The organism is Microbacterium sp. NPDC055599 (assembly GCF_053618975.1).
The window spans coordinates 175616-229501 of the sequence record NZ_JBSHIM010000002.1; the positions used below are offsets into that span (position 1 = coordinate 175616).

Sequence of the window (53886 nt, forward strand, 5' to 3'; positions counted from 1 at the left end):
TCTCCGGCGTGACGTCGGCGAGCACGGTCGGCGCGAAGAACGCCCCGTCGCGCGTGCCCCCGGTCAGCAGCGTGGCGCCCTGGGCGACCGCGGTGTCGATCTGCTTCTGCAGGTTCTCCGCCGCCGCCTCCGACGACACCGGTCCGAGCACGGTGTCGTCCTGCGTGGGGTCGGTCGCCTCGACGGCCGCCATCGCCGCCGTGAACTTCTCCACGAACGCGTCGTACAGCTCGTCGACGATGATGAAGCGCTTGGCGCCGTTGCACGCCTGACCGTTGTTGTCGAGCCGCGCGTCCACGCCGGCCTGGACCGTCGCGTCGAGGTCGTCGGTCGAGAGCACGAGGAACGGGTCGGAGCCGCCGAGCTCCAGCGCGACCTTCTTGAGGTGCCGTCCGGCGACCTCGGCCACCGCCGCCCCCGCACGCTCCGAGCCGGTGAGCGAGACGCCCTGCACGCGCGGGTCGGCGATCATGTCGGCGATCTGCTCGTTCGTGGCGAGCACGTTCTGGTACGCGCCCTTCGGGAACCCGGCGTCGTGGTAGATCGCCTCGATCGCGCTCGACGACTCCGGGCACTGCGGCGCGGGCTTCAGCAGGATCGTGTTGCCGACGATCAGGTTCGGCGCCGCGAAGCGCACGATCTGGTAGGCCGGGAAGTTCCACGGCATGATGCCCACGAGCGGCCCCAGCGACGACCGGCGGATGATCGCCGAGCCGTCGCCGAGGATCGTGATGGGCTGGTCGGCCATGATGTCCTCGGCCTGATCCGCGTAGTACTCGGCGATGTCGGCGGCGAAGTCAACCTCACCGAGCGCGGCCTCGCGCGGCTTGCCCATCTCGCGCACGAACACGTCGGCCAACTCCTCGCGGCGCTCGCGATGCAGCTCGGCGGCGCGGCGCAGCAGCTGTGCGCGCTCCGCGACCGTGGTCGAGCGCGACCACTCGCGGTGCGCCTCGTCGGCGGCCGCGACCGCCTCTTCGATCTGCGCATCGGTGAACGTGTCGTACGTGGCCAGGGTCTCGCCGGTGGCGGGATTGACGACGGCGTAGTCGGTCATGTCTCCTCCTCTTGCCGTCCGGTCAGGAGACCGGGATCAGCGTGTACTTGGTGGACAGGTACTCGTGGATACCCTCGAAGCCGCCCTCGCGGCCGACACCGGACTGCTTGACGCCGCCGAACGGAGCCGCCGCGTTGGAGACCACGCCCACATTGAGTCCCATCATGCCGGTCTCGAGCGCGTCGATCATGCGCTGACCGCGCTGCAGGTTCTCGGTGAACACGTACGACACCAGGCCGTACTCGGTGTCGTTCGCGAGGCGCACGGCCTCATCCTCGGTCTCGAACGTGGCGATCGCCAGCACCGGGCCGAAGATCTCCTCGCGCAGGATCGCGCTGCCGGCCACGACATCGGTGAGGACCGTGGGCTCGTAGAACGTGCCGGTGCCCTCGAGCGCCTTGCCGCCCGCGAGCAGCGTCGCGCCGCGCTCCACCGCGTCGTCGACGAGCTCGCCCGCCTTGGCCACCGCGTCCTCGTCGATGAGCGGGCCGATCGCCACGCCCTCCTCGGTGCCGCGGCCGATCTTCATCGCGTTCACGCGCTCGGTCACCCGCTTGGCGAACTCGCCGGCCACGTCACGGTGCACGATGAAGCGGTTGGCCGCCGTGCACGCCTGGCCGATGTTGCGGAACTTCGCGGCGAGCGCGCCCTCCACGGCCTTGTCGAGGTCGGCGTCGTCGAACACCACGAACGGTGCATTGCCGCCGAGCTCCATCGACACGCGCAGCACGCCCTCGGCCGCCTGCGCGATGAGCTTGCGGCCCACCTCGGTCGACCCCGTGAACGACAGCTTGCGCAGCCGGGGGTCCGCGATGATCGGCGCCGACAGGGCGCTGGACTTCGAGGTCTGCACCACGTTGACGACGCCGGCGGGGAGCCCCGCCTCCTCCAGCAGCTTCGTGAAGAAGATGGTCGTGAGCGGCGTGAGTGCCGGGGGCTTGATGACCACCGTGCACCCGGCGGCGAGCGCCGGCGCGATCTTGCGGGTGGCCATCGCGAACGGGAAGTTCCACGGGGTGACGAAGAACGACGGCCCGACGGGGCGCTGCGACACGATCATGTGCCCGGTGCCCTCCGGGTTCAGACCGTAGCGACCGCTGATGCGCACGGCCTCCTCGCTGAACCAGCGGAGGAACTCGCCGCCGTACGCGACCTCGCCGCGCGCCTCGGCGAGCGGCTTGCCCATCTCCAGGGTCATCAGCAGCGCCAGGTCTTCCTTGTGCGCCTGCACCAGGTCGAACGCGCGGCGCAGGATCTCGCTCCGCACACGCGGAGCGGTGGCGGCCCACTCGTCCTGAGCGGCCACCGCGGCGTCGAGCGCGCGGATGCCGTCGGCGGGCGTGGCGTCGGCGATCGTGCGGATCACCTGGTTCGTGGCCGGGTCCTTGACGTCGAACGTGGCGCCGGTCTCGCCGTCGATCCACTGTCCGCCGATGAAGAGTCCAGTGGGGATGCTGTCGAGCAGCGCCTGCTCGGTCTGAGTGCTCATGGGTTCTCTTTCTGTGAGTGGGGGCTAGGGGCGACGACGCCGGCTCGGCGGCGCGTCGATGCTCAGCGTCTGTCCGCGGAAGAACGCCGGGCGGCGGATCGCGTTCCAGATCATCACCGCGATGCCCACGACGATGATCAGCATCCCGAGGATGAACACGATCCCGACGCCGCCGATCTCCGACCCCGAGCCGTAGGCCGGGTCCATCGAGTCGATCAGCGTGGTGAAGAACAGGATCGCGAGGATGATGCCACCCACCAGCGGGAACAGGAACGTGAAGAAGACGTTGCGCGTGGAGTCGAACCACTGCTTGCGGAAGTACCAGACGCACGCGAACGCGGTGATGCCGTAGTAGAAGCAGATCATCATGCCGAGCGTGAGGATCGTGTCCCACAGGGTGTCCTCGCTGACCACGCGCATGACCGCGTAGAACGCCGAGGCGACGATGGCCGAGACGATCGTGGCGTAGCCGGGGGTGAAGAACCGCGGACTGACCTTCGCGAACGACTTCGGCAGGGCGCCGTAGTGGCCCATCGCGAGCAGGGTGCGCGCCGGACCGACGAACGTCGACTGCAGCGACGACGCCGAGCTGGTGAGCACCGCCAGCGACACGAGGAACGCGAGCGGCCCGAGGATCGGTCCGGAGAGGTGGAAGAACACGTTCTCCTGGATGTCGCCGTTGCCGAGGCCGAGCTCGCCCGTGCCCACGCCCGCGAACATGATCATCGCGACGGCGAGGAGCAGGTACAGCGAGACGATCGTGAGCACGGTGACCGTGGCCGCGCGGCCCGGCGTCTTCTCCGGGTCCTTCGTCTCCTCGTTCATGGTGAGCGTGACGTCCCAGCCCCAGAAGATGAAGATCGACAGGGAGAGACCGGCCGCCACGGCGCTGAACGACGAGATCGCGAACGGGTTGAACCAGTTGAGGTCGAACGGCTGGTAGTCGAAGCCGTTGCCGCTCACGGCCTGGACGATCGCAGCGACCGCGAAGAACACCAGCACCAGGATCTGGAAGCCCACCAGCCAGTACTGCAGCTTCTGGGTCGTCTGCATGTCGCGGTACGACACCCACGTCGCCCCCAGCATGAACAGCAGGCACACGCCGATGTTGATCCACGTCACCCCGGCCAGGTCGGCGATCCCGGCGTTGCCCGTGATCTGCGACAGCAGCAGGAACAGGAAGTCGACGGCGACACCGGCGAGGTTCGACAGCACCAGGATCGTCGCGACGACCAGACCCCAGCCGGCCATCCAGCCCACCCAGGGTCCGAACGCGCGGGCGGCCCAGGTGAAGGACGTGCCGGAGTCGGGCATGCGGTTGTTGAGCTCGCGGTAGCCGAAGGCCACCAGGAGCATCGGGATGAAGCCGACGAGGATGATCGCCGGGATCTGCGCGCCCACCTCGGACGCGGTGGGGCCGACGGCGGCCGTGAACGTGTAGGCGGGGGCGATGCACGAGATGCCGATCACGACGGCGCCGATGAGGCCGACGGTGCCGGCACTCAGGCCCTTCGTGGAGATGCCGGTCGTGACGCCGGATGCGGGCTCCGTCGCCCGGTTGGTGCTGCTCATCAGCGGTCTCCTGCTTCGTTGCGGGTGCGCGGGACGACGATCATGGGAACGGGCAGCTCGTGCAGCATCTTCGCCGCCGTGGAGCCCAGGAACAGACGGCGCGGCTGTGCCAGGCGGCTCGAGCCGACCAGCACCACCTCGCCGGGGAGCCAGGAGAGCCCGGCGACGGCGTCTTCGACCGTCTCGCCCGGTGCCTCCTCGACGACGGCGCCCAGGCCGTCCGGCAGCTGCTCGGCAGCGACGGCGAGCACCCGGTGGGCGTGCTCGCTGCCGGCCAGGCGGATCGCGCCGGTGTCGAGGCCGGGCGGCACGTCGAACGGCACGAGCGACACCAGCCGCAGGGAGACCTCGGCCGCCCCGGCGAGGGCGACGGCCTGGTCGAGCACGCCCTCCGCACCCGGACGCGTGCCGACCGCGACCGTGACGCGCGGGAGCACGTGGTCGTCCTGCTGCGCGAGCCCCGACGGCGCGAGGGCGACCGGGATCGGCGAGGAGTGCAGCAGCTCGGACGCGACGCTGCCGAGGCGGTGACGGCCGAAGAGGCCGCCGCCCGCGGTGCCGATCACGATCACGCTCGCGTCGAACTCCTCGCCCGCCGCGATGAGCCCCTCCGCGAACGACTCGGAGAAGCGCACGTGGCCGCTGCGCACCAGCTCCTGCGGGAGCCGCACGACCGCGTCCTGCAGCCACTTCCGTGCCTGCGTGCGGATCACGTCCTCATACGCGCGCTCCGGCGGGACGGCCGCGCTGCGGGTGCCCTCGGTGGGGAGCACGATCACCAGGTGCAGCGTCGCGCCGATGCTGCGGGCCAGCCGGGCGCCCAGCGCCGCGGCGTCCGCCCCCGCGTCCGTCGCCGTGTAGCCGACGACGACCGAGCCGGTCATCAGCCGATGCTCTCGGGAGCGCCGGCCTCGCGGCGGGCGTCGACGATGTTCGCCGCGACGAGGTGGCCCATGCGGATCGCCCCGTCGACGTGCTGGTAACCCGCTCCGGCCATGTCGCTGCAGGCGAAGTGGATCGGTCCGACCGGCGTGCGCAGGTCGGCGCCGTAGCGGTGCAGCCCGCCGAGGTCGAAGCTCGCGGCGTACGCGCCCCGCGTCCACTCCTCGCTGCCCCAGTCGCTCTCGTAGTACACGACCGGGTTCTTGGCCTCCGGGCCGTAATAGTGCGACAGCGACTCGAGGATGCGCTCCTTGCGCTCCTCGGCCGACAGCTCGAACACGCCGTCGGCGTTGGCGTCGGAGACGAAGCCGACCAGGGTGCCGCGCTCGTCGCCGTGGTTGGTGTTGTCGTACGCCTCGTGCGAGAGCTCGTACGGGCTGAACGCCGTGCCGCTCAGGCCCTGCTCGCGCCAGAACGGCCGGTCGTAGACGGCGTGCACCTTGATGACGAAGCCCATCGACAGGTGCTGGTGCAGCTGGTGCTGGCGACGCGGCAGCGGCGGGACGAAGGAGATGCGGTTGTAGAGGATGGGGGCGTGCGCGAGGATCGCGTACCGTGCGCGGACCGTGAGGTCGTCGGTGGTCGCCACGACCCCGTCATCCGACCACTCCAGGCTGCGGACGGGCTGGTTCAGCAGCACGTCCTCCCCCAGGCGCTCGGCGAGACGCAGCGGCACCTGCTGCAGGCCTCCGACCACGCGCTTGTCGAGGATGAAGTCGGCGTCAACGAGGTTCGAGTAGGAGCCGGCCGAGGCCGCCATGAGCAGCGACTGCAGCAGCGAGAAGGAGTGCGTCGGCTTGGTCAGCATCGCCGAGCCGGTGGCGAAGGCGAGGTTGCGTACGGCCTCGTCGTCGTCGGTCTGCGAGCGCAGCCAGGCGTCCCACGAGATGGAGTCCCACTCCGCCGCGTTCGGGTGCTCCCACGGCTTGTCCGGGTCGATCTCGGCCACGAGGGCGTCGAGGATGCCGGTGATGCGGGCGATCACGGCCTCGGTCTCCGGCGACACCGGGAACATCTCGCCCGTGAAGCGGTGCGCCTGACCGTCGGGGCCGACGTAGACGCTGTCGCCCTCGCGGTAGCGGCTGTAGGTCTCGAGCCCGAGCTCCTCGATCGCGTCCTTCAGGGCGTCCTGGTCGGGCGACACCCACTGGCCGCCGATCTCGAGCATGGCGCCGTCGATCACGTCGGTCCACAGCCGGCCGCCCACGCGGTCGCGGGCCTCCAGCACGGCGACCGACAGGCCGGCCTTGCGCAGATCGTTGGCGGCCGTGAGCCCTGCGGCTCCGGCGCCGACGATCAGCACGTCGCGAGTGATCTCAGCCATCTGCAACTCCTTCGTCGTCGGGGGATGTGGGGGATGAAGTACCGGCCGCGTCCCGAAATCCCCCGATCCGGGGACGCGGCCGGACAGCGGGGTCAGGCCGAGGCGAGCGCCTGCGCGACGACGTCGAGGCCCTCGTTCAGCAGCTCGTCGCCGATCGACAGCGGCGGCAGGAAGCGGATGACGTTGCCGTAGGTGCCGCACGTGAGCACGATCACGCCCTGCGCGATGCAGGCCTTCGCGACCGCGGCGGTGAGCGCGGCGTCGGGGGCCTTGGTCTCGGGGTCGACGAACTCTGCTGCGACCATCGCGCCGTGTCCGCGCACGTCGCCGATGCGGGCGTCGTCGGACTGCAGCGCGGTGAGGCGGCCGATGAGGATCTCGCCGATCTCGCGGGCGCGCTCGATCACGCCGTCGTTCTCGAACACGTCGATCGCGGCGAGGGCCGCGGCGCACGCGATCGGGTTGCCGCCGTAGGTGCCGCCGAGGCCGCCCGAGTGCGAGGCGTCCATGATCTCGGCGCGACCTGTGACCGCGGCCAGCGGCAGGCCGCCCGCGATGCCCTTGGCCGTGGTGATGAGGTCGGGCTCGATGCCGAAGATCTCGCTGGCGAACATGTGGCCCGTGCGGGCGAAGCCGGTCTGCACCTCGTCGGCGATGAAGACCACGCCGTTCGCGCGGCACCACTCGACGATCGCGGGGAGGAAGCCCTCGGCGGGGACGATGAAGCCGCCCTCGCCCTGGATCGGCTCGATGATGACGGCGGCGAGGTTGTCCGCGCCGATCTGCTTCTCGAGCTGCAGGATCACGCGGGCCGCGGCCTCTGCGCCCTCGAGGCCGTCGCGGAACGGGTACGACATCGGGGCGCGGTACACCTCGGGGGCGAACGGGCCGAAGCCGCTCTTGTACGGCATCGACTTGGCGGTCAGCGCCATCGTGAGGTTGGTGCGGCCGTGGTAACCGTGGTCGAACGCCACGACGGCCTGGCGTCCGGTGTGCTTGCGGGCGATCTTGATCGCGTTCTCGACCGCCTCGGCGCCCGAGTTGAACAGCGCGCTCTTCTTGGCGAAGTCGCCGGGGGTAACCCGGTTCAGCGCCTCGGCCACCCCGACGTACGACTCGTAGGGCGAGATCATGAAGCACGTGTGGGTGAACTGCGCGGCCTGAGCGGCGACGGCCGCGGCGACCTTGGGGTGCGCGTTGCCGACCGTGGTGACGGCGATGCCGGAGCCGAGGTCGATGAGCGAGTTGCCGTCGGCGTCGACGACCACTCCGCCGCCCGCGGCGACGGCGGCGACCGGCACGGTGTGGCCGACACCGGCGGCGACGGCGTCGGCCTTGCGGGCGAGGACCTCGGCCGAGCGCGGGCCGGGGAGTTCCGTGACGAGGCGACGCTCCTGCGGGAGGTCGGGGCCGCCGAGGGGGGTTGCGGGTGCTGCGGTGTCGAGGAGTGCCATGTCGCGAGCGTACGACCGCCGCCGGGAGGGTCGCATTCGCCGGTCTGTACAATCTGAGCAGCGGATCCGCCACCTCGTACAAACCGGAAGCCCATGGCCCCCACCGACGCCCCCACGCTGCGGTCCCTGCTCCAGCGCAGGGACCTCGGCCTGACGCTCGTGTCCGACGAGCACGCCCTGCCCGACGGCGCCCTCGACCGGCCGCTGCGGTGGGTGCACGGCTCCGACCTCGCAGACCCGACGCCCTTCCTGTCCGAGGATCTGGCGCTGCTCACCACGGGCACGCAGTTCGACGGCGCCGCGGACATCCCCTCCTACGTCGGGCGGCTGGCCGACCGCGGCGTGCTCGGGCTCGGCTTCGGCACCGAGGTGCACCGCTCCGGGATCCCGGACGAGCTCATCGCCGCCTGCGCCGCACACGGCATCCCCCTGTTCGAGGTGCCCTACCGCACGCCGTTCATCGGCGTCGCCCGCGCACACTCCGAGGCCATCGCGGCCCAGGCGTACGCCCGCCGTTCCTGGGCGCTGGACACGCAGCGCGCGCTCGCCCTGGCCGCCCTCCGCCCGCGCGGCCTCGACGCGATCGTCGCGGAGCTCGGCCGCCGGCTCGACGTCTGGGCGGGCATGTACGACGCGGCAGGGGCGCTGCTGTTCGCCCATCCGCGTGATGCGGTCGACACCGCCACGCTCGATCTGCTCGCCGACCGCGTGCTGGAGATCCTGGGCCGTGGACTGGAGGCGGGGCAGTCTCTCACGATCGACGCACACACCTTCATGCTCTTCACCGTCGGGCGCGGAGGGCACCTGCGCGGGGTGATCGCGGTCGCCGCCGAGACGCTGGACGCGGAGGCCCGGTCGGTCGTGACCTCGGTGATCGCGATGGCCGGACTGGCGCTGGAGCAGAGCGAGCAGCTCGCCAGGAGCCGTCGCCGCCTGCACACCCAGCTGCTGCAGTCGCTGCTGGCCGACGACCCCGCGCTCGCCCGCCGCGTGCTCGGTGCCCTCCCTCCGGCACCGATCGTGGTGGCGGTCGCCGCCGACGCCCCGGCCGGACCGCTGGTCGACTGGTGGGAGCGGCGCCGGGCGGACCACGGCACGGTGTCGTTCCTGGCGGAGTCGCCCGAGGGCCTGACGATGTGCGTGTCCTCGGGCGACGAGGGGCTGCTGGACGAGGTCGCCGAGCGCTTCGGCATCCGCATCGGAGTCTCCGGCCCCGAGGGCTACGCGGTCTTCTCGCGTGCGCACGCCCAGGCGCTGACGGCCCTGCGGCAACCCGCGTCTGCGGCCGTCGTGCGCTACGCGGACACCGTGGGTGCGAACATCCTCACGGCGCTGGCGACCGACGAGGCGCGGCTGGTGGCGGAGTCGCGCCTGGCGCCGCTGCGCGAGCAGGACGCGGCGGGCGGCACCGGGCTCGAGCACACGCTGCGGGTCTGGCTGGAGCACGACGCACGCGCGGAGCCGGCCGCCGCGGCGCTGGGCATCCACCGGCACACCCTGCGCTCGCGGGTCGCGCAGGCCGGGGCCATGCTGGGCGTGGATCTGGCGTCGTTCCCCGCCCGCGCCGAGCTCTGGGCGCTGCTGCAGACCGCGCGCGACTGATCCGCGCCCCGCCCCTGCACCGGCTCGGGCCCGCGCCACCTCATCCCGCGCGGCCCCATCCCCTCGCCGAGTGCGCGGCTTGCTGCCGACCACCCCGCCTGTTCACGCGGAGAAACCGTGCCCTCGGCGCGAGGCCGGGCGTCCGGTGCGCGCCCGCGGCACCGTCGCGAGGAGGGCCCCGGCACGCTCGATGTCGGCGGCGGTCTGGGCTACGAGGGCCGCGACGGTGTCGAAGCAGAGCGTCGGGCGCAGCAGCGAGAGCAGCTCGACCCGGAGGCGGTGCCCGTACAGGTCGAGGTCCGTGTCGTGCAGGTGCACCTCCACCCGGCGCTCCCGGCTGCCGTGGAAGGTCGGGTTGGCACCCACGCTCGCGGTCGCGGGCATCCCCTCCTGCTCGTCGTCGATCCAGGCCAGCGCGACGTAGATGCCGTCGGCGGGGAGACCGGGGCCGTCGAGGGCGAGGTTGGCGGTCGGGAACCCGAGGTCGCGTCCTCGACCGTCGCCGGGGACGACCACTCCGGCGATCTCGCGGACGGGTGCGCTCACACGTCTGCGGCGGGAGAGATCGCGCGGTAGCGGCTCTGGTGGAACACGAGCGGCTCGACGTCGTCGAAGAGCGTCACGTCCTGGATCTCGTACAGAGCGATCTCGTGATCGCCACCGTCGAACGTGCCGTGCAGACGGCAGGTGAGCCAGAGCGCGGCGTCGGCCACCAGCACGGCCCCGCCGTCGGTGCGGTGCCAGGCGTGACCCCCGAACCGGTCCCCCTCCCGCGCGGACAGGGAGCGGCTGAGCGGTTCGTGGTGTGCCGCGAGGACGCTCATCCCCAGTTCCGGGACGGCACGCAGCACCGGCCAGGTCTTCGAGGTGCGGGCGGCGCTGACCGCGACGAGGGCGGGCTCCAGGGAAATCGAGGTGAAGGAGTTGACCGCCATCCCGACGGCGCGGTCGTCCACGACGGCCGCGAGGGCGACCACCCCCGTGGGATAGACCGAGAAGGCACGACGGAGCGCACGGTCGCGCGGCAGGGCATCGGTCACGGCAGTGGTCATCACGAGTCCTTTCGGTAGTCAACTTTGACTAAGGCGACTATAGACAAATTTGACCACTCAAACAACCGGGAACGCGCATCCCAGCCGTTAGCATGAACGACATGTCGACCACCCGTCTCGTCGTCCTCGGCGCCGTGAAGCAGTTCCAGCCCGTACACGGCTACTTCCTCCGGCGAGAACTGATGACCTGGCACGTCGACGAGTGGGCGCACATCCAGCCCGGCTCGATCTACAACGCCCTCCGGGCCCTGGAGGTCGACGGGTACATCACGGAGAGCGGCACCGAGGCCGAGGGCAAGCGCCCCGCCCGCACCACGTACCGCATCACCCCCTCGGGCGAGGTCGAGCTGCAGCGGATGCTGCGCGAGAACCTCTGGAACGTGGCGGCCTTCGACACCCAGGCGATCATGACCGTCGCCTCGTTCATGTTCGTGCTGAGCCGCCAGGAGGTCATCGCGGGCCTGGAGCACCGCCTCATCAAGAGCGACGCGATCATCACGCAGAACGGCTTCGACGTGCAGGACACCCTGCGCTCCGAGACCACGCCGAAGTACGTGCGCGAGATCTTCGACCTCTCCACCGCCCGGCTCACCGCCGAGAAGCAGTGGCTGCTCGACCTGCTGGAACGGCTGCGGGCCGGCGAGTACGCCTTCGCGGGCGAGACGGCCGAGGACACGACGCCGGAGCGGGAGGCGGCGGCCGCCACGACGAAGAGCACCGCCAAGACGGCGAAGAAGAGCACCGCCAAGACGGCGAAGAAGAGCCCCGCGAAGACGGCGACGAAGAGCACCGCGAAGGACTGACCGCACCGCGCGCCGCCCCCTCCGGACCGGCCTCAGCGCGTCGCCGTCAGCTCCGCCAGCGCCTCGGGCGTGAGCGCCGGAGTGGTCGCTCCCCGGTGCAGCGCCACGATCGCCCCCGCGGCGCACGCGAGGGCGAGGGCGTCCTCCACCGGCACTCGACGGGCGAGCGCACCGGCGAGCGCGCCGCAGAACGCGTCGCCCGCGCCCGTCGTGTCGACCGGATCGATACGGAACGCCTCGACGTGCACAACCGGGCGACCGGTGCGGTGCAGGTCCACTCCCCCAGCGCCGCGCGTGAGCACCACGGTCGCTGCCCCGGCGCGGTGCAGGAGGTCGATGCCGCCGAGCTCCGCGCACTCCGTCTCGTTCACCACGAGCACGTCCACGCACTCCAGCAGCCCGAGAGTCGCCGCGTGGGCGGGGGCGGCGTTCAGCACGGTCGTGGCGCCGGCGTCGCGCGCCGCCCGCAGTGCCGCCGACACCGCGGGCACCGGCACCTCGAGCTGCGCCAGCACGACCGCGGCCCCGGAGACCGCGGCGACCGCATCCTCCGGCGACAGCTCGGCGTTCGCACCGGCCGCGACGATGATGCTGTTGTCGCCGCCCTCCAGCGCCAGCACGTGCGCGACCCCGGTCGGGGCGGTATCCGAGCGGCGCAGGGCCGAGGTCACCCCGGCGTCCACGAGCGTGCGCTCCAGCAGTGCGGCGCCCTCGTCCGTCCCGACCACACCGCAGAACCGCGTCGGCGCGCCGCTGCGGGCCGCGGCGACCGCCTGGTTCAGGCCCTTGCCGCCCGCGAAACGGCCGCCGGCGCGGCCCAGCAGTGTCTCGCCGATGCGCGGGGGGCGCGACACCTCGACCACCAGATCGAGGTTCGCGCTCCCCACGACAGCGACGCCGGACAGCTCGTCAGACACGCGCCATCGACCGGCGGTACGTCGAACCCACGTGCGACTCGGCCAGGGCGGGCGTCGGGGTTCCCATCAGCCGCTCGCGCAGCGACTGCGGCTCGTCGGACGGCTCGGCGATCGCGCCGCGCTCCTTCAGGATCGGCAGCACATGCTCGATGAAGTCCTTCGTGGACGCCGGCGGGATGACCGGGGCGAACAGGAAGCCGTCGAGGTCGGCACCGTCGGCGAGCGCGATCATCCGGTCGGCCACCTGCTCCGGGGTGCCGACGAGCGGGCGGGCGCCGACGCCGTGCGCGTGCCAGTCGCCCAGCACGTCGCCCACGGTCTTGTCGGCGAAGCGCGCGACCTGGGTCTGCGACAGCTCCGTGCTCAGCTCCGACATGGGCGTGCTCGGGTCGTACGACGACAGGTCGAGGCCGGTGAACCAGGCGTAGGAGGCGACCGTGACCTCGGGGTTCTGGGCGTCGGCGACCTCGGCGTACGTGCGACGAGCCTCCTCCTCGGTGCTGCCGACGACGGCGGCGAACGCGGACATGATCTTGACCTCGTGCGCGGCGCGGCCGTTCTTCACGGCCTCCTCGCGGATCGCGGTCGCGTGGCCGCGGAGCTGCTCGACCGAGCCGCTGCCGACGAAGATCGCCTCGCCGTGCTTGCCGCCGAACTCGCGGCCGGCCGGAGACGCGCCCGCCTGGAACAGCACCGGGGTGCCCTGCGGCGAGCGCTGCGTGTTGCCGTAGCCGTGCGAGCGGAAGTACGGGCCGTCGTGCGCGATGCGGTGCACCTTGGCCGGGTCGGCGAAGCGGCCGGACTTGTCGCGCTCGAGCGCCCCCTCCTCCCACGCCTGCTCCCACAGCTTGTACACGACCTGCATGAAGTCGTCGGCCATCAGGTAGCGCTCGTCGTGCCCGACCATCGGCACCCCGAAGCCCTGCACGGCGGTGTCGGCGGTGCCGGTCGTGACGACGTTCCAGCCGATGCGCCCGCCGGACAGGATGTCGAGGCTGGCCATGCGCCGCGCGAACGCGTAGGGCGGCTCCAGCAGCGTCGACCCGGTGGCGACGAGTCCGAGACGCGTGGTCTGCGGAATGAGAGCCGCGAGGAGCACGGCGGGGTCGAGTCGCGGCAGGTCGAGGCCTTCGATCGAGCAGATGTCGGGACGCTCGCCCGCGACGTCGGCCCACCCCCACGCGTCGGCGAGGAACAGGAAGTCGAAGCCCGCGTCCTCCGCCAGGCGCGCGGTGTCGCGCCAGTAGTCGAGTCGGTCGAAGAGGTAGCGCCCGTTGTCCGGGTGGCGCCAGGTCGCAGTGCCGGAGTCGTTCGCCTGCGCGTTCTCGAAGAGGCCGAGGCGCAGCTGCTTCACGGGGTGATCGGTCATGGCGGGTGCCTTCCTTGTGGGTGGGTGGTGTCGTCGTGGGGTGTCCGGGCACGCCGGGGGAACCCCGGGGGCGGGGGCGCACCCCCGGGGCGGGTGGGGCCGGGTCAGCCCTTGGCGGTGACCTCGCCGTCGCTCCACCACAGGACGCGCTTGCGCACGACCGCGAGGAGCACGATCAGGAGCACGCCGAGCAGGCAGAGCAGCGCGATGCTGGCCCAGGTGACGGGGAGGTTCGCCTGTGCGGCGGAGGTGGTGACGAGCGAGCCGAGGCCGGCCTGCTGCCCGGCGGCGACGAACTCCGCGACCGCGGCTCCGACCACGGCCAGCGGCAGGGCGATCCGCAGCCCGGCGAAGACGTAGGGCATGCTGCCAGGGAATCGCAGTTCGCGGAAGATCTCCCACCGCGAGGCATGCAGGGTCTTGAACACGTCGAGCGCCTTCTGGTCGACGTCGCGGAGTCCGGCGAGCGAGTTGACCAGCATCGGGAAGAACACCACCAGCCCGGTCACGATGAACTTCGGCACCATGCCGAAGCCGAACGCGACGACCAGCGCGGGGGCGATCGCGACGATCGGCGTGACCATCACGATGATCACGAGCGGCATGACGGCCCGTTCGATGATCTGGAACTCTGCCATCACCACCGCCAGCAGGAACCCGGCGAGGATGCCGGCCGAGGCGCCGACCACCACTTCGAGCAGCGTCACCAGGAAGTTCGACCAGTACATGCCCGCGTCGTCGACGAGGCTTCCTCCGATCGCCTCCAGCGTGGGCAGCACATAGGGGTTGGTCCATGCGACGATCTGCCACAGCAGCGCCGCGATCACGAAGGTGATGAGGGTGGGCAGCCACGATCCCCAGCGCAGCCACGACGGGACGCCGCGGCGGGGGGTCTCGCGCAGGCGCGCGGTGGCGAGGGTGGCGGTGGTGTCTCTCATGGTCAGCTCAGACATGGGCCTTCTCCGTCTGCGCGCGCAGCGCACCGCGCACGACTGCTTCCAGGTCGCGGAACTCGTCGGTGGCGTACGCCTCCTCGGTGCGGGGCCGCGGCAGGTTCACGTCGATCACCTCGGCGATGCGCCCGGGGTGGGCGGCCATCACCACGATCCGGTCCGAGAGCATGATGGCCTCGGGCACGGAGTGCGTGACGAACATGACGGCCTTGCGGTTGGACTGCCAGAAGTCCAGCAGGGCGATGCGCTGCAGATCGCGGTTCATCTCGTCGAGGGCCGAGAACGGTTCGTCCATCAGCATGATCGCCGGGTCGAACACGAAGGCCCTGGCGATCGCGGCGCGCTGCTGCATGCCGCCGGACAGCTGCCCGGGGTACTTCTTCAGGGCGTGCCCGAGGCCGAAGGTCGACAGCAGCTCCGCGGGGTCGCGGAGGGCGCGGTCGCCGTTCGCCCCGCGGTTGATCCGCACGGGGAGCTCGACGTTCTCGCGCACGGTCTTCCACGGAAGCAGGGCGGGCGACTGCGGCACGAGGCCGATCTTCTTGTCGCGGGATGCCGCGGTGACGCTCTCGCCGTCGATGGTCACGGTGCCCGAGTCGGCGTCGAGGAGCCCGGCGACGACCTTGAGCAGCGTCGACTTGCCGCAGCCGCTCGGGCCGATCACCGACACGAACTCGCCCATGCCGATCGTGAGGCTCACGTCGTCGAGCACGGTGACCCTGGCTCCGTCGACCCCGAACGACTTCGAGACGTTGCGCACCTCGACGCCGGCGCCCGTGGCCGCGGTCATCACTTCGCCGTCCAGATGAGCTCGTCGCCGTCGTAGAGGTCGGCCACCAGGTCGGGGTCCATCATGTCGGCGATCGCGGGCAGGTTCTTCACGTCGCCGTACTCCTGCACGATCTCGTACTCGGGCTCCCACATGGCCTCGGTCTGCACGCCGGGGTTGCCGCCCGCGCTCTCGCGCACCCAGGCCGACTCGACCTCCCACGTGCGGGCGAGCTGGTCGCGCGGGAACGCGGCGCCCTGGCCGTTCTCCTCCGCCAGCTCGGCGAGCATGTCGATGCACTCGTCGGAGTCGTCGAGGCAGAACTGCAGTGCCTTGAGGCTCGCGCGCAGGAAGTCGGCGGCGACCTCGCGGTGCTCGGCGAGGAAACGCGAGTTCACCTCCATCACGTTGTAGGTGCCCTCGACGCCGAGGTCGGACGGCAGGAACTCGCTGAACGGGAGGTCCTGCGCCTTGAGGGTCTGCGGCTGGTTGGAGGCGTAGCCGACGATCGCGTCGACCTGCTCGCGCACGACCACGGTGGGGTCGTAGTTGGTCATCTTCACCATCTCGACCTTCGACACGTCGACGCCGGCCTCGTCGAGCATGGCCGAGGCGATGGGCGTGAGGTTGATGAAGTAGCCGAGCGAGCCGCCCTCGAGGTCGGTGAGGTCCTCGAGCTTCTCGTTGCCGAAGATCGAGAACGGCGGGGTCGTGCCGTAGGTCGCGACGGCCGTGAGGTTCTTGCTGTTGGCGGCGGCGAGCATCACGTCGGACGCGGAGCCGAGGGCGGTGAACTGCGCCTGACCGGAGGCGACGAGCTGCTGTCCGTTCGCGCCGGAGGCGTTGATCTCGACATCGAGGCAGAGGTCGTCGAAGTAGCCGAGCTCCTTCGCGAGGAACACGTCGAGCTGCCCGGCGCTGGCGGAGTAGCCGTAGCCGGAGATGTAGGTGATGGTGCCGGCGTCCTGGTTGCGCTGGCAGGCGTCGGATCCGTCTGCGCTCGTGGGGGCGGTATCGCCGCCCGGCGTCTGCGCGGAGCATGCTCCGAGCGTCAGCGTGGCGGCGAGAACGCACGTCAGGGTGGCAGTGGTGCGGAATCGGGTTTCCGCAGAGGAAGTAGCCATGAGGGTCCCTTCTCGGCCGTTCGTCATTGATGGCTCGATGAAAGTAACATAGTCAATCTTGACTAAGCAAGATCAAACTAAGTTCATCCGGCACGATCGGGCGACGGGCGCACGACTCTCCCGACCGTCGGGTCGTGCACGCGGAACACCGTCGTGCATGCGGGGCACGACGGGCGGAGGTGGGGCCGGGGTCGGGCGGGGTCAGGCGGGGATGGAGCGGAGCGGCCAGGCGGGCCACCAGCCGTCGTCGAGCCCGCGCAGCAGGGCGGCCGCGCGCTCTCGCGCCTCGGCGGGCATCTCCGGCGCGGGACCGGAGCTGCTCTCCCGCCGCTCGCCGTCCGGCGACCGGATCTCCGTGTACAGCCACGCACGGCGACCCACGGGGTACTTCTCCCGGAAGCCCCCGGCGGCGACCGACAGCACGATCCGCTCCAGCTCGTCCGCCGCAGTCTCGGCGGTCTCGTCGCAGGCATCGCAGATGCACGAGGGCACGATCGCGTGGAAGTGGGCACCCGCATCGATGCGGACGGAGGGAACGCCCGGCGTGATCGTGATCTGCGCACCGCGCGCCGGTTCGAGCACGACGTGCTCGGTCCCTCCCTCCCCCCTCTCTCGCCGCACCTCGACCTCGTACTCGCGACGGAGGTGCTCGACGAGCGCGTCGACCACGAGGGACAGCGGTGCGAAGCGCTCCGGGTGGGATTCCCGGGAGTACGACTCCTCCGGCGCGATGCCGTCGGGCCAGCGGTGCCCGTAGGGGATCCCCTCGCCGCGGTCGTCGTGGAAGGTCAGGATCGGGAGAGCAGGCCGGACATACGCGCGCGCCGGGACGACGACGACCGCGGGAGCCGAATCCTCCGCGGACAGCGCCCTCATCTCCTCGTCATCGATGTCGTCCTGCTCCCACGGAGCGAGCATCTGCAGGAACGCATCCCGCTGGCCGGGCTGCTGCACCATCCCCTGCACGAGACCCGCGACCGGGATCGAGAGGGTGTTGGTCCCGATCTCCGGCTCACTCGTCATCCGCCATGTCGCGGCCGGGTGCACGACCGCGATGACGTTCCCCACGAACCGCGCCGCCCCCGCGGCCAGCGTCTCGCTCTCGAGGACCTCAGGATGACCGGCGACGAAGTCCCACGTCGCCCCGAGATCGACGGCGAGCAGCGCGGGGTCGACCTCGTGGCCCCGCGCGAACTCGGCGAAAGGCTCGAAGCCGTCGACGAACCGGACCGGCCCCGGAGCATCCGCCTGCGGGGGCATCCACAGGACCGCGGCGGCACCCGCCTCGGGCATCGGGCCGAGGGGACCGGGGAAGACAGCACTGCTCATCGACCGAGCGTACCGAGCGGGGTCACCGCGGCGCGTGGGCCTCCAGGAACTCGTACACGTCGGTGGTGTCCACGCCGGGGAAGGCGCCGGTGGGCAGGGTCGCCAGCAGCGTGCGCGGGGTCTTCACGTTGGGCCACGACTGTTCGCGCCACCGCTCCTCCAGCTCCGCGGGGGCACGGCGGCAGCACACCTCGACCGAGTGCTTCGAGACGCCGCGGTGCGGGGTGTCGCGGCCCACGAACCACTTCGTGTCGTCGAACCGCACCCCCACGCTGACGGAGTGCAGCCCCTCGCTCGACGCCTCGACCCGGGCCGTGCACCAATAGGTCCCGTTGCCCGTGTCCGTGTACTGGTAGTACGGGTTGAAGCGGTCGTCCTCGTCGAACACGACCCGCGAGGTCCACCGGCGACAGCACATCTGTCCCTCGATCGCGCCCAGCCGATCGGTCGGGAAGTTCACGTCGTCGTTCTCGTACGCCTTGGTGATGGTGCCCGACTCGTGCACCTTGAGGAAGTGCACCGGGATGTCGAGGTGCCGTGTCGCGAGGTTGGTGAAGCGGTGCGCGGCCGTCTCGTACGACACGGAGTAGGCGTCGCGGAGGTCCTCGATCGAGATCGCACGCCGCTGCTTCGCGTCCTTGAGCGTCGGCACGACGTGGGCCTCCGGGATGAGGAGGGCGCCCGTGAGGTAGTTCGTCTCGACGCGCTGCCGCAGGAACTCGGCGTAGCTGCGCGGCTCGGCGTGCCCGAGGATCCGGCTCGAGAGCGCCTGCAGCACCGCCGTCCGCGCATCACCCTTGGCCGGGACGCTGCTCGACAGGTAGAGCCGTCCGTGGGCGAGATCGGCGACGCTGCGGGTGGTCTGCGGCAGGTCGGGGGCGTAGTGCAGCGTGAAGCCGAGGTAGGCGGCGATCTCCGAGGCCGTCCGCTGCGTGAGGGGTCCGCCCGGGTGCCCGACCGCGGCGAGGATCTCCGACGCCTTGGCCTCCAGGTCGGCGAAGTGGTTGTCCTGCCTCCGCATCAGGTGCCGCAGCTCCACGTTCGCCCGCCGCGCCTCCTCCGGCGTGGCCGCCCGCTCGTCCCGCAGCCGGTCGATCTCGCCGTGGAGGGCGAGCATCGCCTTCAGCGCATCGGTCGGCACGGTCTTCGCGATGCGGAACGGATCGATGCCGAGCGCCCGGAACGTCTGGCCCTTCATCGCCCGCTCCAGCGCGACCTCCAGGCTGCTGCGCTCGTCGAGCGGCTCGCCCTCCAGCAGCGCGTCGATCGTGACCCCGAGCGCTCGCGCGATCGCCTGGAGCTGCGTGAGCTTGGGCTCGCGCTTGCCGGTCTCGATCATCGACAGCTGGCTGGGCGCGCGGTCCACCGCCGTCGCGAGCTCTTCGAGGGTCATCCCCTGAGCGGTGCGCAGCTGACGGATCCGTCGCCCGATCGTGAGGGCGTCGGTGTCTTCTGCGGCCTCGGTGCTGGTCATGGCGGGGATTCTGTCACGAAAACAGAAAGAACGACAAACTTCTCCTTCGATCCGGCCGAGAAGAGCGCCGAAGTTCACACAGAGTGGGACCACGCCACCGGCACCGACGCCGGTTCCATCCGAGGAGACACCATGACGAACACCGCATCGAACCCCACCCCGCGCCCCGCCGGCCTGCGCGCCGGCGACCAGGTTCAGACGGCGGCGGAGCTCCAGGAGATCTGGGACACCGACCCCCGCTGGGACGGCGTCGAGCGCACCTACTCCGCCGACGACGTCATTCGCATCCGCGGCTCGGTCCGCGAGGACGCCACCCTCGCGCACCGCGGCGCCGAGAATCTGTGGAACCTCCTGCACACCGAGGACTACGTCCGCGCGCTCGGCGCCTACACCGGCGGGCACGCCGTGCAGCAGGTGCGGGCCGGGCTCAAGGCCATCTACCTCTCCGGGTGGCAGGTCGCCGCCGACGGCAACCTCGCCGGGCAGACCTACCCCGACCAGTCGCTCTACCCCGCCAACTCGGTGCCCGCCGTGGTCCGCCGCATCAACAACGCGCTGCTCCGGCAGGACCAGCTCGAGCACGCCGAGGGCGAGATCACGCAGGACTGGCTCGCCCCGATCGTCGCCGACGCCGAGGCCGGATTCGGTGGGCCTCTCAACGCCTACGAGCTCGCGCAGTCGCTCATCCAGGCCGGCGCCGCCGCGATCCACTGGGAGGACCAGCTCGCGAGCGAGAAGAAGTGCGGTCACCTGGGCGGCAAGGTGCTCGTCCCCACGCAGCAGCACATCCGCACGCTGAACGCCGCGCGACTCGCGGCCGACGTCGCCGGGGTGCCGACCGTGATCATCGCCCGCACCGACGCCCTGGCCGCCGACCTGCTCACGAGCGACGTCGACGAGCGCGACCGGGAGTTCACCACCGGCGAGCGCACGACCGAGGGGTTCTACCGCATCCGTCCCGGCATCGAATCGGTCATCAGCCGTGGGCTCGCCTTCGCGCCCTACGCCGACCTGCTGTGGGTCGAGACCGGGGAGCCCGACATCGAGCTCGCCCGGGAGTTCGCCGCGGCGATCCACGCCGAGTTCCCCGGCAAGCTCCTGGCCTACAACTGCTCCCCGAGCTTCAACTGGAAGCGCCACCTGTCGGACGCCGAGATCGCGACGTTCCAGCAGGAGCTGGCCGACCTGGGCTACAAGTTCCAGTTCATCACGCTGGCGGGCTTCCACGCCCTGAACCACTCCATGTTCGACCTCGCCCGCGGCTACGCCGAGCGCGCCATGAGCGCCTACGTCGAGCTGCAGGAGGCCGAGTTCGCCGCCGAGGCCGACGGCTACACCGCCACCAAGCATCAGCGCGAGGCGGGCACCGGCTACTTCGACGTGATCTCCACCGCGCTCAACCCCGACAGCGCGACCCTGGCCCTCGCCGGCTCCACCGAGACCGCCCAGTTCCACTGATCCCCACCTCTGCAAAGGATCCGCATCATGACCACTCCCACCGCTCCCCCGACCACCGCCCCGATCCCGACGACCCGGCAGGGACCTGCGATCGAGGTCACCGGACCGATCCGCGACCGCTACGACGAGATCCTCACCCCCGCGGCGATCGCCTTCCTCACCGAGCTGCACCACCGCTTCGCCTCTCGCCGCCACGACCGCCTGGCCGACCGCCTGCGCCGCCGCTTCGAGATCGGCAACGGCCACGACCCGCGCTTCCGTGACGACACCGCGCACATCCGCGCCGACGCCGACTGGCGCGTCGCGGGTGCCGGCCCCGGGCTGGAGGACCGCCGCGTCGAGATCACCGGGCCCACCGACCCGAAGATGACCATCAACGCCCTCAACTCGGGCGCCCGCGTCTGGCTCGCCGACCAGGAGGACGCCACGAGCCCCACCTGGAAGAACGTGATCGAGGGGCAGCTGTCGCTGCGCGACGCCATCCGCGGCGAGCTGTCCTTCACCTCCCCCGAGGGCAAGGAGTACCGCGTCACCGCCGAGCGCACGCCCACGATCGTGATGCGCCCGCGCGGCTGGCACCTGCCCGAGAAGCACATCGGGTTCATCGACCGCGCCGGCCGCCGCACCTCGGCCTCCGGCTCGCTGGTCGACTTCGGCCTCTACTTCCTGCACAACGCGCAGGCGCTGATCGACGGCGGCCGCGGGCCGTACTTCTACCTCGCCAAGCTCGAGTCCAGCGAGGAGGCGAAGCTGTGGGACGACGTGTTCTCCTTCAGTGAGGAGTACGTCGGGATCCCGCACGGCACCATCCGCGCGACCGTGCTGATCGAGACGCTGCCCGCCGCGTTCGAGATGGACGAGATCCTGTACGAGCTGCGCGACCACTGCGCGGGCCTCAACGCCGGTCGCTGGGACTACATCTTCTCCATCATCAAGAACTACCGCGGGCGCGGAGCCCGGTTCGTGCTGCCGGACCGCAGCGAGGTGACGATGACGGTCCCGTTCATGCGGGCGTACACCGAGCTGCTGGTGCAGACGTGTCACAAGCGCGGGGCCTTCGCGATCGGCGGCATGAGCGCCTTCATCCCCAACCGCCGCGATCCCGAGGTCACGGCGCGCGCGGTGGAGAAGGTGTCGGCCGACAAGAAGCGCGAGGCCGGTGACGGCTTCGACGGCACCTGGGTCGCCCACCCCGACCTCATCCCCACGGCGCAGGCCGAGTTCGACGCGGTGCTCGGCGACCGTCCGAACCAGGTCGACCGGCAGCGCCCCGAGGTGCACGTCACCCCCGAGGACCTGCTCGACCTGCACATCGGGCGGCCGATCACCGCACAGGGCGTGCGCGACAACGTGTCGGTCGCGATCCGCTACCTGGAGGCGTGGCTGCGCGGGCTCGGAGCGGTGGCGATCGACAACCTCATGGAAGACGCGGCGACCGCCGAGATCAGCCGGTCGCAGGTGTGGCAGTGGATCCACCAGGACCGCACGACGCAGGACGGCACCCCGATCACGGTCGAGTACGTGGAGGGGCTGATCGCGGAGGTGCTGGACGGGGTGGACCGCCGCGACGGGGACCGCTTCGACGACGCGGCCGAGATCTTCCGCGAGGTCGCCCTGCAGGAGGAGTTCCCCGCGTTCCTCACCCTCGGCGCGTACAGCCGCTTCCTGATCGACGAGGACTGAGCGCGGGACACGGGTGCCGCGGGTCGAGAGGCCCGCGGCACCGGTGCGTCCGGTGCGGCCCCGGTCGTCCGGTGCGGGCGTAGCCTGGACCCATGAGCGACGTGTGGACCGGCATCGCCGAGGAGTTCCTGCACCTGTATCCGCGCGGCCGCCGGCTGTTCGCGGTCGCGGGAGCCGATGCCGAGCGGTCGCGCCTCGCCGCCGATGCGCTCGCCACCGCGCTCACCGCCGCGGACCAGACGGTGGAGCGCGTGCACCTCACCGCGGTGGACGAGACGGCGCTGCGTGCCCTCATCATCACACCGTTCCGCACCGGCAGTGCGGACGGCACCATCCTGCTCGTCTCCGGTCCCGCCGCGGTGGTGTCGCCCACGGCGCGTGGCCTGTGGAACTCCGTGCTCTGGCAGCTCGCCGGGGAGGAGCCGCCGCACACGGCCGCGAACGCCCTGGTCGACCTCACGGATCCCGCGCACCCCGCCCGCCGCTTCGCGGACTACTGCGCGGTGCCGTCGTCCTTCGAGACCTGAGCCCCGGCTCGTACGGCGGGGATCAGACTTCGCCGGGTTCCGCGTCGAGGCGTCACACCGTTCGAGGCACTCGTGCTGGGCTACGGCAACCTCGACGACGCACTGGTGGAGGAGGCCGCGGCACGGCTCGCCCTGGTCCTCCGCTCCGTGCGCTCCTGACCCCCGCTCAGTGGAACGGCGCGGCCACGGAGTTGCGGTGGTAGTCGAACACGATGCTCGTGCGGGTCGAGGCGACGCTGCTCTGCGCCGACAGGTGCTCCAGGACGAACTCGCGCATCTCCGACGAGTCCGCGACCGCGATGTGCAGCAGGAAGTCGTCGTCGCCGCCCAGGAAGAACACCTGGATCACCTGCGGCAGGGCGCGCACCCGGTCGGCGAACTCCACGATGCTCTCGCGCCGGGCGCTCGGGCGCAGGCTCACGCCGATGATCGCCTGGAGTCCCGCGCCCAGCTGCCGCTCGTCGACGCTGGCGTGGAAGCCGGTGATCACGCCGCGGTCGACGAGGGCGCGCAACCGGGCGTGCGCGGTGGAGGGCGCGACGCCGAGGCGCCCCGCGAGCTCGGCGTTGGTCATGCGGCCGTCGACGGTGAGCAGCTGCACGATGCGGGCATCGGTCTGGTCGAGCGCCGGTGCCCGAACGCTGTTCGGCTCGGGGGCGGAAGACGAGGTGGCCATACGAAGCATTATTCAGGATTCTCGCGATGGCCGAATTGCCTTCATCAAATCTGTCCCTTGCTCGACGTTTCTGCGATTCTGGTCTGCGCCTACGCACCCCGAGACCAGGAGGATCGATGAAGATCGGCGTCCCGACCGAGATCAAGAACAACGAGAACCGCGTCGCCCTCACTCCCGCGGGCGCGGATCGCCTGGTGCACGAGGGCCACCGCGTGCTCGTGCAGTCGGGGGCCGGCATCGGCTCCAGCATCGCCGACGACGACTACCGCGCGGCGGGCGCCGAGATCGTCGACTCCGCCGAAGAGGCCTGGGGCGAGGCCGACCTGCTCATCAAGGTCAAGGAACCCGTCGCCGCGGAGTACGGCTTCCTGCGCGACGATCTCACCCTGTTCACCTACCTGCACCTGGCCGCCGACCGCCCGCTCACCGACGCCCTCGTGGCCGCGGGGACCACGGCCGTCGCGTACGAGACGGTGCAGCTGCCCGACCGATCGCTCCCCCTCCTCGTCCCCATGAGCGAGATCGCCGGACGCCTCTCGGTCACCATGGGCTCGTACTCGCTGCTGCGGTCGCAGGGCGGCCGCGGCATGCTGCTGGGCGGGATCGCCGGGACACCGCGCGCCAAGACGGTCGTCATCGGCGGCGGCGTGGCCGGAGAGCACGCGGCAGCCAACGCGCTCGGCCTCGGCTCGAAGGTCACGGTGGTCGACATCTCCCTGCCGCGCCTGCGCGAGCTCGAGCACCGGTACGGCGGCGCGCTCGAGACCCGCGCGTCGAGCCGCTACGACATCGCCGAGGAGCTCGCCACGGCCGACCTCGTGATCGGCTCGGTGCTGATCCCCGGGGCCGCCGCGCCGAAGCTCGTGACCGACGACATGGTCGCCGGGATGAAGAAGGGCTCGGTGCTGGTCGACATCGCGATCGACCAGGGCGGCTGCTTCGAGGGCTCGCGGCCCACCACGCACGACGACCCCACCTTCGCGGTGCACGACTCCATCTACTACTGCGTCGCGAACATGCCGGGAGCGGTTCCCACGACGGCGACCCGCTCCCTCACCAACGCCACGCTGCCCTACGTGTCCGCGATCGCGGGCAAGGGCTGGGAGCGCGCGGCCGCGGAGGACGCGGCGCTGGCGAAGGGGCTCAACGTCCAGGGCGGACGCATCACGCTCGAGGCCGTCGCCCGCGCCCACGGTCTCACGGACTGACCTTCCCGACCCGAAAGAACCGCGGATCTTGGCCGGTCCCCACATGTCGACCGCCGTGGCGACGCGAGTACGCTCGTAACCGTGACCGAACGCGCTCCTCTCTCCCGCAAACTGTCCGCCATCGCCGAGTCCGCGACGCTCAAGGTCGATGCCAAGGCGAAGGCCCTCAAGGCCGAGGGCAAGCCCGTCATCTCGTATGCGGCGGGCGAGCCCGACTTCGCGACGCCGCAGTTCATCGTCGACGCCGCCGCCGAGGCCCTCGCCGACCCGGCCAGCTACCGCTACACCCCGGCCCCTGGACTGCCCGCGCTGCGCGAGGCCATCGCCGCCAAGACGCTCCGCGACTCGGGACTCGAGGTCTCGCCCAGCCAGGTCGTCGTCACCAACGGCGGCAAGCAGTCGGTGTACCAGGCCTTCCAGGCGGTCGTGAACCCGGGCGACGAGGTGCTGCTGCCCGCCCCGTACTGGACCACGTACCCCGAGGCCATCCGACTCGCCGACGGCACGCCGGTCGAGGTGTTCGCGGGCGCCGACCAGGAGTACAAGGTCACGGTCGAGCAGCTGGAGGCGGCGCGCACCGAGCGCACCACCGTGCTCGTGTTCGTGTCGCCGTCGAACCCCACCGGCTCGGTGTACACGGCCGAGGAGACGAAGGCCATCGGCGAGTGGGCCGTCGAGCACGGCATCTGGATCATCAGCGACGAGATCTACCAGAACCTCACCTACGAGGGCGTGAAGGCCACGTCGATCGTGGAGGCCGTGCCCGCGGCCGCGAACCAGACGATCCTCGTCAACGGCGTCGCCAAGACGTACGCCATGACCGGGTGGCGGGTGGGCTGGATGGTGGGCCCGGCCGACGCGATCAAGATCGCCGGCAACCTGCAGTCGCACCTCACCAGCAACGTGAACAACGTGGCGCAGAAGGCGGCGATCGCGGCGCTCAACGGCCCGCAGACCGAGGCCGAGCAGTTCCGCGAGGCGTTCGACCGGCGTCGTCGCCTCATCGTGTCGGAACTGTCGAAGATCGACGGCCTCGTGGTGCCCAACCCGCTCGGCGCGTTCTACGTGTACCCCGATGTGCAGGGCCTGCTCGGTCGCACGTGGGGCGGGGTGACCCCGACCACGTCGCTGGAGCTCGCCGACCTCATCCTCGACCAGGCCGAGGTCGCCGTGGTGCCCGGCGAGGCGTTCGGCCCGTCCGGCTACATCCGCATGTCGTACGCGCTCGGCGACGAGCAGCTCCTCGAGGGCGTGCAGCGCCTGCAGCGACTGTTCTCCTGACCGACACCCCGAGACCCGCCCCGCCGCTCCCGGCCGGGCGGGTCTCGTCGTCTGTCCCGGTGCTGCGCGCGGGTCAGTCCTCGGGGTGGAAGCCGATGAGCCAGCGGATGCCGTAGCGGTCGACGAGCGTTCCGTCGTGGTCGCCCCACGGCCGCCGCTGCAGCGCATCGATCACTCGCCCGCCGGCGGCGAGCTCACCGAACCAGCGCGTCAGTGTCGCCGCATCCGCCGTTCCGAAGCGACAGGAACATGCCGCTCATCTGCACCGCGTCGTCGTCGGCGCCCGCATCCGCTCCGGCGAGCTCGACCGGGCCGCCGCTGAGCTGCCCGTGCGCGACGGCGTCACCAGGACCGTCGTGGCGACCGGCCTGCGCGTAGTCCATCAGCTGCAACTCACCCCCGAACACGTCGCGGTAGTGGCCGAGGGCTTCGGCGGCGGTGCCGGGGAACAGCAGGTACGGGATCAGTCCACTCATGCGGCGAGTGTACGACGCGGGTCGGACGCCCTAGAGGTCGACGCCGAGCAGCACCGGCTCCGGCTGCAGCACCAGCCCGAACTCGGCGTGCACGCGGCTCTGGATGAACCGCGCCAGCTCCGCGACCTCCGCCGCGGTCGCCCCACCGCGGTTCGTGAGGGCGAGGGCGTGCTTGGTGGAGACCGAGGCGCGCGACCGCGGGAGCTTGAAGCCCTTGCGGATACCCGCCTGTTCGATCAGCCAGGCCGCGCTCACCTTCACGTCGGGCGCCTCGGCCCTGGTCGGCGGCACGTACCCGTCGTACGACGCGAGCGGGATGACCGTCACGGCGTCGAGGTCGGGGGCCACCGGCCAGCGCGGGCACTCCGGGGGCAGCGTGCGCGCCTGCGCAGCCGTCACGATCGCGTTCTGGAAGAAGGAGCCGACGCCGTGCGTGTCGGGGTCGTGCTCGTCGAGCAGCATGCCCTTCGACCCGCGGGTCGCCAGGATGCGCTCCCGCACCCAGGTCAGCGGCACCGGCGCGTCGTCGGTCAGCCCGAGCGCGCGACGGAGCTGCTCACCGCGCACCACCCGCTCCCCCGCGACCAGCAGGTCGACCGTCACCGACAGGATCACGGCGCGGCGCTGCGGCTCGCTGCCGTGGTGATGCTTGAGCACCGAGGTGCGGAAGCCCAGCCCGAGCTCCGCCGCGGGCACGGTCGAGATCTCACCCGTGGACTCGTCGATCAGCTCGACCTCGACCAGCGTCTCCTGGATCTCCTGGCCGTAGGCGCCGATGTTCTGCACGGGAGACGCACCGACGGTCCCCGGGATGCCGCTCATGGCCTCCAGGCCCGCGTAGCCGTGCTCGACCGCGTAGGCGACGAGGTCGTCCCAGCCGTGGCCCGCCTGCACGCGCAGCCGGATACGACCCGCATGCGGCGAGGGGAGCTCCTCGATCCCGGTCGTGCGGACGCGGATGACGGTGCCGTCGAACGGCTCGTCCCCCACGAAGAGGTTGGAGCCGCCGCCCAGCACCAGCCACGGGTCGCCCCGCTCCCAGGTCTCGCGGAGCGCCTCGACGAGACCCTCGGTCGTGGTGGCGTCGAACATGCGCTCGGGGGCGCCGCCGGTGCGCAGCGTCGTGAGCTCGGCCAGCCGCAGGGGTTCGACCTCTCTCATCGGACGGCGACGCGCAGCTGCGCCTTGACGAGCACGCTCGTGTCGTCGAACGTGACCTTCAGGTCGATCCGCGCGGTGTCGTCGTCGACCGCGCCGACCGTCGCCGCCACATGGATGTCGGCACCGTCCACCGGGTCGACCACGACGGGCTTGGTGAAGCGCACGCCGTAGTCGACGATGCGGGTGGCGGGGTCGAGCGCGGCCACGACCACCGACGAGGCGATGCCCATCGTGAGCATGCCGTGCGCGAGCACGCCGGGGAGCCCGACCGATGCGGCCACATCGTCGCGGTAGTGGATGGGGTTGAAGTCTCCGGAGGCACCGGCGTAGCGCACCAGGGACTCGCGGCTGAGGTGCACGGTGCGCTCGGCGACCACGTCTCCGACGGTGAAGCCCATCAGGCGTCCTCTCCCTCTTCCGCGCCGACGAGCAGCACGGTGGTGGCGGTGACCACGTGCGCACCCTCGTCGTCGACGATCTCGGTCTCGCTCGTGATCATGGCGTTGCCGCCCATCATGCGGATGCCGGTGACCCGCAGCTGTGCGGTGAGCTCGTCGCCCGCCACGATAGGCCGCGAGTAGCGGAACCGCTGTTCCGCGTGGACCGTGCGCGACAGCTCGATCCCGGCGTTCTCGTCGCCCAGCAGCTGCTGGAGCGTGAGGTCCTGGATCACCATCGCGAAGGTCGGCGGGGCGACCACGTCGGCGTAGCCGGCTGCGCGGGCCGCCTCGACGTCGGTGTGCTGCGGGGCGTCGGCGAAGACGGCGCGCGCGAACTCGCGCACCTTCTCCCTGCCGACCAGATAGGGGGCGGTCGGCGGGAACTCCCGGCCGATCAGATCTTGGTTGACTGCCACCCCTCGATCCTACCGAGGGGGTGGACACCGGACGCCCTCGCGACCGTCAGTCCTTCGATCGCGCCACCATGTTCAACGTCATCCGGCTGGGGACGACCTTCACCCGGGAGGTGTGCACGATCTCGCCGGAGCGGTCGAGAGCACGCTTGCGGATGACGATGAGCGGATCGTGCTCGGGGCGCGCGAGCCACTCCGCTGTCTGCGCGTTCGTGAACCCCACGTCGATCTCGCGGTACATCTCCGAGAACTCCACGCCGTAGACGTCGCGGAGCACCTGGTAGGTGGAGGTGTCGTCGCGGATGTGCCGGTCGAATTCGGGGAAGCGGGTGAGGGAGTACCGGCTGTCGTCGATGGACAGCGGGATGTCGTCGAGGGCGAAGACGCGCACGAGACGGAACACCGGGTCACCCACCTGCACGCCGAGACGGCGCGCGCGCTTCTCGTCGGCGGGGACGGTCTCGGCGCGCATGATGCGACGGGACTTGACGCCGTCGGCGACGACCGTGTCGGCGAATCCGCCCAGCGTCATGGCTCCGATCACTTCGCGGCGCGGCGCCACGAACGTGCCGCGGCCCTGCTGCCGTCGCACGATGCCGAGGCTCTCCAGATCGGCGACCGCGCGACGCACCGTGATGCGACTGACGCCGAAGCGTTCGCACAGCTCCGGCTCGGACGGCAACCGCTCCCCTTCGCCGTAGGTGCCCGCGTCGATCTCGCGCAGGAGCAGCCCGCGGACCTGCTCGTGCAGCGGCGTCGATCCCACCCCCGGCGACAGCTGAGTCACGTCGAAGCCCTCCTCTCCGGCGCCGGATAGTGGCGCAGCATCTGCGCTCGCGCGTCGTCCCCGGCATGCACAGGGTATCCGAAGGCACCGCGCAGGGTGCAGGCGAGCGCCCCGCTCGTCGCGGCGACGTCGAGGCAGTCGCCGAGGTCGGCGCCGGCCGCCCGCGCCGCGAGGAACCCGGTGAGGAACGCGTCGCCCGCGCCGAGGGCGTCGACCGCGGTGACCGGGCGGATGCCGGTGCGATGCACGGACTGCGCGTCGAAGGCGAGGGATCCGCGGGCGCCCAGGGTGACCACGGCCGACCCGATGCCGCAGCGCACGGCGTAGCGGCCCAGTTCCTCGACCTCGGCATCGGAGAGTCCGCCCCCGGAGAAGAAGCCGACGTCGACGTGCGGTGCCGTGCTGCGGATCACCTCGGGTGACGCGTCGTCGGAGTAGTCGAACGACACCCGCGTCCCGCGCTCGGCGATGGCGGGCAGCTCGGGCTCCAGCGACGAGTACACCGACGTGTGCACGCGGGCGAAGCGGGCGAGATACTCGTGGTCGACCTCGCTCAGCCGCAGCCGCAGCTCGGATTGCACCCCGCCGCGGTTGGAGGCCACGAAGCGCCGGTCGCCGTCGTCGTCGAGGGCGACGAACGCCATCCCGTTGGCGCCGTGCACACGACGGACCCGGGCGGCGTCGACGCCGATCTCGTCGAGCACGCCGCGCACGTGGTCGGCGAACCGGTCGTCGCCCATGATGCCCATGAACGCGGCACTTCCCCCGAAGAACAGCCGGCTGTAGGCGGCGACGTTCAGGGCGTTGCCCCCGGGATAGGCGAGGTCCTCGTGCAGGTAGCAGTCGAGAACGTTGTCACCCACGCCGACGAGCGAGGGCGGGGGCACCGCGGCGAGCGCGGTGCGGAGGTCATCCACGTCCATGGTCATCCCTTCACGCTCCCCGCCGCGACGCCCGCCACGAAGTAGCGCTGCAGTGCGAGGAACACCACCACGATCGGGAGGGCGGCGATCGTCAATCCTGCCAGCAGCACCCCCCATTCGGTCGACAGCGAGTCCCGGAACGACATCAGTCCGGCGGGAATGGTGCGCAGCGCATCGGCGTCGATGTAGACGATCGCGAAGAGGAACTCGTTCCAGGCGAAGTAGCCGGTCAGCACGGCGGCCGTGGTGAGCACCGAGGCGCTCAGCGGGAGGTAGACGTGGCGGAAGACGCCGAACGAGCGGCAGCCGTCGATGGTCGCGGCGTCCTCCAGCTCGCGCGGGATCCCGAGGAACACCGACCGGATGAGGAGGATCGCCATCGGCAGCCGGAACGCCACGTAGGGCAGGATCATCGCCCAGGAGGTGTTCAGCAGGCCCATCGCGTCCAGCAGCCGGTACAGCGGGATCAGGCTCACCTGCGGTGCGACGACCAGGCCGCGATCCGCTCCACGTGAAGAGCACGTCCGGGGCGTTCGCGGAGCCGGCGACGACCTTGACCTTGTCCTTGTAGGCGTCGTTGAGCACGCTCTCGACGGAGACGGTGATGTCGGGGTTCTCCTTCTCGAACTCCGCCACCATGTCGCTGTAGTACGAGTTCTTCGGCTCGTTCGGCCAGCGGTGGAAGAAGCTGATCTCCACCTGGCCGTCCGCGGCCTCGCTCTCGCCTCCGGCGCACGAGGCCAGGGGGACGACGAGGGCGACGGCGGCCGCAGCCGCCACGCCGATCCGGGTTGACGTTCGCATCATTGCGATCCTTTCGTTCCTAGTACTCCATGCGCCACATGTAGCGGCGCACGCTGAGGGGGTGACCACGGTGGTCGGCGAGCGCGTCCGCGTAGGCGCGCAGCACGATGTTGAAGAGCAGGTGGGCGAAGACGCCACGGACCTCGGGGGCGACGACGTCCAGGCCGAACTCCTGCGCGTCGAGCACCAGCACCCGCTTCGAGTGCTTCGTGACGAAGTCGACGGCCCGCTGCTCCACGGCGCGGGTCTCGTCGAGGCCGAGCAGCGCGATGAAGGGCACGTCCTCCTCGGTGATCTCGAACGGGCCGTGGAAGTACTCGCCGGCGTGGATCGCGGCGGAGTGCACCCACTGCATCTCCTGCAGCAGGCAGATGGCGAAGGAGTAGGCCGAGCCGAAGTTAGATCCCGCGGCCATGGTGTAGATCAGCGGCTCGCGGCGGGAGGCGTAGCCCCAGGCATCGGCGGCGGCGGCGTGCGCCTCGCGGGCTGCGGGAACGAGCGAGGGCAACTGGGCCACGGCGTCGTCGACGGCGGTCGCGATACCCGCCTGCTCGCGGTCGTCGAGGATGCCGGCGGCGAGGCGCAGGAGGAGCGCCGGCCCGACGTGGGCCTCGCTCTTGCCCTCGCCGTGCTGGTAGGCCACGACATGCTCCGCGGCCTCGGCCAACGGGGAGGCGGGGTCGAACGTGAAGGCGACGGTGAGGGCGCCGCGCTCGCGGGCGTGACGGGCGGCTTCGACCGTCTCCGGGGTGGTGCCCGAGTGCGAGCAGAGGAGGACGAGGGTGTCCGCGTCGACGCGGGACGAGGCGCGCGAGGTGAACTCGGCGGCGTTCAGGGCGGTCGCCTCGAGCCGGACGGCCTTCGTTCCGAAGAGGTACTCGATGGGCTGCATGACGGCGTAGGAGCCGCCGCAGGCGGTGAGCACGACGCGCGAGATGGTGTCCCGGGTCGCGATCGCCTGGCGAGCCGCAGCGAGCTGGTTCTCGATGGCGGCGGAGTCGACGAACAGAGCGGTGGCAGACAAGATGGTCCCTTCTGATGACCGGTAGCAAACATCATGACTTGTTATATGACGTCATGTGATGACTGACGTTAGCGAGAGACCGGTCGGCTTGTAAAGAGGTCTGCGGAAAAAGGGGTCGCAGAAAACCTCCCGGCGACGAAGGACCCTGTCGGCGCGGGTCAGGAGCCGGCGAGCGGAAAGCGCGGAATCAGGCGCGACGACGGCCGCGGACGGCCTTGATCGCCATCTGCACCGCGATCACCACGAGGTACGCGGCGAACAGGATGTTGCCCACGGAGGGGTTGACGATCGTCGCGAGCCACGCGCCGAGCGCGGTCGTCGTGCACGCCGAGACACCGATGAGCGCGGCGGCGAGCAGGTCGACGTTCCGGTTGCGGAGGTTGCCGACGGTGCCGGAGATCGCGGTCGGGATCATCATCAGCAGCGACGTGCCCTTGGCGACCAGGTCGCTGGTGCCGAACGCGAGCATGAGCACCGGCACCACGATCACACCGCCGCCGACGCCGATGAGTCCGGCGAGGATGCCGGTGCCCACGCCGACGCCGACCAGGGCGATACCGGTGAGCCAGGTCAGCTCGAACACGGCGTCCCGCGAGGGGATCACCAGGAACAGGCTCACGATCACCACGACCAGGAAGCCCACGAAGCCCCAGCGCAGCGCGGTCTGCGAGATGCGCGGGAGCAGGCGCGTGCCGATCTGCGCGCCCACCACGGCGCCCGCGGCGAGGATCAGGGCCGGGATCCATGCCACCGATCCGGTGGTGGCGTACGAGATGACACCGACGCTGGCGGTCGGCACGATCGCGGCCAGCGAGGTGCCGGCCGCGAGCCGCTGGTCGAAGTGCAGCAGGAGCACCAGGAGCGGGACGATGACCGTGCCGCCGCCGACGCCGAACAGGCCGGAGAGGAGACCGGCGAGCAGGCCGATGCCGATGAATGCCGTGTAGGCGCGAGGCCCGCGTCTCAGGGCCTGCGCGTCAGTCACCGGACCAGCCTACTCCCGGCCCCTCCCCTGCTCGAACCCGCGGCTCTCACACCTCGGAGTCGGCCTTCACCGGCACCGCGATCGACGCCGTGAGCGCCTGCTCGTACCGCCGCTGCCGACGCCGCAGCCACAGCCCGCCCGCGATCAGCAGCGCGAGCACGGCGTAGGCGACGGCCGCGAACGGCTGCGCGACGAGCGTCGTCAGGTCGCCCTGGCTCAACTGAAGTGCGCGACGCAGCTGCTCCTCGCCCATCGGCCCGAGGATCATGCCCACCACGAGCGGTGCCACCGGGAACCCGTACCGGCGGAGGAAGTACCCCAGCACACCGATGATGAGCAGGATCAGGATGTCGACGACCGCGAAGTTCAGCGCATAGGCACCGAACGCGGCGAACAGCAGGATGCCCGCGTAGAGGTACGGCCGAGGGATCTGCAGCAGCTTCACCCACATGCCCACGAGCGGCAGGTTGAGCACGAGCAGGATGACGTTGCCGATGTACAGGCTCGCCACCAGCGCCCACACCAGGTCGGACTGTCCCGTGAACAGCAGCGGGCCCGGCTGCAGGCCGTACGTCTGGAACGCGGTCAGGATGATCGCCGCGGTCGCGGTGGTCGGCAGGCCGAGCGTCAGCAGCGGCACGAGCACTCCGGCCGCCGCCGCGTTGTTCGCCGACTCCGGCCCGGCCACCCCCTCGATGGCGCCACGCCCGAACTCGTCCTTGCGGCGGGAGAGCTTCCGCTCCGTCGCGTACGACAGGAAGGTCGCGACATCGGCACCGCCCGCCGGGATCGTCCCGATCGGGAACCCGATGGCGGTGCCGCGCAGCCACGGCTTCCACGACCGCCGCCAGTCGTCCTTCGTCATCCAGCTCCGCCACCCGCGCGCCACCGGGATCACGTCGACCGCGCCGTGGCGCAGACGGGCGGCGACGTAGAGCGTCTCCCCCACGGCGAACAGGCCCACCGCCACCAGCACCACGTCGATGCCGTCCGCGAGCGGCAGCAGGCCGAGCGTGTAGCGCTGCTGCCCGGACAGCCAGTCGGTGCCGACCAGCCCGAGGAACAGCCCGACGCCGAGCGACAGCAGGCCCCGCGGCACCGAGGAGCCCATGAGCGCGCCGACCGTGACGAACGCGACGACGATCAGCGCCACGTAGTCCGCCGGTCCGAGGTTCACGGCGAACTGCGCCAGCACCGGCGCCAGCAGCGTGAGGCCGATCGTCGCGAGCGTGCCGGCGACGAACGAGCCGATCGCCGCGGTCGCGAGGGCCGCGGCGCCCCGGCCGAGCTTGGCCATCCTGTTGCCCTCGATCGCGGTGACGATCGAGGCGGACTCCCCGGGAGTGTTGAGGAGGATGCTCGTGGTCGATCCGCCGTACATGCCGCCGTAGTAGATGCCGGCGAAGGTGATCAGGGCCGCGGCCGGCTCCAGCGTGTAGGTGAGCGGCAGGAGGAGGGCCACCGTCATGGCGGGGCCGATACCCGGGAGCACGCCCACTGCCGTGCCGATCAGCACGCCGAAGAACGCGAACACGAGGTACTGGGGCTGCAGCGCGGTCGCGAAGCCCTCCAGGAGCAGGGTCCAGCTGTCCATCAGAGCATCCTCCCCAGCCAGCCGAGCGCCGGCCCCCACGGGAGCGACAGCCCGAGCAGTCCGCCGAACACGATCTGCACCACGAGCGCGATGGCCGCACCGACCAGCAGGGCCACCCACCATCGGCGTGCTCCGAGCGCCCAGGCGACACCGCCGAACAGCAGCGCCGCGGCGGGCGCCCACCCGAGCGGCTCGATCAGCAGCAGGTGCGCCACCACGAGCGCCACGATCTTCACGAGCGCGAGCCAGTCCGTCGGGAGCGCCTGGTCGATGTCCTCGCCGTCCTCCGGGACGCCGCGGTGACCGCGGAGGATGCTCACGACCACGGCCACCGCCGACCCGAGCAGCAGCACCGACACGAACAGGGGGAACACGGTCGGACCCACCTGGGCCCCGGCAGGGACGTGGATGGAGAACACGCCGACGAGGGCGAACACACCGAGCGCGACCATGAGGAGGGCGAAGACGAGCTCGCCCCGCGGCAGAGACCCGAGCGAGCCCACGGACCGGCGTGTGCCGGTCTGCAGGCCCGAGGGTCCGGGAGACCCGGTCGACATGTCAGCCGACCAGCCCGATGTTCTGCAGCGTCGTGGTGACCTCACCGATGTTGCCGGTGAGGAACTCGTCGAACTCCGCACCGGTGAGGAACGCGTCGGCCCACCCGCGGGTCTCCAGCTCGTCCTTCCAGGCGTCCGACTCCTCCAGCGCGGTCACGATGCGCTCCAGCTCCGCGCGCTCGGCGTCGTCGATGCCCCCCGGGGCGATCACGCCGCGCCAGTTGGTGAGCACCACGTCGTAGCCCGCGTCGGTGATGGTGTCGACGTCGGGCAGCTGCGCGACGGGCTCGTCGGACGACACCGCGAGCGCCTTCATCGTCCCCGCCTCGATGTGCTGCAGGAACTCGCCGACGCCCGAGATGCCCGCGGCGACCTTGCCGCCGAGGATCAGCGACGTCGCCTCGCCGCCACCGGAGTTGGGCGTGTAGTTGAGCTTCTCCGCGATCTCCCCGCCGTCCAGGCCCGCCTCCTCCAGCAGGAGCCCGGCCAGGATGTGGTCGGCCCCGCCCGCCGAACCGCCGGTGATGGTCACGGCCTGTCCGCGGTCGACGACGTCCTCCACCAGGTCCTCGAGCGTGTCGTACTCCGACTCCGCGGGCACGACCACCACGAGCGGCTCGTCGGTGAGGCGGGCGATCGGCGTCATGTCCTCGATGCGGACCGCGGACGCGTTGGTCTCGACCGCTCCGACCATGACCAGTCCCATCACCATGAGCGTCGCCGGGTCCTTCTCGTTGGCGAGCTGCGCGAGGCCGACGGTCCCCCCGGCGCCTCCGACGTTCGTGACCGGGGCGGAGCCGACGATCCCCTCCTCCGTGAGCAGCTGCGACATCGCGCGGCCGGTCTGGTCCCACCCGCCGCCAGGGTCGGCGGGGACCACGATGTTCAGGTCGGTGATGGCGACGGCTTCCCCGTCTCCGTCCGAGCCTCCGGCGTCTCCGCCTCCCGACGAGCACGCGGTGAGAGCGAGGGCGGTGGCGGCGACCGCGGCGGTCAGGGTGGCGATGCGGACGTACTTCATGGCGCTCCTCCTTGAGCGTTCGAGTGCAATCCGTCCACCATCGAGGTGTGGATGCGGCCGCTCAAGCTTCCGAGACCATTGGTCGCGTTCCGTAAGTATTGGTCGCGAACGCCGGTCCGCGCGGCTCGCGCCCTGGTTCGACAGCCGGGAGAATGAGCGGGTGGCCTCGAAGATGACGCTCCGGATGCAGCTGCTCGCGCTGCAGGCGCTGATCGTGTTCCTGGTGACCCTCGCCACGGGGATCGCCGCCGGGGCGTTCCAGGAGAACGCGCTCCGCGAGGCCTACAAGGATCGCATGCAGGCGGTCGCGCAGTCCGTGGCCGCGCTGCCCGTGGTGCTCGACGCGTTCGACGACGACGATCCCTCAGCAGCGATCCAGCCGGTCGCGGAGGTGATCAGGGAGGCGTCCGACCTCGCTTACGTGGTGGTCGCCAACGACGAGGGCATCCGGTACTCGCACCCGAACCCGGAGCGCATCGGCGAACGGGTCTCGACCGATCCGTCGATCCCGCTCGGCGGCGATATCTACGTGGGCACGCAGACCGGCACGCTGGGCACCTCCTGGCGCGTGAAGGTGCCGATCCGGGATGAGGATGGCGCCGTGATCGGCACGGCATCGGTGGGCATCCTGGAGTCGGAGCTCAGCGAGGAGTTCACCGCCAACCTGGTGTGGCTGATCTCCGCCATGCTCGCCGCTGCCGTGCTGGGCGTGTTCGGAGCGGCATGGGTGACCTCGGTGATCCGGCGCCGCATCTACCGCTTGGAGCCCCATCAGATCGCGGCACTCGTGAAGAACCAGGAGACGACGCTGCACGGGCTGAGCGAGGGCGTGGTCACGGTCGACGGCTCCGGGCGCATCACGCTCGCGAACGACGCGGCCGCCCGTTTCCTCGGACGAGACGCGGGCGACCTCGACGGTGCCGTAGCGGCCGACGTCCTGGGCGAGGAGCTCACGACGGTGCTGCGTGAGGGCGAGGCCGCGGGCCGCCCGGTGATCGTAGGGTCGCACGTGCTCGTCGCCCGCAGCACCGCGAGCCGCGACGACGACGCCGACCGTGGCGCGACCCTGCTGCTGCGCGACCACACCGAGTTGCACGACGTGGTGCAGCGTGTCGAGGCGGCAGACGCCATCATCGCGTTCCGCGAGCGGTTCGGCCTGCCGAAGGGACTGAGCGCGGAGACGCTCCACCGCGTGTCCACGGCACTCGCCGCCCGTCCGGACGCCTCAGCGGCGGAGCTGGGCGCCGACCTCGACATCTCCCGCGTGAGCGCCCGCCGCTACCTGGAGCATCTGGCTGCCACCGGTCAGGCGGTGCGCTCGCTCGACTACAGCACGAAGGGCCGACCGGGGGCGCGGTACCGCAGCACCGACGGCCGCTGACGACCCGCGGTGACGACGAAGCCCGCCACCCCCAGGGGGCGGCGGGCTTCGTGGCGTTCGAGTGTTACTCGGACTTCTTCTCGACAGCGTCCTCGGCGGCGGCCTCAGCGGCCTCGCCCTCGGCCTGCGACTCGGCGCCGGCCTCGGCAGCGGCGTCCTCGGCCGGGGTCTCCTCGGCCGGAGCCTCGGTGGTCTCCTCGGCGGGGGTCTCCTCGGCGGCGGGCTTCTCGGCCTTCGGCGCGGCAGCAGCCTTCTTGGTCGACTTCGCCTTCGGGGTGACGGGCTCGAGGACGAGCTCGATCACGGCCATCGGAGCGTTGTCGCCCTTACGGTTGCCGACCTTGGTGATGCGCGTGTAGCCACCCTCGCGGTCCGCGACGAGCGGAGCGATCTCGTTGAACAGGACGTGCACGACTTCCTTGTCACCGATGACCGACAGCACGCGACGGCGTGCGTGCAGGTCTCCGCGCTTGGCGAAGGTGATCAGGCGCTCGGCGAGCGGACGCAGGCGCTTGGCCTTGGTCTCGGTCGTCTTGATCGACTTGTGGGTGTACAGCGCGGCAGCCAGGTTGGCAAGCAGCAGGCGCTCGTGGGCGGGGCCGCCTCCGAGGCGGGGACCCTTCGTGGGCTTGGGCATAATCGTCTAACTCCTGGTCAGGAAAGGTCGGGTATCAGAAGGACTCGTCTTCGCTGCCGCCGTAGAAGTGGGCGCCGTCGAAACCGGGCACCGAATCCTTGAGCGACAGACCGAGCGAGATGAGCTTGTCGCGCACCTCGTCGACCGACTTCTGGCCGAAATTGCGGATGTTCATGAGCTGCGTCTCCGAGAGGGCGACGAGCTCCGAAACGGTGTTGATGCCCTCACGCTTCAGGCAGTTGTACGAGCGGACCGACAGGTCGAGGTCCTCGATCGGCATCGACAGCTCGTTGGAGTTCACAGCCTCCACGGGCGCCGGGCCGATCTCGATGCCCTCGGCCTCGACGTTCAGCTCGCGGGCGAGACCGAACAGCTCGGTGAGCGTCTTGGCGGCCGAGGCGACGGCGTCGCGCGGGCTGATCGCCGACTTGGTCTCGACGTCGAGGACGAGCTTGTCGAAGTCGGTGCGCTCACCGGCACGGGTGGCGTCGACGCGGTAGCTGACCTTGAGGACCGGCGAGTAGATCGAGTCGATCGGGATCTGGCCCGCCTCGGCGTACTCGTTGCGGTTCTGCGTCGCCGAGACGTAGCCACGACCGCGCTCGATCGTCAGCTCGAGCTCGAACTTGGCGGTGTCGTTGAGCGTGGCGATGACGAGCTCGGGGTTGTGCACCTCGACACCGGCCGGAGCCGAGATGTCGGCGGCGGTCACTTCACCGGCACCGGTCTTGCGCAGGTAGGCCGTGATGGGCTCGTCGCGCTCGCTGGAGACGACCAGCTGCTTGATGTTGAGGATGATCTCGGTGACATCCTCCTTCACGCCGGGGATGGTGCTGAACTCGTGCAGCACGCCGTCGATACGGACGCTGGTGACAGCGGCGCCGGGGATCGACGACAGCAGGCTGCGGCGCAGCGCGTTGCCGATCGTGTAGCCGAAGCCGGGCTCCAGAGGCTCGATGATGAACCGGCTCCGGTTCTCGACGATCTTTTCCTCGGTCAGTGTGGGACGCTGTGCAATAAGCACTCTGTGTTCCTTTCGATCACATGCCCGCTATATGACATGTGGTGGGGTGAGGTCTTGAGTTGTGGAAGTCGATGCCCGCGCGGGGCGCCGAGCCGCTCGGCTCCGGAGAGACGAGCGGCTCGGTGCACGCATCAGACGCGGCGACGCTTCGGCGGGCGGCAGCCGTTGTGCGCCTGCGGGGTGACGTCCTGGATCGAACCCACCTCGAGGCCGGCGGCCTGCAGCGAGCGGATCGCGGTCTCGCGGCCGGAGCCCGGACCCTTCACGAAGACGTCGACCTTCTTGACGCCGTGCTCCTGCGCCTGGCGGGCGGCCGACTCGGCGGCCATGCCTGCGGCGTACGGGGTCGACTTGCGGGAGCCCTTGAAGCCCACGCCACCCGACGACGCCCAGCTGATGACAGCGCCGGACGGGTCGGTGATCGAAACGATGGTGTTGTTGAACGTCGACTTGATGTGGGCCTGGCCCAGCGCGATGTTCTTCTTCTCCTTGCGGCGCGGCTTGCGCGCGGCGGCCTTGGGTGCAGCCATGAAAGTGTTCTCCTAGTCCCTGGCCGCTGCTTAGCGGGCCTTCTTCTTGCCGGCGACGGTGCGCTTCGGGCCCTTGCGGGTACGGGCGTTGGTCTTGGTGCGCTGGCCGCGGACCGGGAGGCCACGACGGTGGCGCAGGCCCTCGTAGGAGCCGATCTCGACCTTGCGGCGGATGTCTGCGGCGACCTCGCGGCGAAGGTCACCCTCCACCTTGTAGTTGCCTTCGATGTAGTCGCGGAGGGCGACGAGCTGGTCGTCGCTGAGGTCCTTCACGCGGATGCTCTCGTCGATGTCGGTCGCCTTGAGGATCTCGACCGAGCGGGTACGGCCGACGCCGTAGATGTAGGTAAGGGCGATCACCACGCGCTTGTCGCGCGGGATGTCAACGCCGGCAAGACGTGCCATGCGGTTCTCCTGGGTGTTGTGGAGGTGTGGAGCAGGATCGGTGCCCGGGCCTCCGCCCCGAGGTGTCCCCCGCTGTCGCGGGTTCTGATCCTGCCGTGTCGTATTGAGTTATGAGATTGCGAGAGCGGTGCTCACGCAGCGGTGGGCACTCAGCCCTGGCGCTGCTTGTGACGCGGGTTGCTCTTGCAGATCACCATGACGCGGCCGTGGCGGCGGATCACCTTGCAGTGGTCGCAGATCGGCTTGACGCTGGGGTTGACCTTCATGTTGTTTCCTGTTCGCTGTCTTCACCGGGCAGGCGGAATGCCTGGGGTGTTACTTCTCGACCGATCAGCGGTAGCGGTAGACGATGCGGCCGCGGGTCAGATCGTAGGGGCTGAGCTCCACGACGACACGATCCTCGGGGATGATGCGGATGTAGTTCTGCCGCATCTTTCCGGAGATCGTCGCCAGGACCTTGTGTCCGTTGGTGAGCTCAACGCGGAACATCGCGTTGGGCAGAGCCTCGGAGATCACGCCTTCGATCTCGATGACACCGTCTTTCTTAGCCATAGCCTCGCTGACGCTTCTGCAGACCGGTCGATCTGCGGTGGATGGGTGGGGGTGGCGCCTGGCCGATCGGACACGCCGAACGCATGGCACAAGGCACCAAAGATCTATGTTATCCGACGATGCCCCGTCCGGCAACTTGGCCGGACGGGGCATCGGGGTGGATCACACTCAGCTCAGGAGGTCGGTGAGCTTCTTCATGTCGGCCTGATTCTGCAGGTCGAGCCGCTCGCCGTTGATCTCCACGGTCGGGGTGCCCTTGATGTCGTTCTTCTTCGCCTGGGCGGCGCCGAACTTGCGATAGGTCTCGTCGGTGATGCACGAGACGACGGCGTCGTCCGCACCCACCTGCTTCGCGAACTCGGCCAGCTGGTCGGTGGTCAGACCCGCGGTGTTCTCCGTCGGCTGGTTCTCGAACAGCACCTTCGCGTAGTCGAAGTAGAGGTCGGCGTCGGACTCCGCGACGCAGAACGCCGCGCCGGCCGAACGCGACGAGTACTCGGTGCCCTGCGAGAAGCGGTCGAGGATCGCGATGGGGTGGTTCACGAGCGTGATCTCCCCGCTCGCCGCCTTCTCCTCCAGCTGCGCACCGAACTGGTCCTCGAAGGCCTTGCACGCCGGGCACTGGAAGTCGAGGAACACCGCGACGGTGTCCTTGCCGTCGCCCTTGCTGATCGAACCGGCCTCGGGGTCGAAGTTCTTGCTGGCGCTCGGCACGGCTCCCGGCGACGTGGCCTGGTTGTTGAGGAACACCACGAGTCCACCGATCGCGACCAGGACCACGACGACGGCGATGGAGATGCCGATCGCGAACCAGTTGGTGTTGCTCTTCGCCGCTGCCATTACTTTCCGATCTCTCGAGGCTCGACCCCGAACGGGGCGAGTCCGGCTCTTCCGCCATCGGGCGCGGTGAGCACCCATATGCCACCATCATGTCGGGCGACGCTATGTTCCCAATGTGAGCCGTCAGTGCCGTCGACGGTGGTCACGGTCCAGTCGTCGTCCTCGATGAACGTGGCCTCGCCGCCGGCGGTGACCATCGGCTCGATCGCCAGCACGAGCCCGGGCTTCACGTCGGCGCCGCGGTCGGGCGTGCGGTAGTTGAACACGCTCGGGGCCTCGTGCATCTTGCGGCCGATCCCGTGGCCGACGTACTCGCGGAGGATGCCGTACGGCTCCCCCGACACCACCGACGGCCCTTGCGCCTCGATGTAGTCCTGGATCGCGGCGCCGATCTCGTCGATCGAGGTCGCGGTGGCCATCGCGGCGATGCCCGCCCACATCGACCCCTCGGTCACGCGCGAGAGCTCCTCGCGACGGGCCACGAGCTCCGGACGCTCCGCGTCGGGGACGACGACCGTGATCGCGCTGTCGCCGTTCCACCCCTCGTACTGGGCGCCGCAGTCCACCGACACGATGTCGCCGGGCTCGAGCACGCGCTCCCCCGGGATGCCGTGGACCACCTGCTCGTTTACCGACACGCAGATCGTGTGGTGATAGCCGCGCACGAGCTGGAAGTTCGACTCGGCCCCGCGCTGGCGGATCGCGCGGTTGGCTGCGGCGTCGAGCTCGATGGTCTTCACGCCCGCCCTGATGAGGGGACGGACGGCATCGAGTGCCGCGGCCGTGATCAGCCCGGGCTCGACCATGGCGCGCAACTGCGCCGGGGTCTTGTAGATCGAGCGGCGGAACATCTCAGGCTGCGGAGGCCGCGGAGCGCAGACCCCTCGCGGAGAGTGCTGCAGCGATGCGCTCGGTGATCTCCTCGAGCGAGCCGACGCCGTCGATGCGGTCGACGATCCCGCGCGCGCTGTAGACCTCGATGATCGGGGCCGTCTCGTTCTCGTAGATGTCCAGGCGGTGTGCGATGGCCTCGTCCGTGTCGTCCGAACGCCCCTGCTCCGCGGCACGGAGCGCGAGACGCGCGATGCTCTCCTCGCGCGGGACGTCGAGCAGGATCACAGCGTCGAGCGCCTCCCCCCGGCCCTCCAGGAACGCATCGAGGTGCTCGACCTGAGCCGTGTTCCGGGGGTAACCATCGAGCAGGAAGCCGTTCGCGGCATCCTCCTGGCTCAGCCGGTCGCGCACGATCTCGCTCGTCAGCTCGTCCGGCACGAGGTCGCCCTTGTCGAGGATGGCCGTGACCTGCTGGCCGAGCGCCGTCCCCTCCTTGATGTTCGCGCGGAAGATGTCTCCGGTCGAGACGACCGGGATGCCGTAGGACTCGGCGATGCGCACACCCTGCGTGCCCTTGCCGGAACCCTGCGGACCGACGATGAGAAGACGTGCGGATGCTGTCATCGGAGGAGCCCTTCGTAGTGTCGCTGCTGCAGCTGGGCGTCGATCTGCTTGACCGTCTCCAGTCCGACGCCGACGATGATGAGGATCGACGCGCCACCGAACGGGAAGTTCTGGTTGGCGCCGACCGTGGCGAGGGCGATCAGCGGGATCAGCGCGATCAGACCCAGGTAGAGCGAGCCGGGCAGCGTGATGCGGGTGAGCACGTAGTCGAGGTACTCGGCCGTCGGGCGACCCGCGCGGATGCCGGGGATGAAGCCGCCGTACTTCTTCATGTTGTCGGCGACCTCGACCGGGTTGAACGTGATCGCGACGTAGAAGTAGGTGAACCCGATGATCAGCAGGAAGTAGGCGATCATGTAGATCGGGCTGTTGCCGCTCGTGAAGTTCGCCGTGACCCAGCTCACCCAGGCGGGCGGCGTCGAGCCGTCCTGCGGGGTGTTGAACTGCGCGATCAGCGCGGGGATGTACAGCAGCGACGACGCGAAGATCACGGGGATCACACCCGCCATGTTCACCTTGATCGGGATGTACGTGTTCGTGCCGCCGTACGTGCGCCGGCCCACCATCCGCTTGGCGTACTGCACCGGGATGCGGCGCTGCGACTGTTCGACGAACACCACCAGGCCCATCACGATGATGCCGACCACGAGCACGAGCAGGAAGATCTCGAAGCCCTTCGTCTGCCAGATGATGCTCATGGCGCCCGGGAAGGTGGCGGCGATCGAGGTGAAGATCAGCAGCGACATGCCGTTGCCGATGCCGCGCTCGGTCACGAGCTCCGCGAACCACATGATGAGGCCGGTACCGGCGGTCATCGCCATGATGATGAGCAGCTGCGCCCACCACACGTCGTTCGTGAGCAGCTGCTGGCAGGCCGCGATGTCGGTCGCGCCGAACAGCTGACCGCTGCGGGCGACCGTGACGAGCGTCGTCGACTGCAGCAGCGCGAGCGCGATCGTGAGGTACCGCGTGTACTGGGTCAGCTTCGCCTGTCCGGCCTGACCCTCCTTGTGCAGCGCCTCGAAGTGCGGGATGACGACGCGGAGGAGCTGCGTGATGATCGTCGCGGTGATGTACGGCATCACGCCGAGGGCGAAGATCGACAGCTGCAGCAGCGCGCCGCCGGAGAAGAGGTTGACCAGTCCGAGCAGGCCCTCGGTGCCGGTGTTGGCCGCGAGGCACTCCTCGACGTTCGGGAAGTTCACGAACGGCGCGGGGACGTTCGAGCCGAGTCGGTAGATCGCGATGATGGCGAGCGTGAAACCGATCTTCCGACGCAGGTCGGGCGTGCGGAAGATCCGCGCGATGGCGCTAAACAAGGACGTTCCTCCTGAAAAGGTTGCCGGTCCCTGAAGGACGGCTGAAAGACCAGGGTAACTCACTCCGAGGTCTGCGATTGCGGCGTCGCCGCGTGCCCGCCTGCCGAATCAGAAGAGGGGCCGGAGAATCTCCGACCCCTCTTCTGCGGTGGTTACTTGACGGATCCGCCCGCAGCCACGATCTTCTGCTCGGCGGAACCCGAGACCTTGTCGACCGCGACGGTGAGCTTCACGGCGATGTCGCCGTTGCCGAGAACCTTGACCTTCTCGTTCTTGCGGACCGCACCCTTGGCCACCAGGTCGCTGACGGTCACGTCGCCGCCCTGGGGGTAGAGCTCCGCGAGCTTCTCCAGGTTGACGACCTGGTACTCGACGCGGAACGGGTTCTTGAACCCGCGCAGCTTCGGGGTGCGCATGTGCAGCGGCATCTGCCCACCCTCGAAGCCGACGCGCACGGTGTTGCGGGCCTTCGTGCCCTTCGTGCCGCGACCGGCGGTCTTGCCCTTCGAGCCCTCACCGCGACCCACACGAGTCTTGGCGGTGTTGGCGCCGGGGACCGGACGCAGGTGGTGCACCTTGAGCACGCCGGGGCGGGACGCGGGAGCGTCCTTCTTCGGCGCGGCCTTCTTCGCAGCCGGCTTCGCGGCAGCGTCGGCCTTCGCGTCGGAGGCGGCCGTCTTGGCCGGCGCCTTCTTCGCAGCGGGCTTCTTCTCAGCAGCAGCCTTGGGAGCGGCAGCCTTCTTCGGGGCCTTCTCGGCCTCGACGGCGGCGTCGTTCTTCTCAGCCATTAGTCGATCTCCTCAACCTTGACGAGGTGGGCGACGGTCTTGACGTAGCCGCGCGTCTGCGCGTCGTCGGGGCGGACGGTGCTGTCACCGATCCGCTTGAGACCGAGGCTGCGCAGCGTGTCGCGCTGGTTCTGCTTCTCGCTCACCTTGGACTTGATCTGCGTGACCTTGAGTCGCGCGGCCATCAGGCACCTACCTTCTGTGCGGCGATGGCCTCGGCCTCGGCGCGGACGAGACGCGCCGGGGCGACCTGGTCGAACTCGAGACCACGACGTGCGGCGACGGCGCGGGGCTCCTCGAGCTCCTTCAGGGCGGTGACCGTCGCGTGCACGATGTTGATCGTGTTCGACGAGCCGAGCGACTTGGACAGCACGTCGTGGATACCAGCGCACTCGAGCACGGCGCGGACCGGACCACCGGCGATCACACCGGTACCGGCAGCGGCCGGACGCAGCAGCACGACACCGGCGGCCGACTCACCCTGCACGGGGTGCGGGATGGTGCTGCCGACGCGGGGCACGCGGAAGAAGTTGCGCTTGGCCTCTTCGACACCCTTCGAGATCGCCAGGGGGACCTCGCGGGCCTTGCCGTAGCCGACGCCCACCAGACCGTTGCCGTCACCGACGACCACGAGAGCGGTGAAGCTGAAGCGACGACCACCCTTCACGACCTTCGAGACGCGGTTGATGGTGACGACGCGCTCCAGGAACTGGTTGTCGCCGCGGTCGCGCGAGTTGCGGTCGCGGCCGCCCTGGTTGCGGTCACGTCCGCCGCGGCGGCCGTCCCGCTGGTCACGAGTCGGCTCAGCCTGCGTGGTGCCGGCGGCCGTCTCGGAAGTGGCAGCTGCCGCTTCGGTCACTTCGTTCTCCTTGTTGTCACTCACAGTGCCAGACCCCCTTCACGGGCGCCGTCGGCGATGGCGGCGACACGACCCGCGTAGCGGTTGCCGCCACGGTCGAACACAGCCTCGGAAACGCCGGCAGCCTTCGCACGCTCGGCGAGCAGCTCGCCGACCTTGCGAGCCTTGGCGGTCTTGTCGCCCTCGAGCGAGCGCAGGTCGGTCTCGAGCGTCGATGCCGACGCGACCGTGTGACCCTTGCTGTCGTCGACGAGCTGCACGAAGACGTGACGCGCCGAACGGTTGACGACGAGACGCGGACGCGCCTCGGTGCCCACGATCTTCTTGCGAAGACGGGCGTGACGACGCGCGCGGGCGTCGGACTTCGACTTCACAGCCATGGTTACTTACCAGCCTTTCCGGCCTTGCGACGCACGACCTCGCCGGCGTAGCGCACACCCTTGCCCTTGTACGGCTCGGGCTTGCGGATCTTGCGGATGTTCGCAGCCGCCTCACCGACGGCCTGCTTGTCGATCCCGCTGACGGTGAGCTTGTTCGTGCCCTCGACCGTGAGCGTGATGCCGGCGGGCGGGTCGATCAGGACCGGGTGCGAGAAGCCGAGGGCGAACTCGACCGAGCTGCCCTTCTGCTGCACGCGGTAACCGGTGCCAACGACCTCGAGACCCTTGGAGTAGCCCTGGGTCACGCCGATGATGTTGTTGTTGATGAGCGTGCGGGTCAGGCCGTGAAGCGACCGGGACTCGCGCTCGTCGTCGGGGCGGGTGACGAGAACCTGGTTCTCCTCGACCGACACCTCGATGGGGCTGGCCACCGTGAGGGTGAGCTCACCCTTGGGGCCCTTCACCGCGACCTCACGGCCGTCGACCGAAACGGTCACGCCCGCGGGAACGTCGATGGGAAGTCGTCCAATACGCGACATTTCGGATTACCACACGTAGGCGAGAACTTCTCCGCCCACGCCCTTCTGCTCAGCCTGGCGGTCCGTGAGGAGACCGGAGGAGGTGGACAGGATGGCCACGCCGAGGCCGCCGAGGACCGTGGGGATCTCGGTGGACTTCGCGTACACGCGAAGTCCGGGCTTCGACACGCGCTTGATGCCCGCGATGGAGCGCTCGCGGTTCGGGCCGTACTTCAGCGTCAGCGTGAGGTTCTTGCCCACGCGCGCGTCGGACGTCTCCCAACCGGCGATGTAGCCCTCCTGCTGGAGGATCTCCGCGATGTGCGTCTTGAGCTTGCTCGACGGCAGGGTCACGGAGTCGTGGTGCGCCGAGTTCGCGTTGCGCAGACGGGTCAGCATGTCTGCGACCGGGTCTGTCATTGTCATGGTTGTCTACTTTCGTTCATGAGGTTCCGGCTGCCGTTACACGACAGACGGCCTGCGATGAGCACGCAATCTTCAATTGTACGTGCACATCGACGGGCTCAGTGACACGAGACCACTGAGCCCGTCGACGGTGTTACGCCTGAGCGTCGTCCGCGCGGAACGGGAAGCCGAGGTGACGCAGAAGCGCGCGGCCCTCGTCGTCCGTCTTCGCCGAGGTCACGACGGTGATGTCGAAGCCCCGGACGCGGTCGATCTTGTCCTGATCGATCTCGTGGAACACGCTCTGCTCCTGGAGACCGAACGTGTAGTTGCCGTTGCCGTCGAACTGCTTGGCCGACAGACCGCGGAAGTCGCGGATGCGGGGCAGAGCGAGCGACACCAGACGGTCCACGAACTCCCACGCGCGGTCACCGCGGAGGGTGACGTGCGCGCCGATGGCCTGTCCCTCACGCAGCTTGAACTGCGCGATCGACTTGCGAGCCTTCGTGACGATCGGCTTCTGACCGGTGATGCGGGTGAGGTCCTCGACCGCACCATCGATCACCTTGCTGTCGCGAGCCGCCTCGCCGACACCGGTGTTCACGACCACCTTGACCAGGCCGGGGATCTGCATGACGTTCGAGTAGCCGAACTCGTCCTGCAGAGCCTTCTTGATCTCGGCGTTGTACTTCGCCTTCAGGCGGGGCTGGATCTTGCCAGCCACCGCAGCGTCGGTCGTTGCCATCAGAGGTCCTTACCGCTCTTCTTCGCGTACCGCACGCGGACGGTGCGCTTGACGCCGTCCTTGGTCTGCTCCTCGACCCGGTGGCCGACCTTGGTCGGCTTCTTGGTCGAGGGGTCGACGAGTGCGACGTTCGAGATGTGGATGGGCGCCTCGACGGTCTCGAGGCCACCCGTCTTGGTGCCACGCTGCGTCTGACCGACGCGCGTGTGCTTGGTGACGTAGTTGACGCCCTCGACGACGACACGGTTCTGCTCGACGAGGATGTCGAGCACCTTGCCCTGCTTGCCGCGGTCGCCACCACGCTCGGGCTTGGCGCCCGAGATGACCTGAACCAGGTCGCCCTTCTTGATCTTCGCCATGATCAGATGACCTCCGGTGCCAGCGAGACGATCTTCATGAACTTCTTGTCGCGAAGCTCACGGCCGACCGGGCCGAAGATACGGGTGCCGCGGGGCTCCCCGTCGTTCTTCAGGATGACGGCGGCGTTCTCGTCGAACTTGATGTAGGAGCCGTCCGGACGACGGACCTCCTTCTTGGTGCGGACGATGACCGCCTTGACGACGTCGCCCTTCTTGACGTTGCCACCGGGGATCGCGTCCTTGACGGTCGCGACGATGGTGTCGCCCAGGCCCGCGTAGCGGCGGCGCGAACCACCGAGAACGCGGATCGTGAGCAGCTCCTTGGCGCCGGTGTTGTCGGCGACCTTGAGTCGGGACTCCTGCTGAATCACTTGGCCTTCTCCAGAATCTCCACCAGGCGCCAGCGCTTCGTGGCGCTCAGCGGGCGGGTCTCGTTGATCAGGACCAGGTCGCCGATGCCGGCGGTGTTCGCCTCATCGTGCGCCTTGACCTTCGACGTGCGGCGGATGACCTTGCCGTAAAGCGGGTGCTTCACGCGGTCCTCCACCTCGACGACGATGGTCTTGTCCATCTTGTCGCTGACGACGTAGCCGCGACGGGCCTTGCGGTACCCGCGGGCGTCCGCGTCGCGCACGTCGTGAGCGGCGTGCTCAACCTCGACGGCAGCTTCCTTCTTGGTGGCCATCACTCAGCCTCTTCCTTCACGGCGTCGTCGGCGGCGTCCGCCTTCTTCGCCTTCGACTTGGTCGCCTTCTTCGCGGGAGCCTCGACCGGAGCGGGCGTCGCACGGATGCCCAGCTCACGCTCGCGGATCACGGTGTACAGGCGCGCGATGTCGCGCTTGACGGCGCGGATGCGGCCGTGGCTCTCCAGCTGGCCGGTGGCCGACTGGAAACGGAGGTTGAACAGCTCCTCCTTGGCCTTGCGCAGCTCCTCAACGAGGCGCTGGTCTTCGAACGTGTCGAGCTCTGCCGGAGCGAGCTCCTTGGTGCCGATCGCCATTACGCGTCGCCCTCCTCGCGCTTGATGATGCGTGCCTTGAGCGGCAGCTTGTGGATTGCACGGGTCAGTGCCTCGCGAGCGAGCTGCTCGTCGACACCCGCGACCTCGAAGAGGACACGGCCCGGCTTGACGTTGGCGACCCACCACTCGGGGGAACCCTTACCGGAACCCATGCGGGTCTCGGCCGGCTTCTTCGTGAGCGGACGGTCCGGGTAGATGTTGATCCACACCTTGCCGCCACGCTTGATGTGACGGGTCATCGCGATACGAGCGGACTCGATCTGACGGTTCGTCACGTACGCGGGCGTGAGGGCCTGGATGCCGAACTCGCCGAAGGAGACCTTCGTGCCGCCGGTGGCCTGACCCGAGCGACCCGGGTGGTGCTGCTTGCGGTACTTGACCTTACGGGGGATGAGCATTATGCCGAAGCTCCTTCTGCAACAGGTGCCTCGTTGCGCGGGGCACGGCGGCGGTCACCACGGTCGTCGCGGCGCGACTTCGGCGCGTTGGCCTGCTCGCGTGCGAGCTCCTTGGCGGTGAGGTCGCCCTTGTAGATCCACACCTTCACGCCGATGCGGCCGAAGGTGGTCTTGGCCTCGTAGAAGCCGTAGTCGATGTTCGCGCGCAGCGTGTGCAGCGGCACACGACCCTCGCGGTAGAACTCCGAGCGGCTCATCTCAGCGCCGCCGAGACGGCCCGAGACCTGGATGCGGATGCCCTTGGCGCCGGCGCGCTGAGCGCCCTGCAGACCCTTGCGCATCGCGCGACGGAACGCCACACGAGCAGAGAGCTGCTCGGCGATGCCCTGCGCGACCAGCTGAGCGTCGGCCTCGGGGTTCTTGACCTCGAGGATGTTCAGCTGGATCTGCTTGCCCGTGAGCTTCTCGAGGTCGCCGCGGATGCGCTCGGCCTCTGCACCACGACGACCGATCACGATGCCCGGGCGGGCGGTGTGGATGTCGACGCGGACGCGGTCACGGGTGCGCTCGATCTCGATGTTCGAGACGCCGGCACGGTCGAGCTGCGTCTGCAGCAGGCGACGGATCTTGATGTCCTCGGCCACGTAGTCGGCGTAACGCTGACCCGGCTTCGTCGAGTCGGAGAACCAGCGCGACACGTGGTCCGTGGTGATGCCGAGGCGGAAGCCGTACGGGTTGACCTTCTGTCCCATTACTTGCTCGCCTTCTTGTTGCTGTCGCCGGCCGCGGCAGGAGCCGCCTCCGGCGTCGAGAGCACGACCGTGATGTGGCTCGTGCGCTTCTTGATCTGGAAAGCGCGACCCTGTGCACGGGGCTGGAAACGCTTGAGCGTCGTGCCCTCGTCCACGTACGCGTTCTTCACGTACAGGTCCTGCTCGTCGAGGTACTCGCCGTCACGATCCGCCTTGACCTGCGCGTTGGCCATGGCCGACGCGACAAGCTTGTAGATCGGCTCACTGGCGCTCTGCTGCGCGAACTTCAGGATCGCGAGAGCTTCCTGGGCCTGCTTGCCCTTGATGAGCGCGACGACACGACGAGCCTTCTGAGGGGTCACGCGGATGTGTCGCACGCGTGCGATGGACTCCACCATTTCTCTCTCCTCTATCGTCCCCGCGTCAGCGGCGACGGCCCTTCTTGTCGTCCTTCTCGTGGCCGCGGAAGGTGCGGGTGGGCGCGAACTCGCCCAGCTTGTGACCGACCATGGTCTCGGACACGAACACGGGGATGTGCTTGCGTCCGTCGTGGACCGCGATCGTGTGACCCAGCATGGCCGGGATGATCATGGACCGACGGGACCAGGTCTTGATGACGTTCTTGGTGCCGGCTTCGTTCTGCACGACCACCTTGCGAAGCAGGTGCTCGTCGACGAAGGGGCCCTTCTTAAGACTGCGAGGCATCTTCTCTTACTCCTACTTGCGCTTCTTGCCGGCGTTGCGACGACGCACGATGTACTTGTCGCTTTCCTTGTTGGCGTGACGGGTGCGACCCTCGGCCTGACCCCACGGGGAGACCGGGTGACGACCACCGGACGTCTTGCCCTCACCACCACCGTGCGGGTGGTCGACCGGGTTCATCGCGACACCACGGACGGTCGGGCGGACGCCCTTCCAGCGCATGCGGCCGGCCTTGCCCCAGTTGATGTTCGACTGCTCGGCGTTGCCGACCTCGCCGATGGTCGCGCGGCAGCGCGCATCGACGTTGCGGATCTCGCCGGAGGGCAGACGCAGCTGGGCGTAGGGGCCGTCCTTCGCCACGAGGCGGACGGATGCACCGGCCGAGCGCGCCATCTTCGCGCCGCCGCCGGGGCGGAGCTCGATGGCGTGGATGACGGTACCCGTGGGGATGTTCTTCAGCGGGAGGTTGTTTCCCGGCTTGATGTCCGCCGCGGGGCCCGACTCGACGATGTCGCCCTGGTTCAGCTTCGCCGGCGCGAGGATGTAGCGCTTCTCGCCGTCGAAGTAGTGCAGGAGCGCGATGCGCGCGGTGCGGTTGGGGTCGTACTCGATGTGAGCGACACGGGCGTTCACGCCGTCCTTGTCATTGCGACGGAAGTCGATGACGCGGTACTGGCGCTTGTGGCCACCACCGATGTGACGGGTCGTGATGCGGCCCTGGTTGTTGCGACCACCGGTCTTCGAGAGCGGGCGCAGCAGCGACTTCTCCGGCGTCGATCGGGTGATCTCGGCGAAGTCAGCCACCGACGAGCCGCGACGGCCCGGGGTCGTGGGCTTGTACTTGCGAATAGCCATGATTGTCCTTATCCCCCGGATCAGCCGATTGCCGTGAAGATGTCGATGGTGCCCGACTTCAGGCTCACGATGGCGCGCTTGGTGTCCTTGCGCTTGCCCGTGCCGAAGCGGGTGCGACGGGCCTTGCCGACGCGGTTGATCGTGTTGACCGACGCGACCTTGACACCGAAGATCTTCTCGATGGCGAGCTTGATCTCGGTCTTCGAAGCGCGCGGGTCGACGAGGAAGGTGTACTTACCCTCGTCGATGAGCCCGTAGCTCTTCTCGGACACGACCGGCTTCAGGATGATGTCGCGCGGGTCCTTGTTCAGGGCCGTCTGGAGAACAGATGCCTGCTCGCTCATGCGGAGACCTCCTGGTTGGCGCCGGACTTGGAGGCGATGAAGCCCTCGAGCGCGGCCTGGGTGAAGACGATGTCGTCGGAGACGAGAACGTCGTAGGCGTTGAGCTGGTCGAACGACAGCAGGTGCACGTTGCCGAGGTTGCGCAGGCTCTTGAGCGCGAGCTCGTCGCCGCGCTCGATGACCACGAGCACGTTCTTCGACGTGGCGACCTGGGCGAGGAAGCCCGCGGCGGCCTTGGTCGACGGAGCACCGTCGGTGCCGAACGTGTCGATCGCGTGCAGGCGGTCGCCGCGGAAGCGGTCGCTGAGCGCGCCGAGGAGGGCGGCCGCGATCATCTTCTTGGGCGTGCGCTGCGAGTAGTCACGCGGCTTCGGGCCGTGGACGATGCCACCGCCGGTCATGTGCGGCGCGCGGATCGAGCCCTGACGGGCGTTACCCGTGCCCTTCTGCTTGAAGGGCTTGCGGCCGGCGCCGGAGACCTCGCCACGACGCTTGGTCGAGTGCGTGCCCTGGCGAGCCGCCGCGAGCTGCGCGACGACGACCTGGTGGATGAGCGGGATGTTCGTCTTGACGTCGAACAGAGCGGCGGGCAGCTCGACCGAGCCAGCCTTCTTGCCGTCTGCCTTGAGGACGTCGAGCGCGAGAGTGGAGTCAGCCATGATCAGGCACCCTTCACTGCGTTGCGGACGTAGACGATGCGGCCACGAGCACCGGGGACGGCGCCCTTGACGAGCATCAGACCCTTCTCGATGTCGATGGCGTGCACCGTGAGGTTGAGGACGGTCACGCGCTCGCCACCCATACGGCCGGCCATGCGCATGCCCTTGAAGACACGGCTCGGGGTCGACGAGGCGCCGATCGAACCGGGCTTGCGGTGGTTGCGGTGCGCACCGTGCGAGGCGGAGACGCCCTTGAAGTTGTGGCGCTTCATGACACCGGCGGTGCCCTTGCCCTTGCTCGTGCCGACGACGTCGACGAGCTGGCCGGCCTCGAACGTGCCGTCCACCGTGAGCTCCTGGCCCAGCGAGTAGTCGGCGGCGTCGGCCGTGCGGATCTCGGTCACGTGGCGACGCGGCGTGACGCCGGCTGCCTCGAAGTGAGCCGAGAGGGGCTTGTTCACCTTGCGGGGGTCGATCTGGCCGTACGCGATCTGCACGGCGTTGTAGCCGTCCTTCTCGGGCGTACGGATCTGCGTGACCACGTTCGGCGCGAGCTCGATGACGGTGACGGGAACGAGCTTGCCGTTCTCGTTCCACACCTGGGTCATGCCGAGCTTCGTGCCCAGCATGCCCTTGGAAACCTTGGAGTTGATGTCAGCCATGTCGAACCTCAGAGCTTGATCTCGATGTTGACGTCGGCCGGCA

General features: G+C 69.6%; 66 protein-coding genes and 1 pseudogene (2 of these 67 only partly in view). 8 read left to right on the forward strand and 59 right to left on the reverse strand.

Annotated features, from left to right (window positions below):
- The 6 genes from ACWGQ1_RS02410 to gabT form a co-directional block, all read right to left on the reverse strand.
- A protein-coding gene (locus ACWGQ1_RS02410) for an NAD-dependent succinate-semialdehyde dehydrogenase (protein ID WP_136034418.1) crosses the window boundary here: on the reverse strand, positions 1–1057 show its 5' portion. The gene continues 308 nt to the left of window position 1, outside the view; only the first 1057 of its 1365 coding nucleotides appear in the window; it begins with the start codon at positions 1055–1057; its stop codon lies beyond the left edge, outside the window.
- Between the two features lie 22 nt (positions 1058–1079).
- On the reverse strand, positions 1080–2546 hold the full coding sequence (locus tag ACWGQ1_RS02415; protein WP_136034420.1) for an NAD-dependent succinate-semialdehyde dehydrogenase: 1467 nt from the start codon (positions 2544–2546) through the stop codon (positions 1080–1082).
- Between the two features lie 24 nt (positions 2547–2570).
- On the reverse strand, positions 2571–4118 hold the full coding sequence (locus ACWGQ1_RS02420; protein WP_136046030.1) for an APC family permease: 1548 nt from the start codon (positions 4116–4118) through the stop codon (positions 2571–2573).
- On the reverse strand, positions 4118–5002 hold the full coding sequence (locus ACWGQ1_RS02425) for a universal stress protein (protein ID WP_136036501.1): 885 nt from the start codon (positions 5000–5002) through the stop codon (positions 4118–4120). Before ACWGQ1_RS02425 ends, ACWGQ1_RS02420 begins: the two co-directional genes overlap by 1 nt.
- Positions 5002–6384 (reverse strand): flavin monoamine oxidase family protein, encoded by a 1383-nt coding sequence (locus ACWGQ1_RS02430; protein ID WP_136029586.1) that lies wholly within the window; start codon positions 6382–6384, stop codon positions 5002–5004. Before ACWGQ1_RS02430 ends, ACWGQ1_RS02425 begins: the two co-directional genes overlap by 1 nt.
- A gap of 92 nt (positions 6385–6476) precedes the next feature.
- Complete coding sequence (gabT, locus tag ACWGQ1_RS02435) at positions 6477–7838, reverse strand: 4-aminobutyrate--2-oxoglutarate transaminase (protein ID WP_205814365.1); 1362 nt, start codon at positions 7836–7838, stop codon at positions 6477–6479.
- A gap of 93 nt (positions 7839–7931) precedes the next feature.
- On the opposite strand from gabT, the gene ACWGQ1_RS02440 reads away from it, so the two are divergent.
- On the forward strand, positions 7932–9440 hold the full coding sequence (locus tag ACWGQ1_RS02440; RefSeq protein WP_452312276.1) for a PucR family transcriptional regulator ligand-binding domain-containing protein: 1509 nt from the start codon (positions 7932–7934) through the stop codon (positions 9438–9440).
- A 102-nt stretch (positions 9441–9542) separates the two neighbouring features.
- On the opposite strand, the gene ACWGQ1_RS02445 is transcribed toward ACWGQ1_RS02440, so the two are convergent.
- Both ACWGQ1_RS02445 and ACWGQ1_RS02450 read right to left on the reverse strand, forming a co-directional pair.
- Positions 9543–9986: a riboflavin kinase gene (locus tag ACWGQ1_RS02445; protein ID WP_452312277.1), complete on the reverse strand. Its 444-nt coding sequence runs from the start codon at positions 9984–9986 to the stop codon at positions 9543–9545.
- Positions 9983–10492, reverse strand: a complete 510-nt coding sequence (locus ACWGQ1_RS02450; protein WP_452312278.1) for a flavin reductase — start codon at positions 10490–10492, stop codon at positions 9983–9985. The genes ACWGQ1_RS02445 and ACWGQ1_RS02450 overlap by 4 nt, the downstream gene beginning before the upstream one ends.
- A gap of 101 nt (positions 10493–10593) precedes the next feature.
- Here ACWGQ1_RS02450 and ACWGQ1_RS02455 point away from each other — a divergent pair, with 101 nt between their 5' ends.
- Positions 10594–11295, forward strand: a complete 702-nt coding sequence (locus tag ACWGQ1_RS02455) for a helix-turn-helix transcriptional regulator (protein WP_452312279.1) — start codon at positions 10594–10596, stop codon at positions 11293–11295.
- Between the two features lie 32 nt (positions 11296–11327).
- Here ACWGQ1_RS02455 and ACWGQ1_RS02460 read toward each other — a convergent pair whose 3' ends face one another.
- From ACWGQ1_RS02460 to ACWGQ1_RS02490, 7 genes are all read right to left on the reverse strand, one after another.
- Entirely contained in the window at positions 11328–12212 is an 885-nt protein-coding gene (locus ACWGQ1_RS02460; protein ID WP_452312280.1) for a PfkB family carbohydrate kinase, read from the reverse strand.
- The gene (locus ACWGQ1_RS02465) at positions 12205–13581 is read right to left on the reverse strand and encodes an NtaA/DmoA family FMN-dependent monooxygenase (protein ID WP_452312281.1); all 1377 of its coding nucleotides are present in this window, start codon (positions 13579–13581) and stop codon (positions 12205–12207) included. Before ACWGQ1_RS02465 ends, ACWGQ1_RS02460 begins: the two co-directional genes overlap by 8 nt.
- 104 nt (positions 13582–13685) lie before the next feature.
- On the reverse strand, positions 13686–14534 hold the full coding sequence (locus tag ACWGQ1_RS02470) for an ABC transporter permease (protein ID WP_136029600.1): 849 nt from the start codon (positions 14532–14534) through the stop codon (positions 13686–13688).
- Positions 14527–15324: an ABC transporter ATP-binding protein gene (locus tag ACWGQ1_RS02475; RefSeq protein WP_136029602.1), complete on the reverse strand. Its 798-nt coding sequence runs from the start codon at positions 15322–15324 to the stop codon at positions 14527–14529. Before ACWGQ1_RS02475 ends, ACWGQ1_RS02470 begins: the two co-directional genes overlap by 8 nt.
- Positions 15324–16427, reverse strand: a complete 1104-nt coding sequence (locus ACWGQ1_RS02480; protein WP_452312282.1) for an ABC transporter substrate-binding protein — start codon at positions 16425–16427, stop codon at positions 15324–15326. Before ACWGQ1_RS02480 ends, ACWGQ1_RS02475 begins: the two co-directional genes overlap by 1 nt.
- 201 nt (positions 16428–16628) lie before the next feature.
- Positions 16629–17756 carry a DUF6226 family protein gene (locus ACWGQ1_RS02485; protein WP_452312283.1) on the reverse strand — a complete coding sequence of 376 codons (1128 nt, stop codon included), beginning with the start codon at positions 17754–17756 and terminating at the stop codon, positions 16629–16631.
- Positions 17757–17778: 22 nt separating this feature from the next.
- Complete coding sequence (locus tag ACWGQ1_RS02490; RefSeq protein ID WP_136029608.1) at positions 17779–19230, reverse strand: XRE family transcriptional regulator; 1452 nt, start codon at positions 19228–19230, stop codon at positions 17779–17781.
- Positions 19231–19362: 132 nt separating this feature from the next.
- On the opposite strand from ACWGQ1_RS02490, the gene aceA reads away from it, so the two are divergent.
- From aceA to ACWGQ1_RS02505, 3 genes are all read left to right on the forward strand, one after another.
- Positions 19363–20688, forward strand: coding sequence for an isocitrate lyase (gene aceA, locus ACWGQ1_RS02495; RefSeq protein ID WP_452312284.1), 1326 nt, complete (start codon positions 19363–19365; stop codon positions 20686–20688).
- Positions 20689–20715: 27 nt separating this feature from the next.
- A complete protein-coding gene (gene aceB / locus ACWGQ1_RS02500; protein WP_206252877.1) occupies positions 20716–22371 on the forward strand; it encodes a malate synthase A in 1656 nt (551 codons plus the stop codon).
- Between the two features lie 92 nt (positions 22372–22463).
- Positions 22464–22898, forward strand: a complete 435-nt coding sequence (locus ACWGQ1_RS02505; RefSeq protein ID WP_136029614.1) for a hypothetical protein — start codon at positions 22464–22466, stop codon at positions 22896–22898.
- A gap of 166 nt (positions 22899–23064) precedes the next feature.
- On the opposite strand, the gene ACWGQ1_RS02510 is transcribed toward ACWGQ1_RS02505, so the two are convergent.
- Complete coding sequence (locus tag ACWGQ1_RS02510; RefSeq protein WP_452312285.1) at positions 23065–23583, reverse strand: Lrp/AsnC ligand binding domain-containing protein; 519 nt, start codon at positions 23581–23583, stop codon at positions 23065–23067.
- Positions 23584–23690: 107 nt separating this feature from the next.
- Here ACWGQ1_RS02510 and ald point away from each other — a divergent pair, with 107 nt between their 5' ends.
- Together ald and ACWGQ1_RS02520 are read left to right on the forward strand one after the other, a co-directional pair.
- On the forward strand, positions 23691–24782 hold the full coding sequence (gene ald, locus ACWGQ1_RS02515) for an alanine dehydrogenase (protein ID WP_378823632.1): 1092 nt from the start codon (positions 23691–23693) through the stop codon (positions 24780–24782).
- Between the two features lie 81 nt (positions 24783–24863).
- Complete coding sequence (locus ACWGQ1_RS02520) at positions 24864–26063, forward strand: aminotransferase class I/II-fold pyridoxal phosphate-dependent enzyme (protein ID WP_452312286.1); 1200 nt, start codon at positions 24864–24866, stop codon at positions 26061–26063.
- A 194-nt stretch (positions 26064–26257) separates the two neighbouring features.
- Here ACWGQ1_RS02520 and ACWGQ1_RS02525 read toward each other — a convergent pair whose 3' ends face one another.
- From ACWGQ1_RS02525 to ACWGQ1_RS02585, 13 genes and pseudogenes are all read right to left on the reverse strand, one after another.
- A complete protein-coding gene (locus ACWGQ1_RS02525; RefSeq protein WP_452312287.1) occupies positions 26258–26539 on the reverse strand; it encodes a hypothetical protein in 282 nt (93 codons plus the stop codon).
- Positions 26540–26569: 30 nt separating this feature from the next.
- Positions 26570–27700 (reverse strand): UDP-N-acetylmuramate dehydrogenase, encoded by a 1131-nt coding sequence (locus ACWGQ1_RS02530; RefSeq protein WP_136035983.1) that lies wholly within the window; start codon positions 27698–27700, stop codon positions 26570–26572.
- Positions 27697–28098: a MaoC/PaaZ C-terminal domain-containing protein gene (locus ACWGQ1_RS02535; RefSeq protein ID WP_136035982.1), complete on the reverse strand. Its 402-nt coding sequence runs from the start codon at positions 28096–28098 to the stop codon at positions 27697–27699. The genes ACWGQ1_RS02530 and ACWGQ1_RS02535 overlap by 4 nt, the downstream gene beginning before the upstream one ends.
- Positions 28098–28556, reverse strand: a complete 459-nt coding sequence (locus ACWGQ1_RS02540) for an FAS1-like dehydratase domain-containing protein (RefSeq protein WP_136028932.1) — start codon at positions 28554–28556, stop codon at positions 28098–28100. Before ACWGQ1_RS02540 ends, ACWGQ1_RS02535 begins: the two co-directional genes overlap by 1 nt.
- A gap of 46 nt (positions 28557–28602) precedes the next feature.
- Positions 28603–29340: a GntR family transcriptional regulator gene (locus ACWGQ1_RS02545; RefSeq protein ID WP_136028931.1), complete on the reverse strand. Its 738-nt coding sequence runs from the start codon at positions 29338–29340 to the stop codon at positions 28603–28605.
- Entirely contained in the window at positions 29337–30269 is a 933-nt protein-coding gene (locus tag ACWGQ1_RS02550; protein ID WP_168442773.1) for a PfkB family carbohydrate kinase, read from the reverse strand. The genes ACWGQ1_RS02545 and ACWGQ1_RS02550 overlap by 4 nt, the downstream gene beginning before the upstream one ends.
- Complete coding sequence (locus ACWGQ1_RS02555; protein ID WP_205814330.1) at positions 30266–30739, reverse strand: carbohydrate ABC transporter permease; 474 nt, start codon at positions 30737–30739, stop codon at positions 30266–30268. The genes ACWGQ1_RS02550 and ACWGQ1_RS02555 overlap by 4 nt, the downstream gene beginning before the upstream one ends.
- A gap of 31 nt (positions 30740–30770) precedes the next feature.
- Positions 30771–31070, reverse strand: a pseudogene (locus ACWGQ1_RS02560) (extracellular solute-binding protein); the annotation flags it as partial.
- Between the two features lie 16 nt (positions 31071–31086).
- Entirely contained in the window at positions 31087–32091 is a 1005-nt protein-coding gene (locus ACWGQ1_RS02565; RefSeq protein WP_136028921.1) for an SIS domain-containing protein, read from the reverse strand.
- A gap of 187 nt (positions 32092–32278) precedes the next feature.
- Positions 32279–33076: a sulfite exporter TauE/SafE family protein gene (locus ACWGQ1_RS02570; RefSeq protein WP_136028919.1), complete on the reverse strand. Its 798-nt coding sequence runs from the start codon at positions 33074–33076 to the stop codon at positions 32279–32281.
- A gap of 46 nt (positions 33077–33122) precedes the next feature.
- On the reverse strand, positions 33123–34670 hold the full coding sequence (locus ACWGQ1_RS02575) for a tripartite tricarboxylate transporter permease (RefSeq protein ID WP_136035981.1): 1548 nt from the start codon (positions 34668–34670) through the stop codon (positions 33123–33125).
- Positions 34670–35227: a tripartite tricarboxylate transporter TctB family protein gene (locus ACWGQ1_RS02580; RefSeq protein WP_136028915.1), complete on the reverse strand. Its 558-nt coding sequence runs from the start codon at positions 35225–35227 to the stop codon at positions 34670–34672. The genes ACWGQ1_RS02575 and ACWGQ1_RS02580 overlap by 1 nt, the downstream gene beginning before the upstream one ends.
- Before the next feature lies 1 nt (position 35228).
- Positions 35229–36248: a Bug family tripartite tricarboxylate transporter substrate binding protein gene (locus ACWGQ1_RS02585; protein ID WP_136035980.1), complete on the reverse strand. Its 1020-nt coding sequence runs from the start codon at positions 36246–36248 to the stop codon at positions 35229–35231.
- A 160-nt stretch (positions 36249–36408) separates the two neighbouring features.
- Between ACWGQ1_RS02585 and ACWGQ1_RS02590 the strand changes: the two genes are divergently transcribed.
- Positions 36409–37629, forward strand: a complete 1221-nt coding sequence (locus tag ACWGQ1_RS02590) for a PAS domain-containing protein (RefSeq protein ID WP_136035979.1) — start codon at positions 36409–36411, stop codon at positions 37627–37629.
- Positions 37630–37693: 64 nt separating this feature from the next.
- Here ACWGQ1_RS02590 and rplQ read toward each other — a convergent pair whose 3' ends face one another.
- From rplQ to rpsJ, 30 genes are all read right to left on the reverse strand, one after another.
- Positions 37694–38266, reverse strand: a complete 573-nt coding sequence (rplQ, locus tag ACWGQ1_RS02595; RefSeq protein WP_136028908.1) for a 50S ribosomal protein L17 — start codon at positions 38264–38266, stop codon at positions 37694–37696.
- A gap of 34 nt (positions 38267–38300) precedes the next feature.
- Entirely contained in the window at positions 38301–39290 is a 990-nt protein-coding gene (locus ACWGQ1_RS02600) for a DNA-directed RNA polymerase subunit alpha (protein ID WP_136028906.1), read from the reverse strand.
- 131 nt (positions 39291–39421) lie between these two features.
- Positions 39422–39820, reverse strand: coding sequence for a 30S ribosomal protein S11 (gene rpsK, locus ACWGQ1_RS02605; protein WP_045249905.1), 399 nt, complete (start codon positions 39818–39820; stop codon positions 39422–39424).
- A gap of 30 nt (positions 39821–39850) precedes the next feature.
- Positions 39851–40225, reverse strand: a complete 375-nt coding sequence (gene rpsM / locus ACWGQ1_RS02610; protein ID WP_062632862.1) for a 30S ribosomal protein S13 — start codon at positions 40223–40225, stop codon at positions 39851–39853.
- A gap of 149 nt (positions 40226–40374) precedes the next feature.
- Positions 40375–40491 (reverse strand): 50S ribosomal protein L36, encoded by a 117-nt coding sequence (rpmJ, locus tag ACWGQ1_RS02615; protein WP_005050492.1) that lies wholly within the window; start codon positions 40489–40491, stop codon positions 40375–40377.
- A gap of 64 nt (positions 40492–40555) precedes the next feature.
- Entirely contained in the window at positions 40556–40777 is a 222-nt protein-coding gene (infA, locus tag ACWGQ1_RS02620; RefSeq protein ID WP_028496510.1) for a translation initiation factor IF-1, read from the reverse strand.
- A 168-nt stretch (positions 40778–40945) separates the two neighbouring features.
- A complete protein-coding gene (locus ACWGQ1_RS02625; RefSeq protein ID WP_378823618.1) occupies positions 40946–41617 on the reverse strand; it encodes a DsbA family protein in 672 nt (223 codons plus the stop codon).
- Positions 41617–42468 (reverse strand): type I methionyl aminopeptidase, encoded by an 852-nt coding sequence (gene map / locus ACWGQ1_RS02630; RefSeq protein ID WP_136035978.1) that lies wholly within the window; start codon positions 42466–42468, stop codon positions 41617–41619. Before map ends, ACWGQ1_RS02625 begins: the two co-directional genes overlap by 1 nt.
- Position 42469: 1 nt before the next feature.
- On the reverse strand, positions 42470–43075 hold the full coding sequence (locus ACWGQ1_RS02635) for an adenylate kinase (RefSeq protein ID WP_136045904.1): 606 nt from the start codon (positions 43073–43075) through the stop codon (positions 42470–42472).
- Positions 43072–44394 (reverse strand): preprotein translocase subunit SecY, encoded by a 1323-nt coding sequence (secY, locus tag ACWGQ1_RS02640; protein ID WP_136028899.1) that lies wholly within the window; start codon positions 44392–44394, stop codon positions 43072–43074. The genes ACWGQ1_RS02635 and secY overlap by 4 nt, the downstream gene beginning before the upstream one ends.
- A gap of 152 nt (positions 44395–44546) precedes the next feature.
- Entirely contained in the window at positions 44547–45182 is a 636-nt protein-coding gene (rplO, locus tag ACWGQ1_RS02645) for a 50S ribosomal protein L15 (protein WP_136028896.1), read from the reverse strand.
- The gene (rpmD, locus tag ACWGQ1_RS02650; RefSeq protein ID WP_067121122.1) at positions 45182–45367 is read right to left on the reverse strand and encodes a 50S ribosomal protein L30; all 186 of its coding nucleotides are present in this window, start codon (positions 45365–45367) and stop codon (positions 45182–45184) included. Before rpmD ends, rplO begins: the two co-directional genes overlap by 1 nt.
- Complete coding sequence (gene rpsE / locus ACWGQ1_RS02655; RefSeq protein WP_200838869.1) at positions 45367–46041, reverse strand: 30S ribosomal protein S5; 675 nt, start codon at positions 46039–46041, stop codon at positions 45367–45369. Before rpsE ends, rpmD begins: the two co-directional genes overlap by 1 nt.
- Before the next feature lie 20 nt (positions 46042–46061).
- Positions 46062–46421 (reverse strand): 50S ribosomal protein L18, encoded by a 360-nt coding sequence (rplR, locus tag ACWGQ1_RS02660; RefSeq protein ID WP_136028894.1) that lies wholly within the window; start codon positions 46419–46421, stop codon positions 46062–46064.
- Between the two features lie 2 nt (positions 46422–46423).
- Complete coding sequence (gene rplF, locus ACWGQ1_RS02665; protein WP_136028892.1) at positions 46424–46960, reverse strand: 50S ribosomal protein L6; 537 nt, start codon at positions 46958–46960, stop codon at positions 46424–46426.
- 6 nt (positions 46961–46966) lie between these two features.
- Positions 46967–47365 (reverse strand): 30S ribosomal protein S8, encoded by a 399-nt coding sequence (gene rpsH, locus ACWGQ1_RS02670; protein ID WP_136028890.1) that lies wholly within the window; start codon positions 47363–47365, stop codon positions 46967–46969.
- Positions 47366–47498: 133 nt separating this feature from the next.
- The gene (gene rplE, locus ACWGQ1_RS02675; protein ID WP_136028887.1) at positions 47499–48089 is read right to left on the reverse strand and encodes a 50S ribosomal protein L5; all 591 of its coding nucleotides are present in this window, start codon (positions 48087–48089) and stop codon (positions 47499–47501) included.
- Positions 48089–48448: a 50S ribosomal protein L24 gene (gene rplX / locus ACWGQ1_RS02680; protein ID WP_136028885.1), complete on the reverse strand. Its 360-nt coding sequence runs from the start codon at positions 48446–48448 to the stop codon at positions 48089–48091. The genes rplE and rplX overlap by 1 nt, the downstream gene beginning before the upstream one ends.
- A 2-nt stretch (positions 48449–48450) precedes the next feature.
- Positions 48451–48819 carry a 50S ribosomal protein L14 gene (gene rplN / locus ACWGQ1_RS02685; protein ID WP_102191664.1) on the reverse strand — a complete coding sequence of 123 codons (369 nt, stop codon included), beginning with the start codon at positions 48817–48819 and terminating at the stop codon, positions 48451–48453.
- The gene (gene rpsQ, locus ACWGQ1_RS02690; RefSeq protein ID WP_136028883.1) at positions 48816–49133 is read right to left on the reverse strand and encodes a 30S ribosomal protein S17; all 318 of its coding nucleotides are present in this window, start codon (positions 49131–49133) and stop codon (positions 48816–48818) included. Before rpsQ ends, rplN begins: the two co-directional genes overlap by 4 nt.
- The gene (rpmC, locus tag ACWGQ1_RS02695; RefSeq protein ID WP_067121112.1) at positions 49133–49450 is read right to left on the reverse strand and encodes a 50S ribosomal protein L29; all 318 of its coding nucleotides are present in this window, start codon (positions 49448–49450) and stop codon (positions 49133–49135) included. Before rpmC ends, rpsQ begins: the two co-directional genes overlap by 1 nt.
- Positions 49450–49869 carry a 50S ribosomal protein L16 gene (rplP, locus tag ACWGQ1_RS02700; protein WP_025102402.1) on the reverse strand — a complete coding sequence of 140 codons (420 nt, stop codon included), beginning with the start codon at positions 49867–49869 and terminating at the stop codon, positions 49450–49452. The genes rpmC and rplP overlap by 1 nt, the downstream gene beginning before the upstream one ends.
- Positions 49869–50621 (reverse strand): 30S ribosomal protein S3, encoded by a 753-nt coding sequence (rpsC, locus tag ACWGQ1_RS02705; RefSeq protein ID WP_025102403.1) that lies wholly within the window; start codon positions 50619–50621, stop codon positions 49869–49871. Before rpsC ends, rplP begins: the two co-directional genes overlap by 1 nt.
- Positions 50621–51019 carry a 50S ribosomal protein L22 gene (gene rplV, locus ACWGQ1_RS02710; RefSeq protein WP_025102404.1) on the reverse strand — a complete coding sequence of 133 codons (399 nt, stop codon included), beginning with the start codon at positions 51017–51019 and terminating at the stop codon, positions 50621–50623. Before rplV ends, rpsC begins: the two co-directional genes overlap by 1 nt.
- A gap of 25 nt (positions 51020–51044) precedes the next feature.
- Entirely contained in the window at positions 51045–51326 is a 282-nt protein-coding gene (rpsS, locus tag ACWGQ1_RS02715; protein WP_017201589.1) for a 30S ribosomal protein S19, read from the reverse strand.
- 12 nt (positions 51327–51338) lie between these two features.
- Positions 51339–52178, reverse strand: a complete 840-nt coding sequence (gene rplB, locus ACWGQ1_RS02720) for a 50S ribosomal protein L2 (RefSeq protein ID WP_136028879.1) — start codon at positions 52176–52178, stop codon at positions 51339–51341.
- Positions 52179–52198: 20 nt separating this feature from the next.
- Complete coding sequence (gene rplW, locus ACWGQ1_RS02725) at positions 52199–52522, reverse strand: 50S ribosomal protein L23 (protein WP_025102406.1); 324 nt, start codon at positions 52520–52522, stop codon at positions 52199–52201.
- The gene (gene rplD, locus ACWGQ1_RS02730; RefSeq protein WP_136028877.1) at positions 52519–53181 is read right to left on the reverse strand and encodes a 50S ribosomal protein L4; all 663 of its coding nucleotides are present in this window, start codon (positions 53179–53181) and stop codon (positions 52519–52521) included. Before rplD ends, rplW begins: the two co-directional genes overlap by 4 nt.
- A gap of 2 nt (positions 53182–53183) precedes the next feature.
- Entirely contained in the window at positions 53184–53843 is a 660-nt protein-coding gene (gene rplC / locus ACWGQ1_RS02735; RefSeq protein ID WP_136028875.1) for a 50S ribosomal protein L3, read from the reverse strand.
- A gap of 8 nt (positions 53844–53851) precedes the next feature.
- Positions 53852–53886: the end of a 30S ribosomal protein S10 gene (rpsJ, locus tag ACWGQ1_RS02740; RefSeq protein ID WP_017201594.1), read on the reverse strand. It continues 274 nt past the right edge of the window; only the last 35 of its 309 coding nucleotides appear in the window; its start codon lies beyond the right edge, outside the window — the gene reads right to left on this strand; its stop codon occupies positions 53852–53854.

Excerpts from the sequence above, each read along its gene's own strand:
- ACWGQ1_RS02415 (WP_136034420.1), bottom strand. The coding sequence starts at position 2,546 with ATGAGCACTCAGACCGAGCAGGCGCTGCTCGACAGCATCCCCACTGGA.
- ACWGQ1_RS02420 (WP_136046030.1), bottom strand. The coding sequence starts at position 4,118 with ATGAGCAGCACCAACCGGGCGACGGAGCCCGCATCCGGCGTCACGACC.
- ACWGQ1_RS02425 (WP_136036501.1), bottom strand. The coding sequence starts at position 5,002 with ATGACCGGCTCGGTCGTCGTCGGCTACACGGCGACGGACGCGGGGGCG.
- ACWGQ1_RS02430 (WP_136029586.1), bottom strand. The coding sequence starts at position 6,384 with ATGGCTGAGATCACTCGCGACGTGCTGATCGTCGGCGCCGGAGCCGCA.
- gabT (WP_205814365.1), bottom strand. The coding sequence starts at position 7,838 with ATGGCACTCCTCGACACCGCAGCACCCGCAACCCCCCTCGGCGGCCCC.
- ACWGQ1_RS02440 (WP_452312276.1), top strand. The coding sequence starts at position 7,932 with ATGGCCCCCACCGACGCCCCCACGCTGCGGTCCCTGCTCCAGCGCAGG.
- ACWGQ1_RS02450 (WP_452312278.1), bottom strand. The coding sequence starts at position 10,492 with ATGACCACTGCCGTGACCGATGCCCTGCCGCGCGACCGTGCGCTCCGT.
- ACWGQ1_RS02455 (WP_452312279.1), top strand. The coding sequence starts at position 10,594 with ATGTCGACCACCCGTCTCGTCGTCCTCGGCGCCGTGAAGCAGTTCCAG.
- ACWGQ1_RS02465 (WP_452312281.1), bottom strand. The coding sequence starts at position 13,581 with ATGACCGATCACCCCGTGAAGCAGCTGCGCCTCGGCCTCTTCGAGAAC.
- ACWGQ1_RS02470 (WP_136029600.1), bottom strand. The coding sequence starts at position 14,534 with ATGTCTGAGCTGACCATGAGAGACACCACCGCCACCCTCGCCACCGCG.
- ACWGQ1_RS02475 (WP_136029602.1), bottom strand. The coding sequence starts at position 15,324 with ATGACCGCGGCCACGGGCGCCGGCGTCGAGGTGCGCAACGTCTCGAAG.
- ACWGQ1_RS02480 (WP_452312282.1), bottom strand. The coding sequence starts at position 16,427 with ATGGCTACTTCCTCTGCGGAAACCCGATTCCGCACCACTGCCACCCTG.
- ACWGQ1_RS02485 (WP_452312283.1), bottom strand. The coding sequence starts at position 17,756 with ATGAGCAGTGCTGTCTTCCCCGGTCCCCTCGGCCCGATGCCCGAGGCG.
- ACWGQ1_RS02490 (WP_136029608.1), bottom strand. The coding sequence starts at position 19,230 with ATGACCAGCACCGAGGCCGCAGAAGACACCGACGCCCTCACGATCGGG.
- aceA (WP_452312284.1), top strand. The coding sequence starts at position 19,363 with ATGACGAACACCGCATCGAACCCCACCCCGCGCCCCGCCGGCCTGCGC.
- aceB (WP_206252877.1), top strand. The coding sequence starts at position 20,716 with ATGACCACTCCCACCGCTCCCCCGACCACCGCCCCGATCCCGACGACC.
- ACWGQ1_RS02505 (WP_136029614.1), top strand. The coding sequence starts at position 22,464 with ATGAGCGACGTGTGGACCGGCATCGCCGAGGAGTTCCTGCACCTGTAT.
- ACWGQ1_RS02510 (WP_452312285.1), bottom strand. The coding sequence starts at position 23,583 with ATGCTTCGTATGGCCACCTCGTCTTCCGCCCCCGAGCCGAACAGCGTT.
- ald (WP_378823632.1), top strand. The coding sequence starts at position 23,691 with ATGAAGATCGGCGTCCCGACCGAGATCAAGAACAACGAGAACCGCGTC.
- ACWGQ1_RS02525 (WP_452312287.1), bottom strand. The coding sequence starts at position 26,539 with ATGAGTGGACTGATCCCGTACCTGCTGTTCCCCGGCACCGCCGCCGAA.
- ACWGQ1_RS02530 (WP_136035983.1), bottom strand. The coding sequence starts at position 27,700 with ATGAGAGAGGTCGAACCCCTGCGGCTGGCCGAGCTCACGACGCTGCGC.
- ACWGQ1_RS02535 (WP_136035982.1), bottom strand. The coding sequence starts at position 28,098 with ATGGGCTTCACCGTCGGAGACGTGGTCGCCGAGCGCACCGTGCACCTC.
- ACWGQ1_RS02550 (WP_168442773.1), bottom strand. The coding sequence starts at position 30,269 with ATGACCATGGACGTGGATGACCTCCGCACCGCGCTCGCCGCGGTGCCC.
- ACWGQ1_RS02575 (WP_136035981.1), bottom strand. The coding sequence starts at position 34,670 with ATGGACAGCTGGACCCTGCTCCTGGAGGGCTTCGCGACCGCGCTGCAG.
- ACWGQ1_RS02580 (WP_136028915.1), bottom strand. The coding sequence starts at position 35,227 with ATGTCGACCGGGTCTCCCGGACCCTCGGGCCTGCAGACCGGCACACGC.
- ACWGQ1_RS02585 (WP_136035980.1), bottom strand. The coding sequence starts at position 36,248 with ATGAAGTACGTCCGCATCGCCACCCTGACCGCCGCGGTCGCCGCCACC.
- rplQ (WP_136028908.1), bottom strand. The coding sequence starts at position 38,266 with ATGCCCAAGCCCACGAAGGGTCCCCGCCTCGGAGGCGGCCCCGCCCAC.
- rpsK (WP_045249905.1), bottom strand. The coding sequence starts at position 39,820 with ATGGCTGCACCCAAGGCCGCCGCGCGCAAGCCGCGCCGCAAGGAGAAG.
- rpsM (WP_062632862.1), bottom strand. The coding sequence starts at position 40,225 with ATGGCACGTCTTGCCGGCGTTGACATCCCGCGCGACAAGCGCGTGGTG.
- rpmJ (WP_005050492.1), bottom strand. The coding sequence starts at position 40,491 with ATGAAGGTCAACCCCAGCGTCAAGCCGATCTGCGACCACTGCAAGGTG.
- infA (WP_028496510.1), bottom strand. The coding sequence starts at position 40,777 with ATGGCTAAGAAAGACGGTGTCATCGAGATCGAAGGCGTGATCTCCGAG.
- ACWGQ1_RS02625 (WP_378823618.1), bottom strand. The coding sequence starts at position 41,617 with ATGGCAGCGGCGAAGAGCAACACCAACTGGTTCGCGATCGGCATCTCC.
- map (WP_136035978.1), bottom strand. The coding sequence starts at position 42,468 with ATGTTCCGCCGCTCGATCTACAAGACCCCGGCGCAGTTGCGCGCCATG.
- ACWGQ1_RS02635 (WP_136045904.1), bottom strand. The coding sequence starts at position 43,075 with ATGACAGCATCCGCACGTCTTCTCATCGTCGGTCCGCAGGGTTCCGGC.
- rplO (WP_136028896.1), bottom strand. The coding sequence starts at position 45,182 with ATGGCTGAGAAGAACGACGCCGCCGTCGAGGCCGAGAAGGCCCCGAAG.
- rpmD (WP_067121122.1), bottom strand. The coding sequence starts at position 45,367 with ATGGCCGCGCGACTCAAGGTCACGCAGATCAAGTCCAAGGTGAGCGAG.
- rplR (WP_136028894.1), bottom strand. The coding sequence starts at position 46,421 with ATGGCTGTGAAGTCGAAGTCCGACGCCCGCGCGCGTCGTCACGCCCGT.
- rplF (WP_136028892.1), bottom strand. The coding sequence starts at position 46,960 with ATGTCGCGTATTGGACGACTTCCCATCGACGTTCCCGCGGGCGTGACC.
- rpsH (WP_136028890.1), bottom strand. The coding sequence starts at position 47,365 with ATGACAATGACAGACCCGGTCGCAGACATGCTGACCCGTCTGCGCAAC.
- rplE (WP_136028887.1), bottom strand. The coding sequence starts at position 48,089 with ATGGCAACGACCGACGCTGCGGTGGCTGGCAAGATCCAGCCCCGCCTG.
- rplX (WP_136028885.1), bottom strand. The coding sequence starts at position 48,448 with ATGGCGAAGATCAAGAAGGGCGACCTGGTTCAGGTCATCTCGGGCGCC.
- rpsQ (WP_136028883.1), bottom strand. The coding sequence starts at position 49,133 with ATGGCCACCAAGAAGGAAGCTGCCGTCGAGGTTGAGCACGCCGCTCAC.
- rpmC (WP_067121112.1), bottom strand. The coding sequence starts at position 49,450 with ATGGCGATCGGCACCAAGGAGCTCGCTCCGGCAGAGCTCGACACGTTC.
- rplP (WP_025102402.1), bottom strand. The coding sequence starts at position 49,869 with ATGCTCATCCCCCGTAAGGTCAAGTACCGCAAGCAGCACCACCCGGGT.
- rpsC (WP_025102403.1), bottom strand. The coding sequence starts at position 50,621 with ATGGGACAGAAGGTCAACCCGTACGGCTTCCGCCTCGGCATCACCACG.
- rplV (WP_025102404.1), bottom strand. The coding sequence starts at position 51,019 with ATGGTGGAGTCCATCGCACGCGTGCGACACATCCGCGTGACCCCTCAG.
- rpsS (WP_017201589.1), bottom strand. The coding sequence starts at position 51,326 with ATGCCTCGCAGTCTTAAGAAGGGCCCCTTCGTCGACGAGCACCTGCTT.
- rplB (WP_136028879.1), bottom strand. The coding sequence starts at position 52,178 with ATGGCTATTCGCAAGTACAAGCCCACGACCCCGGGCCGTCGCGGCTCG.
- rplW (WP_025102406.1), bottom strand. The coding sequence starts at position 52,522 with ATGAGCGAGCAGGCATCTGTTCTCCAGACGGCCCTGAACAAGGACCCG.
- rplD (WP_136028877.1), bottom strand. The coding sequence starts at position 53,181 with ATGGCTGACTCCACTCTCGCGCTCGACGTCCTCAAGGCAGACGGCAAG.
- rplC (WP_136028875.1), bottom strand. The coding sequence starts at position 53,843 with ATGGCTGACATCAACTCCAAGGTTTCCAAGGGCATGCTGGGCACGAAG.